This is a genomic window from Gemmiger sp., assembly GCF_036306485.1.
GTDB lineage: Bacteria > Bacillota > Clostridia > Oscillospirales > Ruminococcaceae > Gemmiger.
In genome coordinates, this window is sequence record NZ_JAXJZK010000015.1 from 1 (window position 1) to 56465 (window position 56465).

The 56465-nt window shown below is 62.1% G+C and carries 55 protein-coding genes and 1 other annotated feature (1 of these 56 running past the window's edge); of the genes, 7 read left to right on the forward strand and 48 right to left on the reverse strand.

Annotated features, from left to right (window positions below; genetic code table 11):
- Positions 1–3 precede the first annotated feature (3 nt).
- The gene (gene rpsR, locus U0L91_RS02895; protein WP_330044828.1) at positions 4–165 is read left to right on the forward strand and encodes a 30S ribosomal protein S18; all 162 of its coding nucleotides are present in this window, start codon (positions 4–6) and stop codon (positions 163–165) included.
- Between the two features lie 63 nt (positions 166–228).
- Here rpsR and U0L91_RS02900 read toward each other — a convergent pair whose 3' ends face one another.
- From U0L91_RS02900 to U0L91_RS02910, 3 genes are all read right to left on the reverse strand, one after another.
- On the reverse strand, positions 229–1872 hold the full coding sequence (locus U0L91_RS02900) for a protein kinase domain-containing protein (RefSeq protein ID WP_330044731.1): 1644 nt from the start codon (positions 1870–1872) through the stop codon (positions 229–231).
- A gap of 142 nt (positions 1873–2014) precedes the next feature.
- Positions 2015–2752 carry a YebC/PmpR family DNA-binding transcriptional regulator gene (locus U0L91_RS02905; protein WP_330044732.1) on the reverse strand — a complete coding sequence of 246 codons (738 nt, stop codon included), beginning with the start codon at positions 2750–2752 and terminating at the stop codon, positions 2015–2017.
- Positions 2753–2895: 143 nt separating this feature from the next.
- The gene (locus U0L91_RS02910; RefSeq protein WP_330044733.1) at positions 2896–4278 is read right to left on the reverse strand and encodes an RsmB/NOP family class I SAM-dependent RNA methyltransferase; all 1383 of its coding nucleotides are present in this window, start codon (positions 4276–4278) and stop codon (positions 2896–2898) included.
- A gap of 107 nt (positions 4279–4385) precedes the next feature.
- Between U0L91_RS02910 and U0L91_RS02915 the strand changes: the two genes are divergently transcribed.
- The gene (locus tag U0L91_RS02915; protein WP_330044734.1) at positions 4386–4565 is read left to right on the forward strand and encodes a hypothetical protein; all 180 of its coding nucleotides are present in this window, start codon (positions 4386–4388) and stop codon (positions 4563–4565) included.
- Positions 4566–4701: 136 nt separating this feature from the next.
- Here the strand turns inward: U0L91_RS02915 and U0L91_RS02920 are convergent, their stop codons facing one another.
- The 25 genes from U0L91_RS02920 to U0L91_RS03040 form a co-directional block, all read right to left on the reverse strand.
- Positions 4702–5109, reverse strand: coding sequence for a Mini-ribonuclease 3 (locus U0L91_RS02920; protein WP_330044735.1), 408 nt, complete (start codon positions 5107–5109; stop codon positions 4702–4704).
- A gap of 8 nt (positions 5110–5117) precedes the next feature.
- Complete coding sequence (gene obgE / locus U0L91_RS02925) at positions 5118–6401, reverse strand: GTPase ObgE (protein WP_330044736.1); 1284 nt, start codon at positions 6399–6401, stop codon at positions 5118–5120.
- A 68-nt stretch (positions 6402–6469) separates the two neighbouring features.
- The gene (gene rpmA / locus U0L91_RS02930) at positions 6470–6721 is read right to left on the reverse strand and encodes a 50S ribosomal protein L27 (RefSeq protein ID WP_113999554.1); all 252 of its coding nucleotides are present in this window, start codon (positions 6719–6721) and stop codon (positions 6470–6472) included.
- 15 nt (positions 6722–6736) lie between these two features.
- A complete protein-coding gene (gene rplU, locus U0L91_RS02935; protein WP_330044737.1) occupies positions 6737–7048 on the reverse strand; it encodes a 50S ribosomal protein L21 in 312 nt (103 codons plus the stop codon).
- A gap of 113 nt (positions 7049–7161) precedes the next feature.
- Positions 7162–8034 (reverse strand): bifunctional methylenetetrahydrofolate dehydrogenase/methenyltetrahydrofolate cyclohydrolase FolD, encoded by an 873-nt coding sequence (gene folD / locus U0L91_RS02940; protein WP_330044738.1) that lies wholly within the window; start codon positions 8032–8034, stop codon positions 7162–7164.
- A 15-nt stretch (positions 8035–8049) separates the two neighbouring features.
- Positions 8050–9123, reverse strand: coding sequence for a prolipoprotein diacylglyceryl transferase (lgt, locus tag U0L91_RS02945; protein WP_330044739.1), 1074 nt, complete (start codon positions 9121–9123; stop codon positions 8050–8052).
- 10 nt (positions 9124–9133) lie between these two features.
- Entirely contained in the window at positions 9134–10414 is a 1281-nt protein-coding gene (gene yfmH, locus U0L91_RS02950; RefSeq protein ID WP_330044740.1) for an EF-P 5-aminopentanol modification-associated protein YfmH, read from the reverse strand.
- Entirely contained in the window at positions 10411–11688 is a 1278-nt protein-coding gene (locus U0L91_RS02955) for a M16 family metallopeptidase (RefSeq protein ID WP_330044741.1), read from the reverse strand. Before U0L91_RS02955 ends, yfmH begins: the two co-directional genes overlap by 4 nt.
- Positions 11689–11714: 26 nt before the next feature.
- Positions 11715–12671 (reverse strand): bifunctional riboflavin kinase/FMN adenylyltransferase, encoded by a 957-nt coding sequence (gene ribF / locus U0L91_RS02960; protein ID WP_330044742.1) that lies wholly within the window; start codon positions 12669–12671, stop codon positions 11715–11717.
- Positions 12672–12686: 15 nt separating this feature from the next.
- A complete protein-coding gene (truB, locus tag U0L91_RS02965) occupies positions 12687–13580 on the reverse strand; it encodes a tRNA pseudouridine(55) synthase TruB (RefSeq protein WP_330044743.1) in 894 nt (297 codons plus the stop codon).
- A gap of 16 nt (positions 13581–13596) precedes the next feature.
- Positions 13597–14574: a DHH family phosphoesterase gene (locus tag U0L91_RS02970; protein WP_330044744.1), complete on the reverse strand. Its 978-nt coding sequence runs from the start codon at positions 14572–14574 to the stop codon at positions 13597–13599.
- An 86-nt stretch (positions 14575–14660) separates the two neighbouring features.
- Positions 14661–15020 (reverse strand): 30S ribosome-binding factor RbfA, encoded by a 360-nt coding sequence (gene rbfA / locus U0L91_RS02975; RefSeq protein ID WP_330044745.1) that lies wholly within the window; start codon positions 15018–15020, stop codon positions 14661–14663.
- Positions 15021–15055: 35 nt separating this feature from the next.
- Positions 15056–17455 carry a translation initiation factor IF-2 gene (gene infB / locus U0L91_RS02980; protein WP_330044746.1) on the reverse strand — a complete coding sequence of 800 codons (2400 nt, stop codon included), beginning with the start codon at positions 17453–17455 and terminating at the stop codon, positions 15056–15058.
- Positions 17448–17783 carry a L7Ae/L30e/S12e/Gadd45 family ribosomal protein gene (locus tag U0L91_RS02985; protein ID WP_330044747.1) on the reverse strand — a complete coding sequence of 112 codons (336 nt, stop codon included), beginning with the start codon at positions 17781–17783 and terminating at the stop codon, positions 17448–17450. The genes infB and U0L91_RS02985 overlap by 8 nt, the downstream gene beginning before the upstream one ends.
- Positions 17773–18084 (reverse strand): RNase P modulator RnpM, encoded by a 312-nt coding sequence (gene rnpM, locus U0L91_RS02990; RefSeq protein ID WP_330044748.1) that lies wholly within the window; start codon positions 18082–18084, stop codon positions 17773–17775. The genes U0L91_RS02985 and rnpM overlap by 11 nt, the downstream gene beginning before the upstream one ends.
- A 39-nt stretch (positions 18085–18123) precedes the next feature.
- Positions 18124–19197, reverse strand: coding sequence for a transcription termination factor NusA (nusA, locus tag U0L91_RS02995; protein ID WP_330044749.1), 1074 nt, complete (start codon positions 19195–19197; stop codon positions 18124–18126).
- A 28-nt stretch (positions 19198–19225) separates the two neighbouring features.
- Positions 19226–19720 (reverse strand): ribosome maturation factor RimP, encoded by a 495-nt coding sequence (locus tag U0L91_RS03000; protein WP_330044750.1) that lies wholly within the window; start codon positions 19718–19720, stop codon positions 19226–19228.
- Positions 19721–19869: 149 nt separating this feature from the next.
- On the reverse strand, positions 19870–21027 hold the full coding sequence (locus U0L91_RS03005) for an acyltransferase family protein (RefSeq protein WP_330044751.1): 1158 nt from the start codon (positions 21025–21027) through the stop codon (positions 19870–19872).
- Positions 21024–22259 carry an aminopeptidase gene (locus U0L91_RS03010; RefSeq protein ID WP_330044752.1) on the reverse strand — a complete coding sequence of 412 codons (1236 nt, stop codon included), beginning with the start codon at positions 22257–22259 and terminating at the stop codon, positions 21024–21026. The genes U0L91_RS03005 and U0L91_RS03010 overlap by 4 nt, the downstream gene beginning before the upstream one ends.
- A gap of 66 nt (positions 22260–22325) precedes the next feature.
- On the reverse strand, positions 22326–24374 hold the full coding sequence (locus U0L91_RS03015; protein ID WP_330044753.1) for an AMP-binding protein: 2049 nt from the start codon (positions 24372–24374) through the stop codon (positions 22326–22328).
- Positions 24375–24405: 31 nt separating this feature from the next.
- Positions 24406–24630, reverse strand: coding sequence for an acyl carrier protein (locus U0L91_RS03020; RefSeq protein ID WP_330044754.1), 225 nt, complete (start codon positions 24628–24630; stop codon positions 24406–24408).
- Positions 24631–24649: 19 nt separating this feature from the next.
- The gene (locus tag U0L91_RS03025; protein ID WP_330044755.1) at positions 24650–26218 is read right to left on the reverse strand and encodes an MBOAT family O-acyltransferase; all 1569 of its coding nucleotides are present in this window, start codon (positions 26216–26218) and stop codon (positions 24650–24652) included.
- 12 nt (positions 26219–26230) lie between these two features.
- Positions 26231–27928 carry a hypothetical protein gene (locus tag U0L91_RS03030; protein WP_330044756.1) on the reverse strand — a complete coding sequence of 566 codons (1698 nt, stop codon included), beginning with the start codon at positions 27926–27928 and terminating at the stop codon, positions 26231–26233.
- A gap of 140 nt (positions 27929–28068) precedes the next feature.
- Complete coding sequence (locus U0L91_RS03035) at positions 28069–29484, reverse strand: glycine--tRNA ligase (RefSeq protein WP_330044757.1); 1416 nt, start codon at positions 29482–29484, stop codon at positions 28069–28071.
- Between the two features lie 130 nt (positions 29485–29614).
- Positions 29615–29848 carry a hypothetical protein gene (locus tag U0L91_RS03040; RefSeq protein WP_330044758.1) on the reverse strand — a complete coding sequence of 78 codons (234 nt, stop codon included), beginning with the start codon at positions 29846–29848 and terminating at the stop codon, positions 29615–29617.
- A 240-nt stretch (positions 29849–30088) separates the two neighbouring features.
- On the opposite strand from U0L91_RS03040, the gene murC reads away from it, so the two are divergent.
- Together murC and U0L91_RS03050 are read left to right on the forward strand one after the other, a co-directional pair.
- The gene (gene murC / locus U0L91_RS03045; protein ID WP_330044759.1) at positions 30089–31465 is read left to right on the forward strand and encodes a UDP-N-acetylmuramate--L-alanine ligase; all 1377 of its coding nucleotides are present in this window, start codon (positions 30089–30091) and stop codon (positions 31463–31465) included.
- Positions 31466–31631: 166 nt separating this feature from the next.
- The gene (locus U0L91_RS03050) at positions 31632–33854 is read left to right on the forward strand and encodes a CHAP domain-containing protein (RefSeq protein ID WP_330044760.1); all 2223 of its coding nucleotides are present in this window, start codon (positions 31632–31634) and stop codon (positions 33852–33854) included.
- 99 nt (positions 33855–33953) lie between these two features.
- Here the strand turns inward: U0L91_RS03050 and pheT are convergent, their stop codons facing one another.
- From pheT to U0L91_RS03065, 3 genes are all read right to left on the reverse strand, one after another.
- Positions 33954–36374: a phenylalanine--tRNA ligase subunit beta gene (gene pheT / locus U0L91_RS03055; protein ID WP_330044761.1), complete on the reverse strand. Its 2421-nt coding sequence runs from the start codon at positions 36372–36374 to the stop codon at positions 33954–33956.
- A gap of 13 nt (positions 36375–36387) precedes the next feature.
- Positions 36388–37410 carry a phenylalanine--tRNA ligase subunit alpha gene (gene pheS, locus U0L91_RS03060; RefSeq protein WP_330044762.1) on the reverse strand — a complete coding sequence of 341 codons (1023 nt, stop codon included), beginning with the start codon at positions 37408–37410 and terminating at the stop codon, positions 36388–36390.
- Positions 37411–37477: 67 nt separating this feature from the next.
- Positions 37478–37719, reverse strand: a binding site (T-box leader).
- A gap of 104 nt (positions 37720–37823) precedes the next feature.
- On the reverse strand, positions 37824–38549 hold the full coding sequence (locus U0L91_RS03065) for a Bax inhibitor-1/YccA family protein (protein WP_330044763.1): 726 nt from the start codon (positions 38547–38549) through the stop codon (positions 37824–37826).
- Positions 38550–38668: 119 nt separating this feature from the next.
- Here U0L91_RS03065 and hemW point away from each other — a divergent pair, with 119 nt between their 5' ends.
- Positions 38669–39751, forward strand: coding sequence for a radical SAM family heme chaperone HemW (gene hemW, locus U0L91_RS03070; RefSeq protein WP_330044764.1), 1083 nt, complete (start codon positions 38669–38671; stop codon positions 39749–39751).
- Between the two features lie 2 nt (positions 39752–39753).
- Here the strand turns inward: hemW and U0L91_RS03075 are convergent, their stop codons facing one another.
- From U0L91_RS03075 to U0L91_RS03090, 4 genes are read right to left on the reverse strand one after another with little or no spacing between them, the layout of a single operon-like run.
- Positions 39754–40143 carry a type II toxin-antitoxin system PemK/MazF family toxin gene (locus tag U0L91_RS03075; protein ID WP_330044765.1) on the reverse strand — a complete coding sequence of 130 codons (390 nt, stop codon included), beginning with the start codon at positions 40141–40143 and terminating at the stop codon, positions 39754–39756.
- A 57-nt stretch (positions 40144–40200) separates the two neighbouring features.
- On the reverse strand, positions 40201–40590 hold the full coding sequence (gene acpS / locus U0L91_RS03080) for a holo-ACP synthase (RefSeq protein WP_330044766.1): 390 nt from the start codon (positions 40588–40590) through the stop codon (positions 40201–40203).
- Entirely contained in the window at positions 40587–41960 is a 1374-nt protein-coding gene (locus U0L91_RS03085; RefSeq protein WP_330044767.1) for a CCA tRNA nucleotidyltransferase, read from the reverse strand. The genes acpS and U0L91_RS03085 overlap by 4 nt, the downstream gene beginning before the upstream one ends.
- Before the next feature lie 39 nt (positions 41961–41999).
- Positions 42000–42389 carry a hypothetical protein gene (locus U0L91_RS03090; protein ID WP_330044768.1) on the reverse strand — a complete coding sequence of 130 codons (390 nt, stop codon included), beginning with the start codon at positions 42387–42389 and terminating at the stop codon, positions 42000–42002.
- Between the two features lie 153 nt (positions 42390–42542).
- On the opposite strand from U0L91_RS03090, the gene U0L91_RS03095 reads away from it, so the two are divergent.
- A complete protein-coding gene (locus tag U0L91_RS03095; protein WP_330044769.1) occupies positions 42543–43442 on the forward strand; it encodes a MerR family transcriptional regulator in 900 nt (299 codons plus the stop codon).
- Positions 43443–43481: 39 nt separating this feature from the next.
- Here U0L91_RS03095 and U0L91_RS03100 read toward each other — a convergent pair whose 3' ends face one another.
- From U0L91_RS03100 to U0L91_RS03145, 10 genes are all read right to left on the reverse strand, one after another.
- Positions 43482–44501, reverse strand: coding sequence for a glycosyltransferase family 2 protein (locus U0L91_RS03100; protein WP_330044770.1), 1020 nt, complete (start codon positions 44499–44501; stop codon positions 43482–43484).
- 33 nt (positions 44502–44534) lie between these two features.
- Positions 44535–45185 carry an HAD family hydrolase gene (locus tag U0L91_RS03105; protein ID WP_330044771.1) on the reverse strand — a complete coding sequence of 217 codons (651 nt, stop codon included), beginning with the start codon at positions 45183–45185 and terminating at the stop codon, positions 44535–44537.
- Between the two features lie 128 nt (positions 45186–45313).
- Positions 45314–45448 (reverse strand): hypothetical protein, encoded by a 135-nt coding sequence (locus U0L91_RS03110; protein WP_330044772.1) that lies wholly within the window; start codon positions 45446–45448, stop codon positions 45314–45316.
- Between the two features lie 142 nt (positions 45449–45590).
- A complete protein-coding gene (locus U0L91_RS03115; RefSeq protein ID WP_330044773.1) occupies positions 45591–45716 on the reverse strand; it encodes a hypothetical protein in 126 nt (41 codons plus the stop codon).
- A 68-nt stretch (positions 45717–45784) separates the two neighbouring features.
- The gene (locus tag U0L91_RS03120) at positions 45785–46240 is read right to left on the reverse strand and encodes a putative ABC transporter permease (RefSeq protein WP_330044774.1); all 456 of its coding nucleotides are present in this window, start codon (positions 46238–46240) and stop codon (positions 45785–45787) included.
- 144 nt (positions 46241–46384) lie between these two features.
- Positions 46385–47830, reverse strand: coding sequence for a nicotinate phosphoribosyltransferase (locus U0L91_RS03125; RefSeq protein ID WP_330044775.1), 1446 nt, complete (start codon positions 47828–47830; stop codon positions 46385–46387).
- Positions 47831–47894: 64 nt separating this feature from the next.
- Complete coding sequence (locus tag U0L91_RS03130; RefSeq protein WP_330044776.1) at positions 47895–49217, reverse strand: D-alanyl-D-alanine carboxypeptidase family protein; 1323 nt, start codon at positions 49215–49217, stop codon at positions 47895–47897.
- A 105-nt stretch (positions 49218–49322) separates the two neighbouring features.
- Positions 49323–51449 carry an ATP-dependent DNA helicase RecG gene (gene recG, locus U0L91_RS03135; protein ID WP_481804513.1) on the reverse strand — a complete coding sequence of 709 codons (2127 nt, stop codon included), beginning with the start codon at positions 51447–51449 and terminating at the stop codon, positions 49323–49325.
- A gap of 19 nt (positions 51450–51468) precedes the next feature.
- On the reverse strand, positions 51469–53163 hold the full coding sequence (locus tag U0L91_RS03140) for a DAK2 domain-containing protein (protein WP_330044777.1): 1695 nt from the start codon (positions 53161–53163) through the stop codon (positions 51469–51471).
- Positions 53164–53274: 111 nt separating this feature from the next.
- Complete coding sequence (locus tag U0L91_RS03145) at positions 53275–53628, reverse strand: Asp23/Gls24 family envelope stress response protein (protein ID WP_330044778.1); 354 nt, start codon at positions 53626–53628, stop codon at positions 53275–53277.
- Positions 53629–53930: 302 nt separating this feature from the next.
- Between U0L91_RS03145 and U0L91_RS03150 the strand changes: the two genes are divergently transcribed.
- On the forward strand, positions 53931–54395 hold the full coding sequence (locus U0L91_RS03150) for a CBS domain-containing protein (protein ID WP_330044779.1): 465 nt from the start codon (positions 53931–53933) through the stop codon (positions 54393–54395).
- A 163-nt stretch (positions 54396–54558) separates the two neighbouring features.
- Here the strand turns inward: U0L91_RS03150 and rplL are convergent, their stop codons facing one another.
- The 3 genes from rplL to rplA all read right to left on the reverse strand — a co-directional run.
- A complete protein-coding gene (gene rplL, locus U0L91_RS03155; RefSeq protein WP_330044780.1) occupies positions 54559–54933 on the reverse strand; it encodes a 50S ribosomal protein L7/L12 in 375 nt (124 codons plus the stop codon).
- Between the two features lie 80 nt (positions 54934–55013).
- The gene (gene rplJ / locus U0L91_RS03160; protein ID WP_330044781.1) at positions 55014–55529 is read right to left on the reverse strand and encodes a 50S ribosomal protein L10; all 516 of its coding nucleotides are present in this window, start codon (positions 55527–55529) and stop codon (positions 55014–55016) included.
- Positions 55530–55778: 249 nt separating this feature from the next.
- On the reverse strand, positions 55779–56465 hold the 3' portion of the coding sequence (rplA, locus tag U0L91_RS03165; RefSeq protein WP_330044782.1) for a 50S ribosomal protein L1. 6 nt of this gene lie beyond the right edge of the window; the window shows 687 of its 693 coding nt (coding positions 7–693); its start codon lies off the right edge, out of view; its stop codon occupies positions 55779–55781.

The window sequence follows — 56465 nt, forward strand, 5'->3', positions numbered from 1 at the left end:
CACATCGATTACAAGGATCTGCCCCGCCTGCGCAAGTACGTCAGCGAGCGTTCCAAGATCATTCCCCGCCGTGTGACCGGCACTTGCGCTTTCCATCAGCGCGAGCTGACCGTTGCCATCAAGCGTGCCCGCCATATGGCTCTCATGCCGTATGTGAGCGATTGATCGCGGCTTTTCACAGCAAAGAAACAACCCGTCCGGTTCGCCCGGACGGGTTGTTTTTTGTTTTCAGTTTCCGTCGTCGGACGTCACCCAGTCGGGGGTGGGCGTCGGCGTCGTGCCGGAGGATGCGTCAAACGCATCGTCCCGCGATCCCGCGATGGAGACTTCCACCTCGGTGGCCGGATCAAACTCGGTACCGGCCTTGACCGAGCACTCCACAACGCAGTTTTCGGCGTAGCTGCCGTCATTCTTGACAATCTTCATGCGGTAGGTGATGCCGGCCGCATTGAGCTCTTCCACCGCCTTTTCCAGCGTGGCGCCGATGATGTTGGGCATCTTGACCTTCAGCGGTCCCAGGCTGACAACGATCTTGAGCACCGGATTGTCCCCGGTGATCAGGGTGCCTGCAACCGGCTCCTGGCTGATGACGCAGCCGCTGGGCACCGTGGAGGAATAATCCTCCGTGATGGCAATGCGGTATTTCTTATCGAACTCGCTGTTCTTGATCTCGCTCTGGTACCGCTTGCCGACGAGATCGGGATACACTTCCACCTCGGTCACGGCAGACTCCGGCGTGGCGGTCTCGCTCTGGGTGGGCGGCGGTGTCTCCTCGGGGGTCTCCCCCGTGGTGCCGTCCAGCAGGCTCCAGACCAGCAGCACCACCAGCACAAAGATCACAACGAGAGAGGCACCGAGAATCTTCTTGGTCGAAACCTGGTTTTCCCCGCGCTCAAACATCGCGTTGGCAACATTCGGGTCGGTCAGGGCACTCATCAGCTCGGGAACGGTCTGCATCCGCTTGGCCGGGTCAAGGCGCATCGCGCAGGACAGCACCTGCGAAAAGAAGGTCGGCACGCTGGATTCCAGGCTGTGGGCATTCTCGAGGCTGTCCCGCACTTTGCGCTGGGGGGCCGCCACCGGCGTCTGGCCCGTGACAAGGCGGTAGGTCACGGCCGCCAGCGCGTAGACATCGGTGTACCGGCCGGAGAACTCCGCGGCGGAATACTGTTCCGGCGCCGCATATCCGGGGTACAGCTGGCTTTTCAGCTCACTGCCTTCGGTGCGCAGGGCCAGTGTGCCGTATCCGGTCAGGCAGGCGTTGCCGTCAATCGGCAGCAGGATGTTCTCGGGACAGATGCCGCGGTGAATCAGGCCCGCCTTGTGCAGCTGGGCCACCCCTTCCATGACGGGCTGCAGCATCGTGCGGGCCTCGGCAGGGGTCAGGTTGCGGGAACGCAGGCTCAGGTAATGGCTCAGCGTCATGCCTTTGCGGTTCTCCTCGACCGCATAGACGGTATTGTTCTCCTCGATCACGTCGAGAATCTGGGACAATCCGGTGGCCGGGGTCAGCCGGTGCAGGTCGTCGTAGAGATCCTTGAAATCCATCCGGCTGGTCTTGAACAGCACTTCCCTGTCCTCTTTGGGCATCAGCCAGCCGTCGGGACTGCGGCCGTTGCAGAGTGTGACCGGAAAATACTCCTTGATCAGGACAAAGCGCTTTTCGGCATTCTCCACACCGCGGTACCGCAATCCGTCGCCGTCGGCATCCAGGTAGGCGCCGATGGTGTAGCGGCCGGCCAGCTGGGTTCCCAGCGGCAGCGCCCCTTCGGGGTTGCGGTTATCCAGGCTCTTGCCGCAGTGCGGGCAGGCGCCGTGATACCCGTCCTGAAGCGGTTCCAGACAGTGCGGGCAAAGCGGCAGTTGGTCCATGGGAAAATCTCTCCTTTCCGGTCAGGCTCCGGGTTCGGCTTGATCGGCTGCAAAAATTCTGAAAAAAAAGCAACTCATCTTTTCAGGAAGTCCTTGTCAAGTGAGTTGCTTTTTATCCAATTCCTCGCGGGAGGGCCGGATCTCAGCGGTCCAGGTCTTCCTCGTTCTCCAGGGTATGCCAGGCGTTCTGAACGTCGTCATCCTCGTCCAGGGCGTCCAGCAGCTTGCCCATCTGGGCGAGCTGATCGGGATCGGTCAGCGTGGTCGTGGTGTTGGGCACCTGCGCCACATCGGCCGAGATGAAGCTGTAGCCCTTCTTCTCCAGCGCGTCGCAGACGGCGGAGAAGTTGTCCGGCGTGGTGGTGATCTGAGCGGCTTCCTCACCGGCATCGAAATCCTCCGCACCGGCATCGAGGGCGTCCATCATCAGTTCATCGGGGTCCTTGCCGTCCAGATCGACGACGATGACACCCTTCTGGGTGAACATGAAGCCGACACAGCCCATCTGGCCCAGGTTGCCGCCGAACTTGTCAAAGTAATGGCGCATATTGGCAGCGGTGCGGTTGCGGTTGTCGGTCAGGGTCTCCACCATGACCGCAATGCCGCCGGGGCCGTAGCCTTCGTAGGTGATGGCTTCGTACTCGGTCTTGTCGCCGCCCTCGGCGCGCTTGATGATGCGCTGGATGTTGTCATTGGGCACACTGTTCGCCTTGGCTTTGGCGATCAGGGCAGCCAGCTTGGAGTTGGAGGCGGGGTTGGCGCCACCCTCCTTGACAGCCACAGAGATCTCGCGGCCGATCTTGGTGAACACCTTGGCGCGGGCGCCGTCGGTCTTTTCCTTCTTGCGCTTAATGTTGTTCCATTTGCTATGTCCGGACATGAAAATCCCCCTAAGTATTTGAATTGTATCCGTTTCTGAACGGGAAAGGCCCCGCACTTTGCGCAAAGCGCGCAGGCCGACAAATTACAGTAGTATATTATACCACGTTCCCCGGCGTTTTTCAATGTTTGAACGGCTCTTTTTTACTGCAGATTGCGCAGCGCCTTGGGATAGTGGTTCTTGATCCGGCCGCCGCTGACCTTGCCGGCCCCCAGCGGGAAGCCGTCCACCAGGACGGCACACCACCCGGAAGCCGCGGTTTCGGCGGGGATCTCCTCGCCCCGCAGCCAGGCTGCCGTGCGCGGGTCCTGCAGCGTGAGTTCCTCCCGGTTGCGGCACCGGTCCCCGTATGCCATGAAGAGGGCATGCGAGGGTTCCAGCCGTCCCTTGACGACCCGCCCGGCCGGCACGCCGGTGCGCAGCAGCCGCAGTGCCCGGGTCCGGGGCGGCAGAGCGGGCGGAACCAGAACGATCCCCTCCCCCACAGCCTCGACGGCGGCATCGGCGAGATCCGGGAAAAGGCTGCGGCAGAACTCCTGCCAGACAGCCGCCGTCTGACGGGACAGGCGGGCAGGTTTCTCGGTCCGGAGTCGGGGCAGTTCGGGCGCCGGGGCGTCCTCCGCCTTGCGGAGCTTGGCCATGAAATGCCCTTCCCCGCCGTCCGCGGGCCAGATGCGCCGGCAGAAGGCGGCGGGAAAGTTCTCATCCCCGGCGCGGTTGCTCTCGCCGGGGTGGCCGAACCCACATTCCGAGAGATCGCAGAGGGTGAACTCGGGATGGCGACGGAGGAACGCCGCCACCTGCCCTTCATCCTCATCGGGGGCAAAGGTACAGGTGGAGTAGACCAGAATCCCGCCCGGGGCCAGCAGCGCGGCCGCATTGTCGAGGATGTCCCGGCCCAGCGCGGCACAGCGGGCCAGCAGGGCCGGTTCATACTGGGTGACGGCGGCGGCCTCCTTGCGGAACATGCCCTCCCCCGAGCAGGGGGCATCCACAAGGACCCGGTCAAAGCAGCCGGGCAGCACTTCCGCAAGGCGCGCCGTATCCGCGTTGGTGACCGCAGCGTTGGTGACCCCCATCCGCTCCAGATTCTGACGCAGGATCTCGGCCCGGGCGGGGACAAACTCGTTGGCCAGCAGCCAGCCCTCCCCATTCAGTGCCGCTGCCAGCTGGCTGGTTTTTCCGCCGGGAGCCGCACAGAGGTCCGCAACCCGCAGGCCGGGACGCACTTCCAGCAGTGCCGCCGGGGAGGCCGCGCTGGGTTCCTGGGCATAGAACGCACCGGCATGGTGGTAGGGATGGCGTCCCGGCTTCCAGTCCGGTGCCTGCACCAGAAAGGACGTCCGGCAGAACGGAGAAGGCTGCAGCGGAAAGTCCGCCAGCGCCGCCATCCGCTCGGGCGTACAGCGGAGGGTATTGACGGTGATCCCCCGCGCCGGGAGACCCTGGGGATCGGAGAACAGCGTTTCAAACCGGTCCCCGAGCAGACGCCGTTCGCGCTGTTCAAACAGGGCGGGAAAGGACATGACAGCACCTCAACTTTTGCATAAGAACACAACGACTGGGCAGACTATCTGCAGAGCCGGGGGAGGCCCGGTTCGGAATCCACCCTATTTTGAAAGGAGCGCCCAACATGGCACACATCATGAAGGAGCAGAACGGAACCCGCCAGTCCACCCAGAAGGCCACCCAGAAAGCAACGCAGAAGGCGGCACAGAAGGTCGCCCAGAACAAGACCTCCCAGAAGACCGAGAGCTCCACCAACTGCGGCGGCAGCTACGGCCGTCAGAGCGACAACAGCAAGAAGAAGTAATTGCTTTTGCTGCCCTGGGCCCCCTGTGCCCGGAAAGCGCAGCCGCCCGCACGAGGGGTGCGGACGGCGCTTTCCCGACACAGCGGCGGCTTTGCGGGACCGGCGGCTGCGCCGGCCCGTTACATAAAAGACCGGCTCAGAGTTCCGGGACGTATTCTTTCCAGATGACTTCAAACAGTTCGGCGATGCGCTCATCGCGGCCCTGCAGATTCAGCCAGCCGAGCAGGCACTCCAGCCCGGTGGAAGCCCGGTACTCCTGTGCGGTGGCATGTTTGGCCACACTGGCTTTGCTGGCGTTCTTGCCGCGGCGCAGAACGGTCTGCTCCTCCTCGCTCAGCATCGGTTCCAGCAGGGCAAGCTCCTGATTCTGGGCGTGGGCGGAGACATACCGCGTGGCCATGCTGTGCAGACGGCCGGGCTGCAGGCGGGTCGTCTCGACCAGGCGCTGCCGGACCAGCAGTTCCAGCACCGCATCGCCCACAAACGCCAGGGCCAGCGGCGACATTTCGTGAATATCCACTTGGGGTTTGGCTTCAAACAGCATGGTACGCCTCAATATACATAGTCAAATTCGTATTCGCCGATCTTGATCGTGTCGTTTTCCTCCACGTTCTGGCGGACCAGCTCGTCCAGAATGCCGGAATCACCCAGCTGCGTCTGGAAATACTGCAGGCTCTCGTAGTCCTCGACGTTGGTACCGGCCAGGATGCGTTCCAGCCAGGGTGCATCCACCGTGAACTCATGTTCTCCGGTCCGCTGCACCGTGAAGGGACGGGTGGGTGCCGCACTCAGATCGGGTTTGACGTACTGCGGCTCAAAGACCTTGACGGGCGGCAGATCGCGCAGGCGGCTGTACACGAGCGCCGGCAGGCCGTCGATGCCCTGCCGCGTGGCGGCCGAGATGGGCAGGAAGGTCAGGCCGCGGCCCTCGATGAAGGCGCGGAAGTCCTCGATCTGCTCCTCGGTGGCAATATCGCACTTGTTGCCCAGCACGATCTGCGGGCGTGCAGCCAGATCGGCGGAGAAGCCCTCCAGCTCATGGTTGATCTGCTCAAAGTCTTCCTTGGGATCACGGCCTTCGCTGCCCGACACATCCACGACGTGCAGCAGCAAGCGGCACCGCTCGACATGGCGCAGGAAATCATGGCCAAGGCCCACGCCCTCGGCAGCGCCCTCGATGAGGCCGGGAATGTCGGCACAGACAAAGCTCTGTTCCGGGCCGACCCGGACCACGCCCAGGACGGGCGTCAGTGTTGTAAAATGATAATTGGCAATCTTGGGACGCGCCGCGCTGATCATGCTGATCAGGGTGGACTTGCCCACATTGGGGAACCCGATCAGACCCACATCGGCGATGACCTTGAGTTCCAGGGTCAGATGCAGATCCTCCCCGGGCAGGCCGGGCTTGGCAAAGCGGGGAATCTGCCGGGTGGGGGTGGCGAACCGGGCATTGCCCCATCCGCCGCGGCCGCCCTTGGCAACCACGACGGGCTCGTCGGTGGAAAGGTCCGCGACGACCAGGCCGGTCTCGGCCTCCTTGAGGACGGTACCCCGGGGCACGCGGATGACCAGATCCTCGGCATCCTTGCCCTTTTTGCGGGCGCCGCTGCCGTTCTCGCCGTCCGGGGCGGTGTACTTGCGCTTGTAGCGGAAGTCCATCAGGGTGGACAGGTTGGGGTCCGCCTGGAAGATGATGCTGCCGCCGCGGCCGCCGTCGCCGCCGTCCGGGCCGCCGGCCGCCACGAATTTTTCGCGGTGGAAGCTCACCGCACCGTCGCCGCCTTTGCCGGCGTGCAGCCAGATGGTTGCGACATCAATGAAATTGCTGGTGGGCATAGTGTACCTCTTTCCCGAATTGATGCAAAGAAAAAGGGCGAGCCATCCCGGCCCGCCCTTTTGAAAACTTACTGCTTGACAGTGCAGCGCTTGCGGTCACGGCCGACGCGCTCGAAATGAACGCGGCCATCAACCAGAGCGTACAGAGTGTCATCGCTGCCGATGCCGACGCCCTCACCGGGATGGATGTGGGTGCCGCGCTGACGGACCAGGATGTTGCCGGCCAGAACGAACTGACCGTCGCCGCGCTTGACGCCGAGGCGCTTAGACTCGGAATCGCGGCCATTCTTGGTAGAACCTACGCCTTTCTTATGTGCCATTGTGTTTTACCTCCCTTAGCCGTTGATCGCGGTGATTTCCACCTTCGTGTAGGGCTGACGATGACCCTTGCGGACCATGCTGCCCTTCTTGGGACGATAGGTGATGATGTTCAGCTTCTTGCCCTTGCCGTTCTTGACGACCTTGCCGACAACGGCAGCACCGTCAACCGTGGGGGTGCCGAACTTGACGGCGCCCTCTTCGCCAATGGCCAGAACCTTGTCGAAGGTGACTTCGCTGTCAGCCTCAGCGCCGAGCTTCTCAACAAAGATGCTGTCGCCGACCTTGACGCTGTACTGCTTGCCACCAGTCAGAATAACTGCGTACATGTGTATAACCTCTTTCAATAAGGCTCGCTGGATGCGGGGTGATGCGGCAAATGCGCATACTTGTAGACCCATGCCATGCGGCTCTATTATAATAGCATATTCCAGTCCTCGCGTCAAGACATTTTTTCAAGCGAAAGACCGTTCTGCATGGCGGCCGCCTGGGTGGTGTTCTTCATGAGCATCGCGCGAGTCATCGGGCCCACGCCGCCCGGCACCGGCGTCAGGAATGCCGCCCGCTCCGCAGCCTGGGCAAAGTTGACATCCCCGTGCAGCTTGCCGTCGGAGCCGCGGTTGATGCCCACGTCGATGACCACCGCCCCCGGTTTGATCATGCTGCCGTCCACAAACGCCTCATGTCCCACGGCGGCGACCAGGATATCGGCCTGGGCGCAGAGTTCCCGCAGGTTGCGGGTGTGGGAATGGCAGATCGTGACCGTTGCGTTGCGGGCCAGCAGCAGCTGTGCAACCGGCTTGCCCACGATGTTGCTGCGGCCGATCACCACGGCGTGTTTGCCGTCAATGACGGTGCCGGTGGACTCGATCATCCGGATACAACCCGCCGGCGTGCAGGGCAGGAAGCAGGGCTGTCCGGTCTGCATCCGTCCCACGTTGACGGGCGAAAAGCCGTCCACATCCTTCTCGGGCGGGATGGCGTCAATGATGGCCCGCTCGTCGATGCCGGCGGGCAGCGGCAGCTGGACAAGAATGCCGTGCACGGTGCTGTCGGACGCCAGCGCGGCAATCCGGTCCAGCAGTTCCTGCTGGGTCGTGGTTTCGGGCAGCCGCAGTTCCAGGCTGCGGATACCGCATTCGGCGCAGTCGCGGATCTTGCCGCGGACATACACCTGGCTGGCAGGGTCCTCCCCCACCAGAATGACGGCCAGGCAGGGTGTGACCCCCGCGGCCTGAAGAGAGGCGGTCTCGGCGGCGGCCTCCGCCTTCACAGCGGCGGCCAGGGCTTTTCCGTCAATGAGCTGAGCGTGCATGGCAATTCCTCCCTGTCACGGTTCATCAGAATCCGGATCGGCGGGAGCCGGCCCGGTGGTTTCTTCGGGCTGCGGTTCCTCTGCCGGCGTGCTGAGATCCAGTTCCTCCAGACGGCGGTTCATCGCGGCGGTGGCGGCGGCAAACTCCCGGTGGGAAGCGCTGGCCGGCAGGGAATCCACCGTGAAACGGTCCCCGGCCTGGGCAAGTTTTTTCAGGTTTTCCACCTGCAGCGGCACCATCAGCGTCTTGCCGCGGGACTTCTGAAGACCCGCGACGAGCAGCACGATGCCTGCCGCCACCGAGAGCAGCGCCACCAGCTGGCTGGTGCGCAGGCTGGAAGTGATCATCAGCGAGTCGGTGCGCAGTCCTTCAATCCAGTAGCGGCCCAGGCCGTACCAGATCACATACATCAGGAAGAGCTGGCCGTTGAAGCGGCGTTTCTTGAGAAAGACCGTCAGCAGCACCACGCCGATCAGGCACCACAGACTCTCGTACAGGAAGGTCGGGTGGACCGGCAGTGACGGATCAACGGTCACGCCCTCGGCGGCCAGCGTGGCCTGAACGCTGCTCAGATAGCTGTTGGTGCCCTCGCTGTACATGCCCCAGGGCAGCGTCGTGTTGCAGCCGAAGGCTTCCTGGTTGACGAAGTTGCCCCAGCGTCCCACGCCCTGGCCGATCAGGAAACAGACGCCGACCAGGTCGAACAGCGGGAGAATGGGAATCTTGCGGATATGGGCCATGAGGCCGCCGAACACAAAAGCACCGATGACGGCCCCGTAGATGGCGATGCCGCCCTGCCGGATATCGATCATATCCCAGAGCGAATCGTACGGGACCGGCGCAAAAATCACATAGTAGGCGCGGGCACAGATGATGGCCATGACGGCTCCCACCAGGATCACGTCGATGAGGCGGTCCGAATTGATGCCGAAGTCATCGGCATGGCGGAAGGCGTAGAGCATGGCCAGGACCATGCCGGCCGCGATGATGACGCCGTACCAGTAAATGTTGAATCCGCCGATGCTCAGTGCCACGCGGTTGACGGTCAGTTCCAGCCCCAGGCCGGGGAATTGTACATGATATACCATGACGTTCGCCTCATTTCTGCGGGTCGATCTGAACGTAGGCACTGTTCTCTTCCCGCAGCATCGTCTGCAGCGCCTCGTTAACATCCTGCACGGTCAGGGTGGCCAGCGTCTCGATCTCGTCGGTCAGGCTGCGGCCCTTGAGGAAGGCCATGCCGATCTCCTCGGCGGCATCGTCGACACATTCCACGTCGGCGAGCAGTTCGCCGTACATCTGGTTCTTGACCAGCGTGAAGAGTTCGGGGTCCACCCCTTCCCGGCGCAGCCGGGCAATCTCGTTGCGGACCATGCCGGCCACCTTGCGGGGGGTATCGCTCTCACCGGTGAAGGCAATGACGCAGCAGCCCTCGGTGGACAGGTAATCCCCGCTGAATTCGGGGTTGACCAGTGCCTCATCGTAGAGGGTCCGGTACAGCGAGGTCAGCCCGCCGCAGACCAGGTCGGGCAGCATATCGGCAATGACCTCGGCGCGGGTATCGCCGCGGCGGATCGGGGCCTCCCGGTATCCCAGCGCAAAGCAGGGCTTGTTGACCGGCATCGGGAAGGAGGTTTCCCGGCAGGGAATGGTGCCGTCCTCCGCAGGGAAGAAGGTTTCCACCGAAGGCGCCGGGGCAGCCTCGCACAGACCGTTGCGGCGGCAGGCCTCGACGGCCTGTTCCAGGGTAATGTTGCCCGCCACGCTGAGCACCATGTTGGCGGGATGATAGAAGGCATCGGTACAGGCATAGAGCAGTTCCGGCGTGAGCTGGGCGATGCTCTGGGTGGTGCCGGCGATGTCATCCCGGATCGGATGCGCCTGATAGAGGCAGCGGAACAGCCCGGTCAGCAGCCGCCAGTCGGGACTGTCGTCGTACATTTTGATTTCCTGCCCGATGATGCCCTGCTCCTTGGCGATGGTCGCCTCGGTGAACCAGGGATGTCCCACCATGTTGAGCAGGATATCCAGGTTTTCGTCGGTCTTGTCGGTGGAGGTGAAGATATAGCAGGTCCGGTCATAGCCGGTGAAGGCGTTGGCCGATGCGCCGGTCCGGGCGTACAGGTCAAAGGCATCGCCCTGCTCGGACTCGAACATCTTGTGCTCGAGAAAATGCGCCGTGCCGGCAGGCAGCGAGATTCGCCGGCCGTTGAGGGAAAATTCCCGCACGATCGAGCCGAAGTTGGTGGCGTACATCGCATGGACCGAACTGTACCCCGGCATTGTGCGGCAAAGAACCGTCAGGCCGCTGGGAAGGACAGTGCTGCGGCAGTTGACCGCGTCGGCCGCCTTGCGGCGGATGGTTTCCCGTTCCATCATGCGTTCTCCCCCTCCCTTTTGGCGGTCAGCGCGTAGCAGACCGAATACCGGTAGCTCTGCAGGACCTCCCGGACTTCGTCGGCGGTGACGGCGCGGGTCAGCACCTTGCCGTACTCGGGCGGCGCGAGGGCCTCATCCCGGATGATCTGGCCATAGTACCAGCTTTCCAGACCGCCCAGCGAGTCGCTGAGCGAATCCAGGCCGGAGAGCAGGCTGCGGCGGCAGTCCTCCAGTTCATCGGAGGTGATCTCCCCGTTGCACAGGTTCTCCAATTCGCGGAGAATGGCCGCTTCGGCCTGCGCTTCCCGGCCGGGCTCAACGCCGGAATCCACCATCATGACGCCGGTGGCCCGCAGAGCGCTGGAACCGCAGTAGTAGCACAGGCTCTGCTTTTCACGGACATTGCGGAACAGCCGGCTGGTCGTTGAACCGCCGAACAGGCTCATCGCCATCCGCAGCACCGTGATGCTGGGCAGGTCCTCGGGCGTGCCGCGGGTGAACAGCATACAGAGTTTGGCCTGGGTCAGGCCGGCAATTTCTTCGGAATAATGGCGGGGCTCGGTGACCGGCATGGCCACCGGAAGGGCGAACCGCTGCGGGGCGCGGGGAACGTTTTCCAGTTTGCGGAGCAGCATCTCGGTCACCCGCTCCTCGTCGGCGCCCTGCACCATCACATCAATGGACGCCAGGCGCAGGATGCGGTCATACTCCGCCTTGAGGGTGGCCGGCGTGACCTGCGGCAGGTCGCTGCGGTATCCGCCCAGTTCGATGCCGGCCGGGGAATCGCCGTAGAACTTGCGGCGGGCCTGGCGTACACAGTACAGACGCTTGTTGTTGTACTCGGCTTCCAGGCGGCGGGCCAGTGTCTCCTTCTCGATGCGGACCGCCTCGGGGTCAAAGACGCCATTGATCAGATACGGTTCAAAGACCGTCCCGAATGCAATGTCGGCGTAGGCATCGGTGAGGTTTTCCCCGGCAAGGGCAAACCGGTCCTTGATGCCGCAGATATCCACCGTCAGAATCCGGTCCACACCCGCATTGCTCAGGTCCACGCCCAGGTCGGCGCCGTAAAGGCGGGCCAGCTTGCGGGAAAGCTCGGTCATATCGGGGCAGCGCGCATAGCCGCGTTCCAGCACCAGCGGCAGAACCGCGGTGTCCGTCGCGCTGCGGCGCAGGGCCGGAAAACGCAAATGGATCGTGATGCGGCAGCGGTTGAATTTTTCGGCGTCCAGCGTGGTGATGAAGACACCGGGTGCAAGTTTTTTTCGTTCCAACGGAGTAAAATCCTCCTATATCTGTATCATTTCCCACAGCTGCGGGCTTTTTCCAGATCGGCGAAGTAGCCTTTGCTCTGTTCCGCCGCGTGGCCGATGAGATCGGACAGTTCCTGAAGGGTATCAAACTTCCGGACCGGGCAGAGGTATTTATGGAATTCCAGAACCGGCGTGGTGCCGTAGGCGTCGCCGGCAAAGCCCGGAACATAGGTCTCACAGGTGACGGGAGCATTTTCCACATCCACGGTGGGACGGCGGCCGATTCCGGTGGCGGAGGGCCACCAGCGGCCATCCAGGAAAATCCGGGTCAGGTAAACGCCGCAGCAGGGCTGCAGGGCGTCCGCCGGGTAGTTCTGGTTGATGGTGGGGCGGCCCAGGCGGGAGGTTCCGATGCCCTTGCCGTGGCGGACCTGCCAGTCAATGGCATACGGCGCGCCGAGCATGGCATTGGCATCGGCCAGGCGGCCTTCCTCCAGCGCGGCACGGATGCGGGTGGAAGAGACCGTCCGTCCGCTGTACTGCGCCATCTCCACCACGTTCACGGCAATGCCGAGCGGCGCGCAGAGTTCCCGCAGCGTTTCCACGTTGCCGGCGGCGCGGGCGCCGAAGGTGAAGTTTTCCCCGCAGAAAACGGATTTCGCATGGAAGCAGTCCACGAGAATCCGGCGGACAAACACCTCGGGCGAGAGGGAGCGGAACTCCTCAAAGGGAGGTTCCATATATTCGGTGATGCCGATGCCGGCAATCCGTTCATGCTTGAGCGCCGTGGAGAGGATGCGCCCGCCCTTGAGGGTATTGCCTCCCGGCAGGCTGAAGGTGAACGCCGCCGCGGTCAGCTGCTGACGGCGGGCGGTGTCCGCCGCCGCACACAAAACATGGCGGTGCCCCAGATGGACGCCGTCGAAATAGCCCAGCGCGACCGCACTGCCGTTGGGGGCATCGATCGGGGCCAGGGTATTCAGAATATGCATCTCGGTTGACATTCGTCGGAATTCCTTTCAGGTTCTGTCACAGAACAGTTTTTCCACCTGCAGCACGCCATCGGTGATGCCGGCCAGGCCGAGGAAGCCGCCGTCCTGTCCGTAGACACGGTAGCGTCCGTCCGCGGCCGGGTACCGGCTGGTCGGGCAGCCGTTGAGCAGGTGTCTGGCCACGGCGGGGTCGACGGTCAGGGCCGGCAGCGGCGCAAAGACGCGGTCCACCGGCATCAGCCAGCCCGACTGTTCCAGCGTTCCCTCTGCGGCAGCCTGCAGGATTTCGGGAAGGGTGTGGCAGGATTCAATGCCGAACACCCCGGCCCGTGTGCGGCGCAGCGCGCAGAGCGTGGCGGGCACGCCCAGGGCGTCGCCGATTTCCTCCGCCAGGACCCGGATATAGGTTCCCTTGGAGCAGCAGACGCGCAGCGTGTATTCCTGGGGCGCCGGGCTGCCCAGGTAGGCAATCTCGTGGATCGTGATGGGCCGCGGCGTGCGCTCGACGGTCTGGCCGCGGCGCGCCGCCTTGTAGAGCGGCTGGCCGTTGATCTTGACGGCCGAGTACATGGGCGGCAGCTGCATCCGGTCACCGAGGAAGCGGGGCAGCACATCGCGCACCTCCCGCTCCCCCACCGTCACCGGGGCGCTGCGCAGCACGGCACCGGTGATATCGCCGGTATCGGTGGCGATGCCCAGCCGCAGCGTAGCTTCGTAGGTTTTATCGTGATCGATCTGCCGGTCGGCGGCAGCGGTGGCGCGACCGATAAACACGGCGAGCACACCGGTCGCCATAGGGTCCAGTGTGCCCGAGTGCCCCAGTCTGCGCGTTCCCAGCGCGCCGCGGAGCTTGGCCAGCACATCAAAGCTGGTCCAGCCCGCGGGCTTATCGACGGGAAGAATGGCGCAAAGTTCCTTCATGGGGGTTCCTTTTCTGTTAATTCAGCAGACCGGTGCGCTGAAATTCTTTACGGACTTCCTCCAGCACGGCGTGCTTGGCGTTGTCCAGGTTGCCGCTGATCTCGCAGCCGGCGGCCCGTGCATGGCCGCCGCCGCCCAGACGGCGGGCAATGTTGCAGGCGTTCACGGCACCGGCCGTGCGGATGCTGATCTTGAAGCTGCCGTCCGGCTGCTGCCGGAAGGTTAGGCCCACCTCGACGCCCTCGATGGAGCGGGGCAGGCTGGTCAGGTCCTCGAGTTCGGCATTGGCCACGCCGGACATCCGGATCTGGTCCCAGGTCAGGCAGATCAGGGCGCAGCGGTCATCGTAGAAATATTCCAGGCTTTCCAGTGCCATCCGCTCGGCCAGCAGCCGCGCATGGGAGCGGGATTCAAACAGCCGCTCGTTGAGCTTTTCGGTATCGGCGCCGGCTTCCATCACACGGGACGCCGCAATATGGGTGCGGGAGGTCGTGTTGGTAAACCGGAAGCAGCCGGTATCGGTGGCGATGCCGGTGTACAGGCAGTTGGCAATCTCCGGGGTGATGGTCACGCCCATCTCGACAATCACATCGAGCAGGAATTCACAGGTGGCCGCCGCACCGGGGTCCAGCAGCGTTTCGTAGGCATAGCCGCTGTTGGTGGCATGATGGTCGATACACAGATCGGTATGTTCCGCGTAAAGGGGAATGTCGTTGCGATCGCCAAACAGCTGAATGCTGGCAACATCCACCGCCACCACAAACGCCGGCTTGAAACTGCCGTCGTACCAGCGCAGTTTCATGTAATCGTACAGCGCAGGGATGGGGTCGCTGCAGAGTACGGCCGCGTTTTTCCCGAGCTGTTTGAGCGCCAGGTACAGGGCACCGGCGCTTCCGACTGTATCGCCGTCAGGGTTTTTGTGGCAAAGGATCAGAATATCGTCCGCGCCGCGAAGGCGCAATACGGCTGTCTGCCGATCCACAGATTCGGTCATAAGGGTCCTCTTTTCTCTTCCGCGTTCCCCGGGGACTCCGGTCTGTCAACCGCAGGGGAAGTCGGCCTTTTGGGTTTTGATAAGGGTCATTCCTCGGGTCTGGCTTCGTCCAGATCACGGAGCAGCTCATTGATATGGGCTGCATAGTTTGCGCCGTCATCCTTGACAAAGACAAACCGGGGAGCCTTGCGGATATGCATCCGGCGGCTGACTTCGGTCCGGATATGGCCAGAGGCTTTGTTCAGCGCCTTGACAACCGGGTCGGTCCCGCCTTCCCGGCCAAGCACACTGATATACACCTTTGCCACATCCAGATCGGGGGTCACATCCAGCCGGGTCACGGTCAGAAGGCCGCCGACAACGCGGGGGTCCTTCATCTCGCCGATGATGGCGATCAGTTCCCGTTTCATATCCTGTGCCATACGGCCATGGTTTTTGCTTGGCATAGTTGTTACCTCAAACTCGTATTCAGGCCGGACGATTACTCACGGTATTCTTCCAGCTTGAAGCACTCGAAAACGTCGCCCTCCTTGATGTCGGAGAACTTCTGCAGCGTGATGCCGCACTCGTAGCCCGCAGCAACTTCCTTGGCGTCGTCCTTGAAGCGCTTGAGGGAGGCAATGGCATCCTCGCAGATGACGATGCCGTCACGCACCAGGCGCAGCTGGGCGTCGCGGGTGATCTTGCCCTCCGTGACACGGCAGCCGGCGACGGTGCCGACGCTGGAGATCTTGTAGACCTGACGGACCTGCGCTTCGCCCAGAGCCACTTCGCGGATCTTGGGGGCCAGCATGCCCTTGAGAGCGTCGGAGACATCGTTGATGGCGTCGTAGATCACGCGGTACATCCGCATTTCGACGCCGGCCTGCTCGGCCTCGGCCTTGGCGACCGCATCGGGACGGACGTTGAAGCCGATGATGATGGCGTTGGAGGCATCGGCCAGCGAGACATCGGACTTGGAGATGGCGCCGACACCCGCATGGATGACGCAGACGCGCACCTCGTCGTTGCTGAGCTTTTCGAGGCTCTGCTTGACGGCCTCGGCACTGCCCTGCACATCCGCCTTGACGACGATGGGCAGTTCCTTCATATCGTTCTGGGCCATCTGGTCGAACAGGTTATCCAGCGTAACCTTGGTGTAGGCAGCGAACTGCTTTTCCTTGGCTTCGTTGGTACGCTTGTCGGCCAGTTCACGGGCCAGGCGTTCATCCTCGACCGCCTCGAAGATATCGCCGGCGGTGGGCACTTCGGTCAGACCGGTGATCTCCACAGGGGTGGAGGGGCCGGCGGCCTCGATCTCGACGCCCTTGTCGTTGCGCATCGTGCGCACACGGCCCACGGCCGTGCCGGCAATCAGGCAGTCACCCTTATGCAGGGTACCGTTCTGGACCAGCAGCGTGGCAACGGGGCCCTGGCCCTTGTCCAGACGAGCTTCCACGACGGCGCCCTTGGCGCGGCGGTTGGGGTTGGCCTTGAGTTCCATGACCTCGGCTTCCAGAACGATGCGCTCCAGCAGGTCCTGGATGCCCATGCCGGTCACGGCGGAAACCGGGATGCAGGCCGTCTCGCCGCCCCAGTCCTCGGGCACGATCTCGTACTTGGTCAGCTGTTCCTTGACCAGTTCGGGGTTGGCGGTGGGCTTATCCATCTTGTTGATGGCGACGATCAGCTTGACCTTGGCCGCCTTGGCATGGTTGATGGACTCGATGGTCTGCGGCATGATGCCGTCATCGGCCGCGACCACCAGGACCGCAATATCGGTCATATTGGCACCGCGGGCACGCATGGCGGTAAAAGCCTCGTGGCCGGGGGTGTCCAGGAAGGTGACCAGCTTGCCGTTGACGTTGACCTGGTATGCACCGATGGCCTGGGTGATGCCGCCCGCTTCACCGGCGGTGACGTTGGTGGAGCGGATGCGGTCCAGGATGGAGGTCTTGCCGTGGTCAACGTGACCCATGACAACCACAACGGGCGGGCGCTCGGTGAGCTGATCGGCGCTGTCCTCCTCCTGCACAAAGAGGCGCTCCTCGATGGAGACATGCACTTCGTGCTCGACCTTGGCGTGGAATTCCTCGGCAATCAGGGCGGCGGAGTCAAAGTCGATGACATCCGATGCGGCGTGCATCTCGCCCATCTGCATGAACTTGGCAACCACCTTGGCAACGTTCTGCTTCAGGCGGGTGGCCAGCTCGCCCACCGTGATCTCATCGGGGATGGAGATCTTGAGCTGGGCGTTGCGGGCCTTCTCGAGCTGGATGCGCTGCAGGCGCTCGGCCTCGGTCTCGCGGCGGCGGCCGAACTGCTGGCCGCGCTGACGGTTGCGGTTGTTGAACTTCTCCTTCTTGCCGGAAGGCTGGTTCTTACGCTTGTTGGGCATATTGCGGCTGTCGGCCAGGTCATCGTAGCGGGCGCTGAACTTGTCGACGTTCACATCGACGGTACGGGTATCCACCGAGACCTGAGAGCGGTTGACCTTGACCTGCTCGGTGGCCACCGGCTTCTTGATGCCGGTATCGGCGGCCAGCTCCTGCATGGTCACGCGCTTCTCGCTGCGCTTTTCGGGCTGCTTCTCGTTGCGGCGGTCACCGCGCTTGTCGTTCTTTTCCGGCTTCTTGGCCTCGGCCGCCGGCTTCTTGGCAGCTTCGGGTTTGGGCTGCGGCTTGGGTTCGGGCTTCTTGGCGGAGGCCAGATACTCGTCCAGGTTTTCCACAGCGGTCTCGCGGGTCAGGGCTTCCAGAAGCGCATTGACTTCCTTCTCCTCAAAGACACCGCTGGTCTTGCGGGTTTCGCCGGTCAGGGAGGCGAATGTATCAATCACCTTTTTGGTGCTCAGGTCAAAATCCTTGGCCACATCTGCAATCTTATATTTGAAGTCAACCATTGGCTGATTCCTCCTTCTCGCTGTCGGTAAGATGTTTCGCGCACAGCCGCGCAAAGTTTTCGTCCGTAACCGCAAATACGGCAGCAGGCTTGGGCGTCAGCATCCGCAGTTCCTGCGTGGAGAGCGGCATCACGGCGCAGCGCACCAGGCCGTCGCAGGCAGTCTGCATATGCTGCACGGTGCGGTCGCTGGCGTCGCAGGCCAGAAGCACCAGAACAGCCTTGCCCCGCAGGACGGCCTCCTCCACACGGTCATAGCCGTGGAGCAGTTTGCCGGCCTTGCGGCAGATTCCCAGGGCCCCCAACAGGGGGTTTGCGTCATTCGCCACGGGGCATCGCCTCCTTTGCGGCCTGCTCGGCGCAGGCGATCTCTTCGGTCAGGCGCTCGTAGACGCTGTCCGGCACCGGCACGCCGAACGCGTGCTCCAGCCGTTTGGCTTTGCGGGCTCTGGCCAGGCAGGCAGCCGACGGGCAGAGATAGGCGCCGCGGCCGGAACGCTTTCCGGTCAGATCCACGCCGACTTCACCGTCGGGGCTGCGCACGATGCGCACCAGTTCCTTCTTCGGTTTTTGGGCGTTGCAGCCCACGCACCGGCGCACCGGCACCTTTTTCTGCGGTTTTTGTTGCAAGTGGCTGACCTCTTTTCTTTTAGGGTCCGTGCGGGACGCTTATTCCTCGTCCTCTCCGTAGTAACCGGACTCGGGCCGGATATCAATATTATAGCCGGTCAGATGGGCGCACAGGCGCACATTCTGTCCTTTGTTGCCGATTGCCAGGCTCAGCTGGTGATCCGGCACCGTCACGCGGCAGCTCTTGGTCTCGCCGGGCAGCAGTTCCACCTTGACCACCTTGGCGGGAGACAGCGCGGCCGAGATGAACTCCGAGACATCCTCGCTCCAGCGGATGATGTCGATCTTCTCGCCGTGGAGTTCCTCCACGATCTTCTCCACACGGGAACCGTGTGCACCGATGCAGGCGCCGACCGGGTCCACATCGGGGTTCTTGCTGTAAACGGCCATCTTGGTGCGGGCGCCGGCTTCGCGGGCAATCGCCTTGATCTCGACGGTGCCGTCATAGATTTCCGGCACTTCGAGCTCGAACATCCGCTTGACCAGGCCGGGATGGGTGCGGCTGATCGTCACGCGCGGGCCGCGGTCGGTGGCCAGAACGTCCACGACATAGACCTGCACCATCTGACCTTCGGTGAAGGTCTCGCCGGGCACCTGCTCGTTGCGGGGCAGAACGGCGCTACCGCCCTTGCCCAGATCCAGCACGATGTTGCCGCGCTCGGCATCCACGGCCGTGACGGTGCCGGTGATGATCTCATGCGCACGGGACTGCATCTCGCTGCACTGCAGGCTGCGCTCCCCTTCGCGCAGGCCCTGACGGATGACATGCTTGGCCGTCTGGGCGGCAATGCGGCCGAACTCCTTGGTCTTGAGGGGCGTGACCAGACGCTGGCCCAGCTTGTAGCTCTTGCGGATCTTCTGGGCATCTTCCAGGCTGACCTGCGTGTGGGGGTTCTCGACTTCCTCCACGATGTCCTGCAGCAAACTTGCGCGGAAGGCGCCGATCTCGGGGTCGATGTCCACGACGACGTTCTCGTCTTCCACCTCGTAGTCCTTCTTGACGGCGATCACAATGGCCGCCTTGATCTTCTCGATCAGATAATCGGCGGGCAGGCCGCGCTCCTTTTCCAGTGCAGCCAGGGCGTCAAAGAATTCGCTGTTGTTCGTTGCCATTTTATTTCCTCCGTTGTTGCTGTGTATGTTAAAACAGGTCTTCATCATCGCAAAGTTTGACGTAGCCGGCCGCCTTCAGCGGGAAGGATTCCTCCCCTTCCTCGCTGCGCAGCGTCACGGTGCCGTCCTCGGACAGGCCCTGCAGAATGCCGGTCACATCGCGCCGGCCCTTCTCGTCGGGGCGGATCAGGTGCGCCGTGCATTTGCTGCCCCGGAGCTGTTCAAAATGCTCGGGACGGGTCAGGCGCCGGCCCAGGCCGGGGCTGCCGACCTCCAGATAATAGCTCTGCTCAATCGGGTCGGCTTCATCCAGAATCGGGTCAATGGCGCGGGAGACGGCTTCGCAGGTGTCGGTGTCGAGCGGTTCGTCCCGGTCGATCAGCACGCGGAGGAACCAGTCGGGGCCTTCCTTTTCAAACCGCACATCCCACAGACGCAGTCCGAATCCCTCCACCGTGGGCCGGACCAGTGCTTCGACGGTCGCCGCGGCGCCGCCGGGCTGGCGATTCTTGCCATTTGCCATTGAAAAAATCCCCCTATCACAAAAAGAAAGCGGACCTTTGACGGCCCACTTTCCAATAAAATCATCATCGAACAGTAAGAATATACCACAACCGGCTAAAAATTGCAAGGGGTGTGCGGCATTTTGCGGGAAATTGTAACCTTTGCACCTCAGCGGGAAGCCGCATGGCGCCGGCCTTTGAGGGCGCGGGCGGCCGGGCGTTCCACCGCATAGGTGAAGAACACCGCCGCCCCGAAGGCGACCGCCCAGTACAGCAGGTTGGCCCGGTTCATCCAGGCGGTATCCCCCAGCTGGTTGGGCGGGGTGTCGCCGCTCCAGGCGGGCAGATGCAGGTTGTATTTGAGGAACACCGCCAGCATCTGGTGCCATAAGTAGAAATTGAAGCTGATCCCGGACAGCCAGCGCAGCACCCCGCGCAGCGGCAGTGTGACGCCGAGTCCCAGGCAGACCATCATGGCGGCCGCGGTCAGGGCCAGGGGCATCCGGTCCAGCAGCTGGAACCGCTGATACTCCGCAGCACGGCTCTGCCACAGTGCCAGCCGGTCCAGACCGTACAGCGCCGCCAGTCCCAGCAGTGTGAAGGTCACGCGGGCGCTCCTGGTCTGCAGCACCGGGCAGCGGCCCAGATAGGCCAGCGCATACGCGGCGCCGAATCCCACGGCAAAGACGCCGCAGAAAGCCGGGAACTGGTTGAACAGGCCGGCGTAGGCCGCGGTGCCGTAGCAGTCCAGCGTGCGGACCGACCAGATCCACTGGATTGCCAGCAGAACGGCCAGCGTCTGGACGGGGGCACGGCGCAGCGTGCGGACCAGCAGCGGAAAGACCAGATAGAACAGGGCAAAGACCGTCAGCGTCCAGGTGACGCCGTTGAGCTGGGCCGCGGTATAGGCCTGCGGGAAGAACATCTGGGTCAGCGTGAGGTGTGCGGCAAGGTCGATGCCAAGATCAGCATTCCAGCCGCCGCGCCACAGCAGGCAGATCAGCAGTGACGCCAGCAGGTTGACCCAGTAGCTGGGCAGGATGCGCACGGCGCGGCGGCGGTAAAACGCCAGCGGCGTCACAGCCGGCATCTGTCCGCCCCCCGCCGCTGCATTCGCATAGGGCAGAAACAGGCAGAAGGCCGACAGCATGACCAGCACATCCACAAAGGCGGCACCGCTGCGCGGCCAATGGTCAAGAGCCCCGCCCCCGACCCAGCTCTGCTGCCAGATATGGAACCATCCCACCGCCGCCGTGGCGATCACACGGAGCAGATCCGCGGAGGCGGGGCGGTTCAGGTCCGCGGGTTCCCACAGCTGCGTTTTCAAAATGCCCATTCCCCGTCACGGAAGATCTCGACTTCGCGGCCGTCCTTGGTGACACCGGTCACGCAGGTATCGGGAGCGCCGATCATCACATCTTCATGGATGGCGGAGTCGTTGAGGCCCTTGCGCATCAGCTGCTCGCGGGTCATGGTGCTGCCGCCGCGGATGTTGGTCGGGTAGCCGGCGCCGAAGGCGATATGGCAGGCGGCGTTTTCATCGAACAGCGTGTTGTAGAACAGCACGCCGCTGCGGTTGATCGGGCTGGAAGCCGGGACCAGGGCGATCTCGCCGATGCGGTTGGCGTTCGCATCGGTGGAGAGCAGCTCCGCCAGCAGTGCAGCATTCTTCTCGGCGCCGTGCTCGACCACCGCGCCGTCGCGGAAGGTGACATGCCAGCCCTCGATCAGCTGGCCGTTGTAGACGTAGGGCTTGGTGCCGTAGACAATGCCGTTGACGCGCTCACGGTGCGGTGCGCAGAACACTTCCTCGGTCGGGACGTTGGCAATGAACTCGGTGCCGTTCTCCGCCTTGCTGGTGGCGCCCTCCCAGGTGGCGTCATCGGCCAGGCCGATGGTCAGGTCAGTGCCGTTGGAGCTGACCATCCGGATGTGGTCGAGGTTCCAGGCATTGAGCTGGTCACGATGATGCTTGCCGGCGGCCACATGCTCCCGCCAGGCCGTAACCGGGTCGCCGGTGGAAACGCGGCAGACATCAAAGATGAGCTCCCAGAGCTTTTCCACCGCCTGGTCCTGCGGCAGGTCGGGGAAAACCTTGGCCGCCCAGGCCGGCGCGGGCACAGCCGCCACACACCACTGTACGCGGTCGTTCATCGTATATTCCTGCCAGGGCTTCATGATATTGCGGCGTGCCAGGTTGACGCGGTTGATCTTGGCGGCATCCAGGCCGGCCAGAGCCTCGGGGTCATCGGCATGGATGGCCAGCGTGCAGCAGCCGTCCGGGTCCTCGGCGTAATCGAGGTAGCTGCGCAGCTCATAGGGCTTGAGCGCCGCCAGATCGGCCTCGGCGCCGTACTCCATCCGCAGACGGGTCAGTTTGTCGTCCTCCCAGCGGACGATGCAGTCCTTGGCGCCGGCTTCATAGCCCGCCTTGACGCAGGCATGGGCAAAGTCCGGCATGGACACCGGGCAGCGGATCAGGAAATTCTGGCGCGGCTGTACATTGACGCCGACCTTGACAATGAAATCGGCATAGAGCTGCAGATAGGTCTGATTCATGAAAATTCCTCCTTCGGAATGAATAACGGATTCAGTATGCGCGTCCGGGGCGCCGTGCATCCGGGGTTACTCCACCCAGCGGATCACCTTTTTGTTGCGGGCGGGCGCCTGGACCGGCCCCGCCGGGTAGCCGATGGCCACCATGGCCCAGACGATATGCTGTGCCGGCACGCCGAACCGGTCCAGCAGGGCGCGGACATCCGGTTCGTCGCACAGGCTGTGCAGCGCATTGATCCAGACCGACCCCAGTCCGAGGGCATGGGCGGCCAGCATGATGTTTTCCGCGGCACAGGCGCTGTCCTGAATGCCGTCGGGGTTGCGCCGGTCATTGCTGACCAGCACGACGGCGGGCGGATTGTGGAAGCCGTAGAAGCCCACACCGCACCGTGCGGCGGCCTCGGCGGTGGTCTGTCTGAGGGCCTGCAGGTCATCCGGACGGCGCAGCACGGTGAACCGCCAGGTCTGCAGGTTGCGGCCGGACGGCGCATGGATGCCGGCCTCGACCGCGGCAGCCAGCAGCCCCCTCGGAACCTCCCGCTCGGCAAAATCGCGGACGCTGTGACGGCTGCAGATCGCCGTGAGCACCTCATTGCCGGTCACGGTCCCCTGCTCGTCCCAGATCTGCTGCAGGGCCTTGCGGTCCAGCTTTTTCATCCGGTTGCGGGGCAGTTCGTCGAGCTGCAGATAGCGCTGCGGCATCTTGTACTTTTCCAGCCGGGTGCTCAGATACCGCACCAGGTCCTTTTCCTGATAGGCGGAGGACTCCGGCACCACAAAGAGCACCGGGATGCGTCCCAGGATGCCGTCCGGGTCCTCGGCGCCGATGCAGGCGGCCTCCCGCACCCCGGCGAATTCCTGGGCGATGTTCTCCACCTCCAGCGGGGAGACCTTCTCGCCGCCCACATTGATGATGTCGTCGGCGCGGCCCAGCATATACACATACCCGTCCTCGTCCAGATAGACCAGGTCATTCGTGTAGAGCCAGCCGTTCACCAGCGTCTGGGCGGTCAGTTCGGGGCTGCGGTAATAGCCGGCCATCTGCATCGGGCCGCGCAGCGCCATCCGGCCCGCCGTATTGATATCCCGGGCGGTGGCCGTGATGTCCCGGCCCTCGGGGTCCACCACCTTGAGTTCCACCCCCGCCGCCGGAAGGCCCAGCGAAGTGAGTTTGTCGGGATGGTGGGTCACATCCAGGAAGATGGCGCCGCCGGTCTCGGTGGAGCCCCAGGTATTGTGAATCTCGGTCTCGGGCAGAATCCGCAGCAGCCGGCGTTTCATCGCATAGCCGAGCGAGCCGGCTCCGAACTCGATGAACCGCAGCTGGCCGAGCACCGGGGCAAACCGGTCCTGCATCTGGCGGTAGACCACCTCGATGGACGCCGGGACGCTGACCAGGCCGGTGCAATGGAACGTCGTGATGTTGCGCTCCAGCTCCTTGGCAAAGGTAAAGCCGTTCTGCAGCACCACCGTGGCCCCGACATACAGCAGGGTGCGCAGCACACGCATGCCGACGCTGTGATTGAGGGGCAGCGGGATGAGCTCCACGTCATCGGAGCGGATGCCGATGCCCTGCCGGGTGTTCTGGGTGCTGGCAAACAGGTTGGCATAGGTCAGCATGGCCCCCTTGGGTTTGCCTGTGGTGCCGGTGGTGAAGAGGATTTCGGCCAGGGCTGACCCGTCGGGCAGAAGATAGTCCGGCGCCGAGGCACAGGGATTGGCGGTCTCATCCGCCGAGGCCGCATACAGCGCCTTGAGGGAGAGCTGCGGCGTGGCGGACTGCGGAAGTGCGGTATCGCTGATGAGCAGGCAGGGAGTGAGGAAATCACAGACATCCTGCACGTTTTCCCGCCGGGCAGCCTTGTCGATGGGCACCGACACCGCGCCCAGATACTGGATGCCCAGCAGCACCGCCACATAGTCGGGGCGGGACACCGCCGAGAGCATCACGCAGTCCCCTGCCCGCACCTGATGGTCGCGCTGGAGGATCAGCGCGATGCGGCGCATCCGGTCGGCCAGCTCCCGATAGCTCAGGCGCTCCTCCTTGAACGCAACCGCCAGTTTATCCGGCTGTTCGGCCGCATGGGCCAGAACCGCCTGCACGATGGTCTGATACATCGTATCCCTCCTTTTCCGCGGGACGGCAGTCTCACTGCAGTTTTTCGATCATGCGGGCCATGCCGGCAATGGAGTTGAAGTTCTCCTCCACAATCTCCTCATAGGGGATGGTCACACCGAATTCCATCGTCAGCGCGGCAATGATGCCGGTCAGCGTCAGCGAATCCAGGATGCCGTCATCCACCAGGGAATCCGAGGCGGTGAAGTCGATTTCGGGGTATTCTTCCTGCAGAAGGGTGAGAATCTTTTCTTCCATGGGAGCAGTTCCTTTCTGTTCAGTAATTCATGTAGACAAAGGCGGAGGCATTGTATCCCGCGCCATAGAAACCGAAAATCAGCACGGCAAAGAACGCCGCATAGTAGATGGTCCAGCGGATGGCCACGTTGCAGCCGGCGATCTTCTCCCGCACCGAGCCGTGGCGCTGCATCATGCTGACGCCCCAGAGCAGTACCAGCGAGAGCATCGCCAGCAGGAAATCCGGGCGGTCCAGTCCCAGCGCGTAGAGAGTGCCGTCCACGAGCGCCCAGGGCTGGAACGCCGTGACGATCCGCTGCAAGACCAGGCCGGTGGCGGCCAGCGTGCCGGGCACGGTGAGCAGACGCCCGAAGGTGAAGATCAGGAAGGTGCGCACCTGCCGGAAGCAATGGAAGCTGGGGGCATCGGTGCGGATATGCAGCGCCTGGTTGAGGCGGCGGATTTCGGGTTCCAGCACGTTGGTCAGGATGATCAGCGCGCCCCAGTAGAGGCCCCAGACCAGGTAGTTCCACCCGGTTCCGTGCCACAGACCGGTGAGTACCCAGACAACCGCCGAGGGGATCACCGTCACGACAGCCTTGCCGGCCCGTTTGCCGAACCGTTTGCGCACAGCGGCGGACAGTTTCATCACCCGGGGCGAGATGGCGAGCGGCATATAGATATAGTCCCGGAACCAGCTGCCCAGCGTGATGTGCCAGCGGCGCCAGAATTCCGCCGCCGAGGCCGAGAAGAAGGGATGGTCAAAGTTCTTTTCCAGCCGGATGCCGACGATTTCGGAAAATCCCTGTGCCATGTCCATACAGCCCGAGAAATCGCAGTACAGCTGGAAGGATGCCAGGATGCCCGCCACCAGCAGCACCGAGCCGGGCTGGGTATCGCTGCTGCCGAAGACGGTATCCACCACGACGGCCAGGCGGTCCGCAATGACAAGTTTTTTGAAATAGCCCCAGAGCATCAGCTGCACGCCGCTGCACAGCCGGTGGTAGTCAAAGGGATGTCCGGCAGACAGCTGCGGGCCGAGGTCCTTGTGCCGGGAGATGGGACCCTGCAGAATCTTGGGAAAATAGAGCACAAAGAGGAAAAATTTGAAAAAGTTGGGTTCCGCCTTTTCCTTGCGCCAGTAGACATCGGCCAAATACCCTACCAGGGAGAGAGTGTAGTAGGACAGGCCCAGCGGCACCAGCACCGAGAAGGGCTGGCCGTCGGGGCCGGTGAGCATCACCTTGCTTTCGAGCAGACGGGCAACCTTGATGCCCACCAGCAGCACCGTGAGGACAGCCGCGCAGGGCATCAGGACCCGGCGGGTCTTCTGTTTGGCGGCCGCCTGCCGGCTGCGGCGCAGCGCGCGGTCGGTCTCGCCTTCCAGCGAGGCCTCCGCCGCCCGGTACCGGCGTTCCATCGCGAGGGCGCCCAGCCAGGCAATCAGCGCCATGCCCAGAATGAAGGGAAACAGTTGAGGACCCCAGCTCAGATAAAACACCGCGCTGGCCGCCAGCAGGACGGTCCACCGCCAGGAGATGGGGACAAGAAAATAGAGAAGCCCGGTCACCAGAAGGAACGGGAAAAATACAAGTTCGGTAAAGCTCATCGGCGTTCCTCCCTAGTCCTGACTCTCGATCAGGTATTGTTCATAGCTGCGCAGCAGATCGTTGCGCTGTGCACTGTGGGTACAGCCGTGGGACCCGGTATCCCAGGTGTCAAAGACAACGCTGTCCAGCACGAGGCCGGACAGATTGTCATAGACCACGAGGTTCAGGCCCCGGCCGCCGACCGCATAGTCGGTGCCGTCCACACGGAGCACCGCTTCGGACCCCGACAGGTAGCCCGAGCTGGTCAGCACGGCTTCGCTGCCGTCCGGCAGCTGGGTGCGGTGGGTTGTGCGGCGGTTGGAGAGTTCCTCATAGCGGACGGCGCCGTCCTCCACAACCGCCAGAAAGGCATCGTTGTACTCCATCCGGGCAAAATCGCTTTCCAGACCGAGCGAGCACAGCGCCTGAATGTCCTCCTCCTGCAGGCCGGTGGCCATATCGTCGGAGGCTGCCATCAGGACCGTCACCGAGCCGTCCCATTGCCTGATCCGGCGCAGATACTCGGACAGATCGTATTCGAGCTGCAGGTGCGCCGCCGCGGCGGCCTGCCGGTACGGCACCAGATCAAGGTCGGCGGCGGCATCCTGCCGGGGCTGCAGATTGCGGCGGTCGATCAGGAACTGTGCCAGACAGTCCGACACCTTCTCGGCGCCGCGCAGGTTCAGATGGGCGCCGCCGTCAATGCTGTCGTGGGCCCAGTCGATGCCGGTGTCCACGTCATAGACCATATCCCAGAAGGCCACGCCGGCCAGGGCCGCCGCCCTCTGGGCTTCGCGTGAGCGCGCCGTGGTCCAGCTGGGACTGTACTGCACGGGGTCGGTCACACAGGGGACCTTGAACAGAATCAGTTCGGCACCGTTGGCGTCGCAGAGTTCCCGGATGCGGCACAGGTAGTCGATGGCTTCCTCGCTGATGGCGGGGCGGTAGCGCTGATCTTCCTCGCTCCACTCGCCGTACACACCGTCGTCATACCAGACTTTCCAGGCCGTGTCGTCCTGCCGCAGCGTTTCGGCCATGGCGTTGGCGGAGGCACTGTCATAACCGGAATCCACCCAGCTGGAAAGCATGAAATACCCGCGGGAGAAGCTGTGGCGGGAACCGAACACCTCGGTGAAATCCGCCTGCTGCAGTTCCTTCCAGCGGTCATGGTAACGGAACAGCGGGAACAGATTCTGCATCAGAATCGAGAAGGAATCCTTGCCGGCGTCGGCCGCCCGGGTCAGTTCCAGCGCCATCTCCCACTTGATGTCGCACAGCGGCAGGGTGTCGAGGAAATAGCGGTAGGCGGGTTCGAGCTGGTCTTTCTGGCGGGCGGCCAGCGTTGAGAAGTCCTCAAGAAACAGTGAGGAGGCATCCAGCATGACCACCGAGGGAGACTGCATCCGGAAAGCCCATTTGAGCTCGTAGTATGCCTCCACCGGCGGCTGAAGCACTGCACCCAGGTTGTAGGTGACCAGGCCGGCGGTGTCGTAGATGCGCATCGGGGAGATGCCGTATTCCGCGTGGCTGGTGCCAAGAAAGATCGCCTGTACGCTGTCTTCTTCGAGGTCGGCAAAGCTGCGGAAGTTGCGGGTCAGGTTTTCGTCCTGTTCGGGGTAGTTCCAGGTCGGCGTCAGGATGCGCTGGGCCAGCCAGAGCAGTCCCGCACCGATCAGCAGGAACAGCAATACCCGGCCAGACCGGAACAGGGATTGCCGGCGTTGAGTCATGAATCTGCACGTCCTTCCATGCGGGGGGAACAAAGAAATTCCCCCTTCGCATCACGATCGGCGAAGGGGGCTGCCGCACAAAAGGCGGCTGCGGTGCCGGATGGAATCCGGCCCCGTACCATACGCCCGGAACAGCGGGATCAGAACGCCACTTTCTGGGCAATATACGCCTTGAGTTCCGAGATGGGCAGACGGACCTGCTCCATCGTGTCACGGTCGCGGACCGTGACGCAGTTGTCGGCCGGGGTCTTGTCGTCGCCGACGGTCTGGAAGTCCACGGTCACGCACAGCGGGGTGCCGATCTCGTCCTGACGGCGGTAACGCTTGCCGATGGAACCGGCATCGTCGTAATCCACCATGAAGTCCTTGGAGAGCTCGTTGCGGATTTCCATGGCCTTGTCGCCCAGCTTCTTGGAGAGGGGCAGCACGGCGCACTTGAAGGGCGCCAGGAAGGGATGCAGATGCAGCACGGTGCGCACATCCTCCTTGCCCTTGGAGTCGGTGAGGTGTTCCTCGTCGTAAGCCTCGCACAGGAAGGCCAGCGCCACACGGTCGCAGCCCAGGGACGGCTCGATGACATAGGGAATATAATGCTCGTTGGTCTCGGAGTCAAAGTACTCCAGGCTCTTGCCGGACGCCTCCTGATGGCGGCGCAGGTCGTAGTCGGTACGGTCGGCAATGCCCCACAGTTCGCCCCAATCGGTGAACGGGAAGGCATACTCGATGTCGGTGGTGGCACGCGAATAGAAGGCCAGCTCGGCGGCCTCATGGTCGCGCAGGCGCAGATTTTCCTCGTGAATGCCGAGGCTCAGCAGCCAGTTGCGGCAAAACTCTTTCCAGTAGGCGAACCACTCCAGGTCGGTGCCGGGCTTGCAGAAGAACTCACATTCCATCTGCTCGAACTCGCGGGTACGGAAGGTGAAGTTGCCCGGGGTGATCTCGTTGCGGAAGGCCTTGCCGACCTGGCAGACGCCGAAGGGCAGCTTGCGGCGGGTGGTCCGCTGGATGTTCGCAAAGTTGACAAAGATGCCCTGGGCGGTCTCGGGACGCAGGTAGCAGGTGGAGGAGGAATCCTCCGTCACGCCGATGGCCGTCTTGAACATCAGGTTGAATTTCCGGATGGGGGTGAAATCATGCTTGCCGCACACCGGACAGACAATATCCTCGTGCGAGGCGATGAAGGCATCCATCTCGTCAAAGCTCATCGCATCCACATTGACCTCGGGATGCTCGTCGCCGATCAGCTTGTCGGCGCGGTGACGGGCCTTGCAGGAACGGCAGTCCAGCAGAGGGTCGGAAAAGCTGGAAACGTGACCGGTCGTCACCCAGGTCTGCGGGTTCATCAGGATGGCGGCATCCAGTCCCACGTTGTACGGGCTTTCCTGCACGAACTTCTTCATCCAGGCTTTCTTGACGTTGTTCTTGAACTCAACGCCCAGCGGGCCGTAATCCCAGCTGTTGGCCAGGCCGCCGTAAATTTCGCTGCCCGGATAAATAAATCCGCGATTTTTGCACAGATTGACAATCATATCGAGTGTCTTTTCACTGTTTTTCATAACTGTTCCTACTCCTCCTGCATGGCTGGCTGCCACACAAAGCAATATTTCCGTTTACACTTGTTGCACGGTAGGGAATATTATAACACAAAAGCCTTTGCATTGACAATACAAAGGCCCGGATTTCACATCACAGAAATTGTTTGGAGATCTGGCGCGCCAGTCTGAGCACGGTGCGGCGCTCCCCCAAAGCCGGATCGGCGTCGATCAGACGGCGCAGTTCGGACTCGACGCGCCGGATTTTATGCGGTGCAACGCCAATACGTTTCAGTTCCTCGGTGGTGACCGGCAGCACGATCCGGTCATTTTCCGGTCCGCGGAAGGGCTGCGGGTTGGCGCCCCAGGCAAACAGAGAGTGTTTCATGCAAAATTCCTCCGTCCCGGCGTTGAAAAAATGCCGGATTTCTGCGGGTGTTTTCTGTCATTATACCAAATTTTTACCGAAAGTGTTTATTTTACGTTCCAAAAATATTATAATGACAATATCGGTATGCTCAGAAGCATGCTCTGCCGCGCTCAGGCGCGGGGCCGCTTCCCTGCCGGGTTTTGTGAATTCCGCGCCGGACACATCTGCCGCGCCGGCGCGTTTTGAGGTGAACTGATTATGGCTATGTTCAATTCCTTTGACAGCAAACTGCTGGACGGCGTACAGCACGTCCATTTTATCGGCTGCGGCGGGTCGGGCACCTATCCGCTGATCCAGATTCTGCATTCCCGCGGGCTGACCATCTCGGGCAGCGACGTGGAGGAAACCAAAATTACCGAGTCCGAGCGCGCAATGGGCGTGACGGTGTATCTTGAACATGACGCTTCCCATCTGGGCGATGCGCAGCTGGTGGTGTACAGCGCCGCCATCCATGACGACAACCCAGAGCTGCAGGCGGCCCGGTCCCGCGGTATTCCTGCCGTCGAGCGCAGCGTGCTGCTGGGCTATGTGAGCCGGATGTATCCGCAGAGCGTCTGCGTGTCCGGCACCCACGGCAAGACCACCACGACCGGCATGATCACCACGATGCTGCAGCTGGCGGGCCGCGATCCGGCCGCCGTCATCGGCGGCAAGCTGCCCCTGATCGGCGGCTACGGCAAGGCCGGCCACGGCACCAGCGCCGTCATTGAGGCCTGCGAGTACAGCGAGACCTTCCTGCATCTGGTCCCCTATCTCGGCATCATCCTGAACATTGACAACGACCATCTGGAATATTACGGCACGATGGGCCGCCTCAAGCTGGCGTTCCAGAAGTTCGCGCTGCTCTCCCGCACGGTGGCCTTCAACATGGATGACCGCAACACCCTCGATGTGATGAACTCCATCGACCGGCCGGTCCTGTCCTTCGGTATCGAGGAGGAGGCCCGCTTCCGTGCGGTGAACATCCAGGAATACCGTCCCGGCTTCTATGAGTTCGACGTGCTGGAGCTGGGCGACCGGTTTGCACACATCCGTCTGGGTGTGCCGGGCCGTCACAACATCTACAACGCCCTGGCCATGTGCTGCTGCGTCCGCCCGCTGGGCCTGCGTCCCGAGGACGCCGAGCGCGCAGCCGCGGAGTTCCACGGCACCGGCCGCCGGTTTGAGATCAAGGGCGAATGCAACGGCGCGCCGGTCGTGGACGATTACGCCCACCATCCGACCGAGCTGGCCGCGACAATGGCCACCGCCAAGAAGATGGGCTACAAGCGCATCATTGCGGTGCATCAGCCCTTCACCTACAGCCGCACCAAGGCGTTGATGGACGACTTTGCCAAGGTGCTGCGGCAGGCCGATCAGTGTGTGCTGCTGCCCATCATGGGCAGCCGTGAGGTGGATGACGGCAGTGTGCGCAGTGAGGACCTGGCCGCCAAGATTCCCGGCTGTGTTGTGGTGGACGGACTGAAGTCCGCCGCCGACTGGGTCAAGCAGAATGCCCGTGAGGGGGATCTGGTTGTCTGCATGAGCTGCGGCGATCTGTACAAGGCCTGTGACATGATGGTCGGCAAGGCATAAGCACCCGAATGAACTGGCACCGTTCCGGAGGTTTCCGGGACGGCGCTTTTTTGTTCCACAGATTGACACACCCTTTCCCGTTTTTTATAATAAAAGGTACAATATGGAAGTTGTTCCATTTTGCGGCATCCCTGTCCACCCTACGCCAACTTAAGGAGGAATTGTCATGAAAAAGAAGTGGTGCGCCCTCTGTCTGACTTTCCTGATGGGAATCAGCCTGTGCCTTCCCGTACAGGCTGAACCCATCGAGGGAACGGCCGTGACCGAGGCGGCCAGCGCCGAAAGTGCTGCGGTCACGCTGTCGGAGGAAACCGAAGACTCCGAGCCGGAAGTGCAGCAGGCGCCTCTGTACAACGCCTTTGCGATCCGTTCCACCTATCCCGAAACCAGCGACCCGGCGGCCAAATACTACTACGACGGGAATTACAATCCCTTTGCCGCCAGCGGCTACGGTATGCCGAACTGCACCACCTACGCCTGGGGCCGTCTGTACGAGGTGACCGGCACCCGTCCCAAGCTGCCCACCGGATCGGCCGGTGACTGGTGGAGCGCCAACATCACCAACTACGCCAACGGCAGAGGCTATGCCTACGGCACCGAGCCGCGGGTGGGTGCCATTGCCTGTTACAGCAGCCACGTTGCGTTTGTCGAAGCCGTGGACGGCGGCACCGTGTGGATTTCGGAATCTGCCTGGAGCGGCCACACCAACCCCAGCAACAAATTCTTCTACCGCACCAAGGCGACGGCGGACAAGTACAACAGCTACACCTTCTACGGTTACATCTACGCCTATGACAGCACGCCCACCGTCACGCCGGCCCCGGCGCCCGCCGTGGACCGTCTGACGGTCAGCAACCTTGTCTACCCCATCAACAAGAAGTGGCTGTCCACCTTCACGGTGAACGGCATCATCCAGTCCACCTGCAATCTGATCTATGTAGAATGCGGCGTCCGCTACTACAACCAGAACATCGCCTTCAACTACATCGCCAATCCCAATTCGCCAAGCTGGGACATCCATACAGCCGATGACGCGATGACCTTCCGACAGCTTGCCAACAACGGAACCTTCTTCTACTATGTCTATGCAACCGACGCGGAGGGCACGGAGTTCCGGTTCAGCATTCCCTTCACGACGAGCAACAATGCCACCACATCCAACACCCGCACCATTGCGGTTCCCAGCATCACCAACGTCCAGGTGTCCGATGTGACGCCCACCGGCTACACAGTGAGCTGCACGGTGCAGGCAGATCTGGGAATCGACCGCGTGCAGTTCCCCACCTGGAGTGATCTGAACGGCCAGGACGATCTTGTCTCGGGCTGGAATACCAACCCGTCCTGTTCGGGTACCGCCAGCGGCAGCACCTACACCTACCGCGTGAATACCAGCAGCCACAACAATGAGAGCGGCAGTTATACCACCCACATCTATGCCTTTGATGGAAACGGAGGCAACTCCCACGCAGCCTGCAGTGTGACGGTTCCCGCGCCGACACCGGTTCCGACGGCAGTTCCTACCGCCAAGCCGACGGCCAAACCCACCGCAGTTCCCACGGCCAAACCGACCGCCAAGCCCACGGCAGTTCCCACTGCCAGGCCGACGGCCAAGCCCACCGCGAAGCCGACCGCCAAACCGACGGCCGCCCCGCTGAACGGCTGGAAGACCGAGAACGGCAAGGACTACTGGTATGAAAACGGTGTGAAGCAGGGCACCACCGGGCGCGGCAAGGAGATCTTTGACCCCGATACCAACGCCTGGTACTGGCTGGATGCCGTCCAGGGCGGCGCCAAGGCGGTGTCCAAGGATGTGTTCCAGGAATCGGACGGCGGCAAATGGGTGCGCTACGATGCGCAGGGACGCATGGTAAAGGGCTGGCAGACCGTCGGCCGTCAGACCTGGTACTTTGATCCGATCAGCGGCGCCATGTACAAGGGCAGCCGCAATGTGGAGAACCGCACCGTCCAGTTTGATGAGACCACCGGCGCGGTCCGGTACGGCTGGGCTACCATTGACGGCCGGGATTACTGGTACGAGGACTGCCTGCGCCAGGGATACGATCCCGACCGTCCCGACACCTACCGCGGCAAGGAGATCTACGATCCCGCTTCGGATGCCTGGTACTGGCTGGACAATGTCCAGGCCGGCGCCAAGGCGGTGAGCAAGGACGTTTATCAGGACTCCGAGGCCGGTCCGTGGGCCGAACGTGCGGACGGCACCGGCAAATGGGTGCGCTACGACGCCGCGGGCCACATGGTGAAAGGCTGGGCCACCACCGATGCCGGCACCTATTTCTTTGATCCCATCTACGGCACGATGGCCAAAGGCAACGTTTCGATTGACGGCAGGAGCTATCAGTTCGATCCCGTCACCGGCGTGCTGCTCTGAGCAGTTTCCGCCCGCCATACTTTTGCAATAAAAAACGGTCCCCGCTCTGGATTTTCCAGGCGGGGACCATTTTTTAGGCTCAGATCATCCGGACCGGGGTCAGCGGATTTCGATGCCCAGTTTGAACTTCAGGTTGCCGAGGATCTTCTTGACGAAGCGATCCACATCGTTCGGCTCCAGGGCCTTGCCTTCCGGAGCAAAGTGCAGCGTGAAGGCCATGCTCTTCTTGCCGGCGCCGATGGCGTCGCTGCGGTAGATGTCGAACAGCTCGACGCGGGCCAGCTGTTTGCAGGCACGCTTCATCTCGGCGATGACGGTGCCGCAGGGGGTCTCCTCGTCGGCGACAAGGGCCAGGTCACGGGCGACCTCGGGGAACTCGGACAGCGGCTGATAGCGCACATCTGCGGGCAGCTGGGCCGTGAGGGTGGCATAATCCAGCTCGCCCAGGAAGATCTTCTGGCTGTTGCGGCTGTCGCGGGGCAGATCCAGCCCGGAGAGCACGTCGTTCGCCAGCTTGCCGAAGCAGCCGACGCGCACGCCGTTGCAGAGCAGGTAGGCCGCCACGCCCGGATGCAGGTACGGCACATCCTCGGCGCGCTCCACCTCGAAGTGGGTGCCGAAGGAGGCCGCCAGGTCTTCCATGGCGCCCTTGACGGCGAAGAAGTCCTCCTTCTCACCGAAAGCCACAAACCCAAGGTGCAGACGCTCCTCCGGCAGCTCGGTGACGGGCAGCTCCTTGGGGATATAGACGTTGGCCATCTCGAACAGGCGGCCGGCGGTGTTGCCCTTCTTGAGGTTGTTGACCGCAGCGTTCAGCAGGCTGGGCACCAGCAGCGGGCGCATGATGGTCAGGTTGGAGGAAATGGGGTTGAGGATGCGGATGACGCGGCGCTCCGGCGCATCGGCAGCGATGTGCAGCGCGTCGAGGTCGGCGTCCGCATAGAAGGCCAGGGTCGATGCCTCATAGAAGCCCTGGGCGCACATCGTGCGCTTGAACGCTTCGCGGCGGCGCTGGTCGGCGGTCAGACCGCCGCTGGTGACCTGGGCCGCCTTGAGGAAGGTGGGCACGATATGCTCATAGCCGTATTCCCGGATGACTTCCTCGGCGAGGTCCGGCTCCCCAATCTCGATGTCCTCGCGGTAACGCGGGGCAACCACCTGCATGGTGTCCTGATCGGGCTGCAGCTCCACCTCAAAGTTCAGGCGGCGCAGGATGTCCAGGATGGTCTCGGTGGGAACGGTGATGCCCAGAATGGCATTGATGCGGCTGATGCGGGCGGCAAAATGCTTGCCCTCCCGGGAGGCGCCGGCCGAGCAGTCAAAGTGGCTGGAGGTCACTTCGCCGCAGCCCAGTTCCTGGATCAGGTGCAGGGCGCGGGCCATGCCCAGCTCGGTGGTGTACTCGCTGATGCCCTTCTCGTAATGGCTGGAGGCATCGGTGTTCTGGCCCAGGCCGCGGGCCGTCTTGCGGATGTTGTCGCGCGCGAACTTGGCGGACTCGAAGAGCAGCTGGGTCGTGGAATCCTTGATTTCGCTGTTCAGACCGCCCATGACGCCGGCCAGCGCGACCGGCTTTTCGCCGTCACAGATCACGAGGTTCTGCGGGGTCAGCGTGAACTCCTTGCCGTCCAGCGTGGTGATCTTCTCACCCTCAGCGGCACGGCGGACGATGATCTGGCAGCTTTCCAGCGTGTCCATATCAAAGGCGTGCATCGGCTGGCCGATTTCCAGCATGACAAAGTTGGTGATGTCCACCACGTTGGAGATGCTGCGCAGACCGCACAGCGCCAGGCAGCGGCGCATCCAGCGCGGAGACTGGCCGGTGGTGATGTTGCGGACATAATGGCCGATGTAGCGCGGGCAGAGATCCGGCGCTTCCACCGTGATGTTCAGGCGCGGGTCGCGGTAATCGCTGACCGTGTAGTCGGTGGCGGGCATTTTGAGCGGCTTGTTCAGAACCGCGGCCACCTCGCGCGCGATGCCCAGAATGCTCTGGCAGTCGGCGCGGTTGGCCGTGATGGAGATGTCAAAGATGGAGTCGTCCAGACCCACGACACCCTGGATGGGCGTGCCGGGCTGGGTGTCCTTGGGCAGGTCCAGCAGACCGTACACCTCGGCGCCGGGATACAGGTCCTCATTGAGGCCCAGTTCCTCGCCGGAGCAGAGCATGCCGTTGGACTCGACGCCCATCAGCGGGCGGGCCTTGATCTTGACGCCGCCGGGCAGCGTGGAGCCGTCCAGAGCCGCCGGGGTGTGCATACCGACGTAGACGTTGGGGGCGCCAGTGGAAATCTGGATGTCGTGGCCGTAGTCGCCGCAGTCCACCTTGCAGATATGCAGATGGGTTCCCTCCTGGGGAACGCACTCGGTCACAACGCCCACCACAACGCGGGAGATCTCGGCTCCGAGGTCGATGCGCTCCTCGACTTCAAAGCCGCAGTCAAACATTTTCTTTTCAAGCTCTTCGGCGGAAACGTCAATATCCACGTACTGCTTGAGCCAGCTGAACGGTACTTTCATGTTCGTTCCCTCCTTAGTCCTTGAACTGCTTCAGAAAACGCAGGTCGTTTTCCGTCATCAGGCCGATGTTGTTGATGCCGTACTTGAGCATGGCAATCCGCTCGATGCCGATGCCGAACGCAAAGCCGGAATACTCCTCGGGGTCGACGCCGCAGTTGCGCAGCACGTTCTGGTGCACCACACCGCCGCCGAGCACCTCGATCCAGCCGGTGTGCTTGCACAGCGGGCAGCCCTTGCCGCCGCACTCAAAGCAGGAAACATCCACCTCGACGCTGGGTTCGGTGAACGGGAAGTAGGACGGACGCAGACGGGTGCGCACGTCGGCACCGAACAGCGCCTGGACAAACTTGTCCAGCATGCCCTGCAGATCGCACAGCGTGATGCCGCGGTCCACCACCAGACCTTCCATCTGGTGGAACATCGGGCTGTGGGTTGCGTCGGAATCCGAACGGAACACCCGGCCAGGAACCAGCACCTTGATGGGCGGCTTGTGGGTGTCCATCGTGCGGATCTGTCCCGGGCTGGTGTGGGTGCGCAGAACAATGTCCTCGGCCACATAGAAGGTATCCTGCATATCCCGGGCCGGATGGTTCTTCGGCACGTTGAGGCGGGTAAAGTTGTGGTCGTCATCCTCAATCTCGGGACCTTCAAAGATTTCAAAGCCCATCCCGGCAAAAACGTCGATGATCTCGTTCTTGACCCGCGTGATGGGATGCAGTGCGCCGGTCTCCCGACGGGTGCCGGGCAGCGTGATGTCCACCGTCTCGGCCTTGTTGCGGGCAGCCAGCTCCGCCTTTTCAATCTCGGCGGACAGCGCCTGGTACTCCCCTTCCGCCCAGACCTTGAACGCATTGATGGTCTTGCCGGCGGCAGGACGCTCCTCCTTGGGCACGTCGCGCAGGGACTTGGTCAGGCCGGTCACACTGCCGTTCTTGCTCAGGTATTTCTGCCAGAAGGCGGAAAGGTCCTCTTTGGTGTGGACAGCTGCGCGGTCTGCTTCCAGTTCGGCGCGCAGTGCTGCGATCTTCTCTTCCATAATACACCTCTTTGTTTTACTCACGGGGCGGGCCATGCATGAAAAAAGCTCCGTCCCTGATGGATCTTTCAGGGACGAAGCTGCAAAAAACTCCGCGGTACCACCCGTGTTCCGCCTTTGAAGAGACAAAAGCGGCACTTGACAGCCCATAACGGGGCCAGCCGTCCTGCGCTACTGAGCCGCGGGGCCGTTCACACAGACCACTCGGGAGCGAACTTCCGCAGGCAGGTTTCCGGGGCGGCTTGCAGCCGGCGGCCGCCCTCTCTGCACCAAACGGTGCCTGCGTACTTTCTCCGTCACAGTGTTTGATTTTCATACAATGGGTATTATAGGCGCTTTGGAAGGGTTTGTCAACCGTCCTTTGCCGCGCAAAAAGGCTCCCCGCCAAAAGCGGGGAGCCGGATCGGGAAGATTCAGTTGTTGCTGCGGCTGCGGGCCAGGATGCGCAGGACGTACAGGAAAATGTTGATATAATCCAGGTACAGGCTCAGCGCGCCCATGATGGAATACTTGTGGAGCATTCCGGCATCCCCGCCGAAGTAGGAGTAGTAGAACTTGATCTTCTGGGTATCGTACGCGGTGAAAAGCATAAAGATCACGAGCGAGACCGCGCAGAGCAGGAAATCAAACAGGCCGAATCCGATGCCGGTGATGGCGCCGAACAGCATTCCCACCGCGCCGGTGATCAGCAGCGCAAAGAGGCCGCTGACCAGGTTGGGGCCCCAGCCGCTCAGATCGCGCTCGGTGCGCAGGCCGTAAAGCGCCATGACGCCGAAATAGACGGTACCGACCAGGAAAGCCAGCACCAGGGTGGTCAGGTCATAGATCACGAACAGGACGCTGAGGTTGACGCCGTTGAGCAGCGCATAACCGAAGAAGAGCGCCGTGGCCGTGGAGGGCTGCAGCCGCTCCACCCGCATCGAAAGCACCGCCACCAGAATGATCTCGGCGATGCAGAGCACCATGGTCAGGCCGCTGTTGTACAGCGTTACGAAAAGGCCGCTCGTGATGACGCCGATGGCCACCGCGAAGGTTGCCAGCAGGCCGGCAAACATCCAGCCGTAGGTACGGGCCATATATTGCTGCAGCGTACCGAACGGACTTTCCGCATAGGAAATATTATAATATTTTTGGTCCATAAAACAGACCCCTTTCTTTTTGGGTGATTCTATTATATACTCAAAAGATAAGAAAATGTGTAAATGATGTATGAACTCTTTATGACAGTTTCCGCACAAATCTGCGGGGAGGTACCATTTTGCCGCATTCCGACCGCTATGGCATCTATCTGCACATCCCCTACTGCCGGGGCAAGTGCCGGTATTGTGATTTTTATTCCGCTCCGGGCGCCCGCGGCGTCCCGGATGCCTATGTACAGGCGCTGCTGCGCGAGCTGGCGCGCAGCACCCGCCGCCCCGATACCGTATATTTCGGCGGCGGCACCCCTGCCCTGCTGACCCCCGACCAGGTCGGCGTTTTGATCCGGGCCGCCGATCCGCTGCCCGGTGCCGAGATCACATTGGAAGCCAATCCCGACGTGGTCACGCCGGAAAGTCTGGCAGGCTTTGCGGCGGCGGGCGTCACACGGATCAGCTTCGGTGTACAGAGTGCCGATGACCGGCAGCTGCGCCGTCTGGGACGGACCCACACCGCCGCGGGCGCCGCCCGGGCGCTGGCCTGGGCGCAGCAGGCCGGGTTTGCCGAGATCTGCGGCGACATCATGCTGGCACTGCCCTATTACAGCAACGCCGAATTTGATGCGACGCTGGCGCTGCTGCAGCAGGGCGGCTGCACCCATATCTCGGCCTATCTGCTCAAGATCGAGCCGGGCACAGCCTTTGCGAAGCATCCCCCCGAGGGGCTGCCCGACCCCGATGCCGCGGCGGACTTTTATCTGTATGCGGTCCGGCGCCTGGCCGAGGAGGGATACCGTCAGTACGAGATCAGCAACTTTGCACGCCCCGGGCATGAGGGGCGGCACAACCTGCTGTACTGGAACTGCTGTGATTATCTGGGCATCGGCCCGGCGGCCCACAGCTGTCTGAACGGGGTGCGCCGGTTCTGGCCGGATGACACCGCGGCCTTTGTGGCCGGCACCGCCGAGGAACAGCCAGAGGGCGACTGCGGCGCAGAGGATTTTCTGATCATGCAGCTGAGGCTGACCTCGGGACTGGACCTGGCAGAATACCGCCGCCGGTACGGCATCACCTTTAATCCGGACCAGATGGCGTTTCTGCGCCGGTGCGAGCAAAACGGATATGCCCGGCTGGAGGGGCAGACACTGCGGCTGACCCCCGCCGGCATGGTGGTCCAGAACGCCATCCTGAGCGAGCTGATCTGAGCTCAGAAATACCCGCCGTCGGTGTGGATGTTCTGGGCGCCGGGCTGGTCGTGCAGTCCCATCGAAACCCCCAGGGCCTCATCCACGCGGCGCATGTCATCCTCGGGAATCCGGCCGGCGCGCTCGCGCAGGCGCCGTTTGTCGAGGGTGCGGATCTGTTCGGTCAGGACGATGCTGTCCTTGGCCAGGCCGCACCGGTCGGCACGCACCCCGATGTGGGTGGGCAGTCGGTTTTTGTCCTGGCGGCTCGTGATGGCCGCCGCAATCACGGTGGGACTGTGCCGGTTGCCGATATCGTTCTGTATGATAAGTACCGGCCGCACCCCACCCTGTTCCGACCCCACAACGGGACTGAGATCGGCGTAAAAGACTTCGCCTCTGTGTACTTCCATAAAAATACCTCCCTGCCTGTTCTGTTCTGATTACAGTATAAGCAGGGAGGTTGTATTTTAATCATCCGCCGCCGTCCGAAATTCCAGGACGACAAAGGCGGCGGCCAGCCCGGCCTCATGGGTCAGGCTCAGATGGGCGGCCAGTCCTTGTTCTGTCAGGAAGTCCGCCGCCCTGCCGCTGCATTGCAGGTACGGGGCACCGCCGGGGCGGCGCAGCACGGCGATTTCCTGCAGCGCATAGCCGGCCAGGCCCGTGCCGCACGCCTTGAGAAAGGCTTCCTTGGCGGCAAAGTTGGCGGCGGCGGTTTCCAGCCGTGCCTTGCCGCGGCGGCTGTCCAGCAGCTGTTGTTCGGCGGGCGCAAAGACACGCTGCACAAATGCCGGACGTGCCAGGCAGTGCTCCATCCGCTCCACCCGGCACAGGTCGGTTCCGATCCCGTAGATCATGGTGCGTACTCCTTTCCGGCCTGGCGCAGCAATGCCATCCGCTCGTTGGGGAGCCTGCCCTCCATGACTGCCTGCAGCAGCCGGTTGAGGATCTGCCCCACCGCCGGTCCGGGTGGAATGCCGAGTGCCATCAGGTCGCCGCCGTTGACGGCCAGCTGGCCCACCGTGTAGCAGGCCGTCGCGGAAAGTTCCAGCATCCGTGCCTCAAAGGCGCGCACCTGCCGTTCCCGGGCCTCGACGGCACTGTTGCGGGCATGGCCCGCCAGATCGGCCAGCTTGACCCGGCAGAGCCGCTGCAGGAAGCTCGCGCCGTAGCGGTTGAGCATCTGCAGCGTGCCGGGGACATCGTCGGGCAGCGCGCTGTCATGGATGGCCACCAGCACGCCGGCCCCCTCGATCAGGTAGGACGGGGCATGCAGGCGGCGCAGAATGGTCCTTGCCATCCGGCCGCCCCGCTGGTTATGGCCCGGAAAGTGAGCGGCGCCGTCCGGTCCGAGGGTGCGGCATTCCGGCTTGGCCAGGTCATGGAGCAGCACACTCCAGCGCAGCACGCGGGCGCCCTTTTCGTCCTGGCCGCTGACATCCAGCGCCCCGACCGCCACCGCCGTGTGCTGCCACACGTCATAGCAGTGCCAGCGGCCCGGCTGGGTACAACCGATGCAGGGGGCGATCTCGGGAATGGCCCCCGCCAGGATGCTGCCGCAGCTGCTCAGCGCCCGACCGGCCGCAGGACCGGCCAGGAGCTTGTCCAGTTCTGTATAAATTCGTTCTGCCGATACATTTTGTATTGTTTCAGCGTCCCGGACGGCGGCCCGGGCGGTGGCGCCGTCCAGCGAAAAGTTCAGCTGGGAGGCAAAACGGACCGCCCGCAGAATGCGCAGGGCATCCTCGGCAAAGCGTTCTTCGGGCACGCCCACGCAGCGGATGATGCCGGCGCGCAGGTCGTCCCGGCCGCCGAACGCATCCACAAGCCCTTCCCCGGGGGCGTAGGCCATCGCATTGACGGTGAAGTCCCGCCGGGCGAGATCCCGGCTCAGTTCCGGCACAAAGTACACCGCGTCGGGGTGGCGGCTGTCATGATAGGTCCCGTCCAGCCGGTAGGTGGTGATCTCATAGGGATGCCCGCCGACAATGACGGCCACGGTGCCGTGCTTTTCTCCGGTGAGGATCTGCCGGTAGCCCGAAAAGATCTTTTTGATCTGGGCCGGTGTGGCGGCGGTGCAGATGTCCCAGTCATCGGGGATTTTCCCCAGCAGACTGTCCCGCACGCAGCCGCCCACCACATAGGCACTGTGTCCGGCACGCCGCAGGGCCCCCAGCAGGCGGGAGACTGTCGGGGGCAGTGCAATTCTGATCGCAGGATCGGTCACCGGCCGACACCTCCTTCCGCTTCTCGGGCAGCTGCCCGGTCAGTTGAAATCCCACTGCTGGGACAGATCGACATGGCAGGCGATGCAGTCCCCTTCCGCCTGCAGGGCCGCAATCTTCTCCTCGGCGGCGGCCGCGTCGGGCATCCAGGTCACGATGAAGAAGTTCTCGGCCGGGACGCCGTAGTAGACCCAGGTGCCGTCCGAGCGGACCAGGTCGGTCAGATGGTCCAGTTCCTCGCCGTCCAGAAGGCCCTGGCCTTCCTCGGCATAAATCATCTCGGGCTGGATCTGGATGGAATCAATCACATTGATGCTGCTGTGAATATAGGTATCGCGGTCGGTGGCCTTGTCGCTGGCCTCCCAGGCGGAGGCGAATGCCTTGATGAGCAGTTCGCGAACCTCCAGCATTTTATCGCCGGACTTGTACATACTTTCCACTCCTTTGGATGGTATTTCATTCAGTATAGCACAAACCGTCGCCGGGTTCTACATTCCAAGGGCCGGGTAGAAAAATTTCGGGAATTTCCTTGACCTTCTACCGACTTCAACCTTTATAATAAGAGCGAAAAGGAGGGAGCTTGGATGAATATCAAACAGGCGGAACTGCAAAGCGGTGTTTCGCGTCAGAACATCCGGTTTTACGAAAAGGCCGGGCTGCTTCATCCGGCGCGCAACGCGGCGAACGATTACCGCGAATACGGCGAAGAGGAGATCCGGACGCTCAAGCTGATCCGGATGCTGCGGATGCTCGACATGCCGCTGGAGACAATCGGGCAGCTGCTGGCGGGGGATGTTTCACTGGACACAGCGGCCCGGAGCCAGCAGCAGCGGCTCCGGGAACAGGCCGAGGAGCTGCAGGCCGCCATCCGCTTCTGCGGGGAGCTGCAGCACAGCGGGCAGGACCTTGTCTCCCTCGATGTGGACGGCTGTCTGGCCCGCATGACCGATGCCAAAGACAGTGGCGGATTCTTCCTTCGCTGGAAGGAAGATTACCGGCGCATTGCCCAGGCGCAGAGCCGGGGATTCTTTTCCTTCGTTCCGGATGGTCCCGTCACGAACGGCGAGGAATTTGCCGCGGCGCTCCGGGCCTGGGCCGCATCCGAGAAGGCGGATCTCGTCATCACGAAAGGCGGGATGTACCCGCACTTCACGGTGGACGGTGTCCCCTACTGGGCGGACCGCGTCTATGAACTGTATGGGCGTGCACCGCTGGCCGTGATCCGCTGCCATCTTGAGGGCGAACAGGGCGACGAATCCCTGCCGGGCTGGAAGCGCCGGCTGGTACGGGCAGTCCGCGCGGGCCTGCCCTTTCTCGTCCTCTTCGGGCTGATCGTCGGGCCCCGCCTGCCCGGGATTTTCCGCGCCGCGCGGCAGGGCGGACCGGTCCTTGAACTTCTGGTGTTTCCGGGAACGCTTGCCGTCGTGTTCGGGATCCTCGCCTACCGGTTCTACGTCACGCATTTCAACGACAAAACGCACTGACAAAAAACGGACGGTTCCGTCAGGGAACCGTCCGTTTTCTCAGTTGAACTTGAAGATTTTCTGTGCGACGTGGTAGCCCCACAGCGTCAGCTTGTGGCCCAGGGTGCCGGGCAGGTTGCAGGCACCGGCCACCGAGAATTTGCACTTCTCATAGACGCGCTCATCGTGCGCCTTGAGGTACTGCCACAGCTCGGCCTTTTTGCGGAACGCCTCATCACTGCCGTCCATCGTCAGAAAGACGCTGGAAATCGTCATCATCATGGACAGGTAGTTGAGCATATAGGCGCGCAGCTTTTTCTGGTTTTCCGGCAGCGCGTAGAGGTCCACTGCATCAATCATGATTTTGGTGATCCGCACCTGCTGGTCCACTCGCTTGACCATGACGGACTCGTTGACACTCTGGTCCTCGCGGCCGATGAAATAGCGGTACAGATCAAGATTCTTGTAATACAGGCGGCGGCACTGCGGCAGCGGCTGATAGACAAAGATATTGTCCACATAGAAGGTATGCTTGGGCAGTTCGAGGCCGCTGCGGCGCAGGATCTCGGTGCGGTAGATGACGGTGTGCATCAGGATGTTCTGGCTCGGCGGGAAACGGCCGATCTCATCCCAGCCAAAGACGCGGTCCTGCGGCAGGATGCCCTTGTAGCTGACCGTGTGATGCGTGTTGTCCACCGTATGCTCATAGACGTAGTTGCACATGAGCAGATCAACCGGTTCCGGCATGGCGGCAAAATCGCGCAGAAGGGCCATGACCTGCTGCAGAGAATCGCCGTCCAGCCAGTCGTCGGAGTCCACCACCTTGAAGTACAAACCGGACGCATGGCGGATGCCCTGGTTGACGCCCTCGCCATGGCCGCTGTTCTCCTGATGGATGACCCGCACGATGGTGGGGTACTTTTCGGCGTAGGCATCGGCAATCTTGCCGGTTTCGTCCTTGGAACCGTCATCCACCAGGATGATCTCGGCGTCCTCGCCGGCCGGCAGCAGCGTCTCGATGCACCGGTCCATATAGGCGGCGGAATTGTAGCAGGGAACGGTAAACGTAATCAGTTTCATCAGGATTCCTCTATTCTTCATTCTACTTGGGGATCAGAGCCGGCAGGTCCACTCGTCCCAGGTCCGGCAGGCAATCTCGGCCGTGGCCTGGATCTGCGGCCAGCAACCGGCGGTGGGCGCATCAAAGATGCCCACGGTATGGAAGCCGTCCCCGGCCGCGGTGCGCAGGGCCGTGAGCGAGTCCTCAAACACCGTGACGCATCCGGGGTCGGAAACGCCGAACCGTTCCCTGGCGCGGCGGTACACATCCGGCCGGCGTTTGCCTTCGGGATTGTCACAGGACAGCGTGAACTCGAAAAAGCCGAGCAGGCCGTGGGCCTTCAGGGCGTCGTCCACCAGCGGTTTCTCGGTGCCCGAAGCCACGCACATCCGCACGGCGCGGGCCTGCATGGCACGCAGCATCTCCGGTACGCCCGGCTTGACGCGGGCACGCTCGGCATATCCGCGCTGCGCTTCCCGGCGCATGAGTTCGGCACAGGCGGCCGGCGTGTCCTGCACGCCCAGTTCCCGCACAAAATAGTCCGCGGCCCCGTCAATGGTCAGCGTCATGTTGTCCATCCGCTGCTGCGGGGTGATGGTTCGGCCGTACCGGGACAGCACCCGGTCGGTGACGGACTCCCACATATCGTTGGAGTCCAGCAGCGTGCCGTCCAGATCAAAAATCGCATAGGGCGTCAGGTGCACGGATCTCCCCCCCTCGTTTTGTCATACGAAATAAGGATACTAAATTTTGCACAAAAAAACAACCCCTTCCGGCACTTTTCAGCCGGAAGAGGCGGAGCGTTTATCGGAACCGTCCGGGTATCAGTTTGTCAGAAATCCATTCGGTTAAAATCATGCAGTCCCGACGGGATCACGTCGTTGTAAACATCCTCGGGCAGGCCATAGGTCTGTTCGCTGTCGACAATCCCTCGCATCCATTTGGCGATCGTATGCAGGTTCAACATGCAACCCCATCTCCTTTCTGTCTTTAGTATATCCGTTTTCGTCCGGAGATGCAAGATGCACTTTGTACAATCTTACAAAAGTTTTTTATATATTTTCCACTGTTTCGTCATTTTGTACATATACGGTCCACGTTTGTACGCGTTACGCGGACAGTTCCGCCTGATAGTCCTCCCATGCCTCGCGCATGGTATCGGCGGAGAACAGAAACTCACCGGCGGCGGAATACACCTCGATATGGCCGGAAACGTACTTGAATTTTGCAGTCATGGGAACCCCTGCCTTTCTGTTTGGTATACCTGAAGTATACCGGAAAGTCAGGGTGATAAAATGGACTTTCAGGCTGCGGGCGATTCCCGGCAGTCCCATGAACCGGACTGTTCCGGCAGGGATGGGCGGCGGGCGGCCAGCCCGCGGCGGACAAAGCGCATGGTTGCAAGCAGCCACAGGCAGAGCAGGTACCACAGCGCCGAATATTTGGGGCAGACCAGGCCCGCCAGGTTGCCCCATTCCCGGCTGTAATCCCACACGCGGCAGTGCAGCACCCCGGTACAGACCAGCCCGAAAGCCAGTTCCACCCCCGACACGCCCGCTGCTCCCACCGCTGCCAGGACCGGCACCGGCATCGGGCGGTATTCCAGCCATTGCAGGGCGCACAGACAGACGCCGCCGGCAAAGAACATGGTCCAGTGGGTGGTTCCCCGCCAGGCAATCTCGAGGGCCAGGTAGGCCGTGCCGCCCAGGGGGAAGAGGGCCAGCAGCTCGGCTTGCCCCGCCATTCGATATTTGAACATACGATCCATCCCTCCGTACAGTTAGTCTGCTCCTAGTCTGTGCAGGGCAGGCGGTCTGTAACCATTTTGTAAGATTTTTTTGAGAGAAGGACAGACAAAAGGACCCGGCCTTCCCATCGGAAAGCCGGGTCCCGGAAGCGGACGTTATTTGGAGAGTTTCTTGAGCAGGCTGCTGCGGGTGTCCCACAGTTTCTGGCTCAGGTCCACATAGTAGCGATGGGGGTTCTCGAAGCGCTTGACTTCGTCCCACAGCGTACCGACCTGGGCCTTGCAGAATTTCTTGATGTCGTCGAGGGCCGGGCTCTGATAGACGCGCTTGCCGTTCTGGTAGATCGGCGTCGAGATGCAGCGGGCCGTGCAGTTGACGTAGGTGCATTCCTTCCAGGTCTCGATGGGGTCAAACAGCGTGATGCCGTTGCGGGTGTTGACCTCTTCCCCGTCCATCGTGATCAGGTCCGCCTGGGCCTTGCCGTCCTCGTCGTAGATTCGCCAGACCTTTTTCAGGCAGGGCGTGGTCATCTTCTCGACGGATTCGGAGAGCTTCATCTTGGGCGTGTAGCTGCCGTCCTCCTCCTTGACGGCGGCCAGCTTGTAGACGCCGCCGAAAACCGGGTCGGACTTGGCGGTGATCATGTTCTCGCCGATGCCGAAGCTGTCCACACGGGCACCCTGCTGGATCAGGTCGCGGACAATGTACTCATCCAGAGAGTTGGAGGCGCAGATCGTGCAGTCGGGATAGCCCGCTTCGTCGAGCATCCGGCGGGCCTTCTTGGAGAGATAGGCAATATCGCCGGAGTCGATGCGGACGCCCTTGGGACGCTTGCCCATCGGCTTGAGGACCTCGTCAAAGACCTTGATGGCATCGGGGATGCCGTGTTTGAGGACGTTGTAGGTATCCACGAGCAGGACGCAGTTGTCCGGATAGAGTTCGGCATATTTCTTGAAGGCGTCGTACTCCGAGGGGAACATCTGGACCCAGGCATGGGCCATCGTGCCGGAGGCAGGGATGCCGAAATCGCGGGCGGCCATCACGCAGGAGGTGGAACCGCAGCCGCCGATGTAGGAGGCGCGGGCGCCGAAGTAGGCGGCGTCATAGCCCTGGGCGCGGCGGGCGCCGAACTCCATGACGGGGCGGCCGGCAGCCGCACGGCAGATCCGGTTGGCCTTGGTGGCGATGAGGCACTGGTGGTTGAAGGTAACCAGCAGCAGCGTTTCGAGCAGCTGGCATTCGATGGCCGGGCCCTCCACCGTGACGATGGGTTCCTGCGGGAAGATGGGCATACCTTCCTCGATGGCCCAGATATTGCAGTGCAGCGTGAAGTTCTTGAGGTAGTCCAGGAACTGTTCGTTGAAGGCACCGGTGGAACGCAGATAGGCGATATCCTCATCGGTGAATTTCAGACTGTCCACGGCATTGATAAACTGTTCGAGTCCTGCCATGATGGCGTAGCCGCCGCCGTCCGGCACCTTGCGGAAGAACATATCAAAGACAGCGATCTTGTCCTTATAGCCTTCGTCGAGGTATCCGGCCGACATGGTCAGCTCGTAAAAATCGGTCATGGTTGTCAGATTGCGTTTAACATCCAGCATTGAGATAAACCCCCTTAAGGTTTTCTTCTATACACATCCGCGCCGTGCGGAATGGGGACCCGGTTCAGCGGCGGTGACGGTTGGGATCACCGGCCCGGATGATGGTGAAGAGCATCGCCACCACCCAAAGGAAGATATACACCGCGACAACGAGCATCGTCAGGATGACGACCACCTTGAAGTAGGTGCTGGAGAAGAACTCCTGCACCCGGGCCATCGTATACAGCACCTCGTTGCGGTCCACGGTACTGCCCGCCAGAAGATCGACGGTACCGATCTCGACGCCGTCGATGGAGAGCGTCACCGTTCCCACGACATCGCCCTGGCGGATCGGCGCGGTCAGGCGGTCGGGGACCTGGAAGGTCTTCTGGGTCAGCTCACTGCCGCCCTCACGGGGCAGGAGCGTCTGCATATCGTCCGCCGGGTAGAGCATGACGGTATCGGCCTGGGTGGAATAGACGATGGGCAGCTCGGTCAGCGGCTGGGTGGAATCCAGCGCCGGCGCCACGGTATAGGTCTGAAACGCCCAGTCCATCAGATCGGCGGTCTCGGTCAGGGCGGGATAGCTGTTGGTATCGGTTTTGGGAACGTGCAGCACCACACTCACATAGGTTTCCCCGTCCTGGGTATGCCAGCCGGCGAAGCTCTGCCAGTTGTCCAGACTGCCGGTCTTGCCGCCCTGGGTATATTCCCGGTAGCAGCTGCTGCCGCTGACAATCAGCTTGTCGCTGGCCAGAATCGTGTAGGGTGCATCGTGATGTGAGGACGCCGGCATCTCGTAGGTTGCCGACCCGGCGGCCTGCACAAAGGCGTCATAGCTCATCGCCACGCGGAGCAGCAGATAGGCATCCCGGGCCGTCGTCGTGTTGCCGGGGTCCAGGCCGCAGGGATCGGTGAACACCGTGTTGGTGCAGCCGATGCGGGCAGCTTCGTCGTTCATCATCGCCACAAAGCTGTCAATGCTGCCGCCGCCCATATAATCGGCCACGATGTAGGCGGCTTCGTTGCCGGAGGGCAGCTCCATGGCATAGAGCAGACTGCGCAGGGTATGGGTTTCCCCGCGCCAGATATCCGCCGTTGAGGCGTTCTGGGTCTGCTCCCAGATCAGGTCATAGATATACCCCGGCGCCGTGACGGTGACGGTGTCCAGCTGGTCCTGATAGTTTTCCAGCAGAAGGATCATCGTCATCAGTTTGGTCAGACTGGCCGCCGACATCGGTGTTTCGCTGTTTTTCTCGTAGACGACCAGATTGGTATCGGTATTGACAATGTAGGCGGCTTCGGCCGTGACCTCGAAGGAAGGCTGGGCCTCCTCTGCCGCCGCCGGAAGTGCAAACATCGCCGCGAGAAGCAGCGCTGCAAAAAGTGCGGACAGGATCTGTTTCATGGCATGTCCCTTGGTGAAAGAACAGGTTGGATTCGGATTTATTCTTTAGTATACCAAATATCCCACCCGATGGAAAGGGGAAAAACAAAGAAAAGCGGGAGAGGTTCAGTTCATGGCACCGGCTGTGGCAAACAGGCGTTCCACCTCGTCGGAGAGCGCCTTGTGTTCGGGGGCACTGAGATTGGGGTCGGCCGCCAGCAGGGCCTTGGCCTCATTCTGGGCCACCGTCAGTGTGCGGGTATCCTGCACCAGATCGGCAATGCGCAGCGTCGGCAGTCCGTGCTGGGCCTCGCCGAAGAAATCACCGGGGCCGCGGGTTTCCAGGTCATACCGTGCCACCGCAAAACCGTCGGAGGTCCGGCAGAGGAAATGCAGACGGCTGCGCACACCCTCGCTCTCATTGTCCGAGATCAGGATGCAGCAGGAATCCGCCGCGCCCCGTCCGACACGGCCGCGGAGCTGATGCAACGCCGAGAGGCCGAACCGCTCGGCGTTCTCGATCACCATGACGGTGGCGTTGGGCACATCCACGCCCACCTCGATGACGGTGGTGCTGACCAGCACATCGAGTTCCCCGTTCTTGAAGCGCTGCATGACCTCGTCCTTTTCGACCGGCTTCATCTTGCCGTGAAGCAGTCCGATCCGCCGGCCCGGCAGCAACGGGCAGGCCGTCTGTTCATAGTACTGTTTGACGGCCTTCATGCCGGCATCCATCTCGTTTTCCTCGATGGCCGGGCAGACGATATAGACCTGATGCCCTGCCGCAATCTGTTTTTCCAGAAAACCGTACATATCCCGGCGTTTCTTGCCGGTGATGAACCAGGTTTTGATGGGTTTGCGGCCGGGGGGCAACTCGTCCAGTACCGAGATGTCGAGATCTCCGTAGAGCAGCAGTCCCAGCGTCCGGGGAATGGGCGTGGCGCTCATGACCAGCAGGTGCGGGTTGCGCGCCTTGCCGGCCAGCAAGCCGCGCTGACGCACGCCGAACCGGTGCTGTTCATCGACGATCGCCAGCCCGAGGTTGCGGAACACCACCGCATCGGTCAGGACCGCATGGGTCCCCACCACAAGCCCGGCCCGGCCGTCTGCAATGGCGGCCAGGGCCACCCGGCGCTCCGCTGCCTTCATGCCGCCCACCAGCAGCGTCACATTGACGCCGAAGGGTTCCAGCCGGTCGGCAAGGCTGGCGGCATGCTGGCGGGCCAGAATTTCGGTGGGGGCCAGCATTGCACTCTGCCAGCCGTTCTGGGCGGCAAACCAGATGGCCGCGGCGGCCACCAGCGTCTTGCCGCTGCCCACATCGCCCTGAAGCAGCCGGTTCATCGGCACCTTGCCGCAGAGGTCATGGCAGATCTCCCCTGCCGCGCGGCGCTGCGCCCCCGTGGGGGCATAGGGCAGGCTGCGCCAGAAAGGTTCCAGATCCAGTGCCCGCATGGGAGCACCGGCGGCCTGCCGGCCATGTCCGCGCATCAGGAAAATTCCCAGCTGCAGCAGGTAAAGTTCCTCAAAGATCAGACGGCGGCGGGCGGCGGCGGTCTCGGCTTCGTCATGGGGCAGATGGATGGCCCGCACGGCCTGCGCCTTGTCGGGCATCCGGTAGCGGGTCAGCAGTTCGGGAGGCAGCGGATCCTGGAGTTCCTCCACATAGGCCAGCGCCGCCTGCGCGCAGCGGGTCACCCGGGAGGCGGGCAGCCCCTCGGTGGTGCCGTAGACGGGCAGCAGCGGAGCCGCCCGGACCTGCTCCTCGGTGCGCACGAGCGGATGGAGCATCTCGCGCCGGGTCAGTCCCCCGCCCACCCGGCCTTCAAAGTAGTAGGTTTCGCCGGGCACGAGGTTCTGGGCCGCGTAGGGCGCATTGAACCAGGAAAGCTGCAGGATGCCCGAATCGTCCGAGGCTGTCACGCGGGACAGCACCTTGCCGCCCTTGATGCGGCGGTCGGGATCGCGCTGCCATACCGTGGCACGGACGCAGCAATCGGCGTCATAGGGGGCCTCGGCGATGGCATAGGGTTTGGAGTAATCCAGGTAGCGGCGCGGGTAGTGGAGCAGCAGGTCCCGGATGGTATGGATGCCCAGTCTGGCAAACTTTTTGGCGTAGGCGGGGCCCACGCCCTTGAGGTACTGAATGTCGCTGTCAATGGTGGGCATGGTGTCCGCCTCCTTTCCCGGCCCAGCGGCTGTGTTATGAAAAAGGACGAACTTGCGTGTTAAGCCTGTTCGTCCTTTTGATATTGTTTGATCGGGGGTCAGATTACTCGACGCTGATCATATAGTAGTAGACCGGCTGGCCGCCCTTGATATGGCTGACTTCCACACTGGAACCGCACTTGGTCTGAACCAGCTCGGTGGTCTTTTCCGCTTCCTCGTCGGTCACGTCGGCGCCCGAGATGACCGTGATGAACTGGGTGTCCTTCTTCTTCATCGAGCGGGCCAGACGGTAGGTCATCTTGGTCAGATCGGTGCCCGTCGAGACAATCTTACCGTTTTCCAGCGCCATGATCTCGCCCTTGCGGATGGGCTTGCCGTCAAACTCGCTGTCGCGGGCGGCGTAGGTGATCAGACCGGTGGAAACCTTCTCGGCGGCGGCCATCATGTTGACGGCGTTCTCCTCGGCGGCGGTATCGGGGTCAAAGTTGAGCATGGCGGTCATGCCCTGGGGCACGGTGCGGGTGGGCAGAACCAGAACCTTGCGGTCGGCCAGCTTCTGCGCCTGTTCCGCGGCCATGATGATATTCTTGTTGTTGGGCAGGACCAGAACGGTCTTGGCGGGAACGCTCTGGATCGCGGCCAGGATGTCCTCGGTGGCGGGGTTCATCGTCTGTCCGCCCGAAACCACGGCATCCACGCCGAGGTCCTCGAACACCGACTTCAGTCCGTCACCGGCCGCAACGGCCACAAAGCCGTAATCGCGCTCGGGATCAACGGCCGCATAGACAAACTGCTCCGCAGAACCGGCGGCCTTCTCCTCCGCTTCGGCCTGCTTTTCCAGACCCTTAGCCTGCTTCTGGCGGGCCAGGAACTGTTCGTGCATGTTCTCGATCTTGAAGTTGGTCAGGTAGCCGTACTTGATGGCCTCGCTGAGCATCATGCCGGGATCGGAGGTGTGTACATGGCAGTTGGCCACATCGTCGTCCTCGATGACGACAACCGAGTCGCCGTTGGACTCCAGGAAGGCGCGCAGCCGGGTGATGCTGGCCCCCTCATTCTTATGGACGAGGAACTGGGTGCAGTAGCCGTTCTTGATATCCTCGACCTTCATCAGGTCATCGGCAAAGACGCCCTTGCCGGCCGCGCTGGAATCCAGCTTGGGTTTGGCGGCCACTTCCTCGCCGGCGATGATCTCACCGCCGTCAAAGACCTGCTTCATGCCCTCAAAGACCAGCATGATGCCCTGACCGCCGGCATCCACGACGCCGGCCTTCTTCAGAACGGGCAGCAGATTGGGGGTATCCTCCAGCGCTTCCTGACCGGCCGTGCAGATCGTCTGCCACAGCGTGGGAACGTCATCCGAGGTGCAGGCGACGCCCGCTTCGGCAGCCAGACGGGTGACCGTCAGGATCGTGCCCTCGGTGGGTTTCATGACCGCCTTGTAGGCAGCCTCGACGCCCATCTGCAAGGCCTTGGCCAGGTCGGACGCCTCGGCGGTCTGCTTGCCGGCCAGCGCCTTGGAGAACCCGCGGAACAGCAGGCTGGTGATGACGCCGGAGTTGCCGCGCGCACCGCGCAGCATGGCGGAGGCGGCTGCCTTGCTGGCTTCCGCGACCGTGCAGGAATCCGGCATGGCCGTCAGTTCGCTGACAGCCGCACCGATGGTCATACTCATATTGGTGCCGGTATCGCCATCCGGTACCGGGAAGACGTTCAGTTCGTCCACGCGGGTACGCTGGTTTGCAATGTTATTGGCGCCGGAAAGGATGGCGTCACGCAGAATCTTGCCAGTAATCATGTTTCAGTTGCACCTCATTCAGTTTTCTTCCGGCATCGGCGCACCGTTCCAGACGGGCTCCGGCCGCTGCCGCCGCCCGAACCCCGGGACACGGCGATACTTTTCAGAAATTCAGTCGTCGATGATGTCATCGACAAACACGTCAATGCGGTCCACCTTGAGACCGGTGGCGTGTTCCACTTCATCCTTGACGCGATGCGTGATGCTCTGCGTGATGGACGCAATATTCAGCCCGTACCCGACCTTGATATGCAGGGAAATCACGAGCCTGCCGTTTTCCTGGCTGACGGTCACGCCCTTCTTGGGCAGCGATCCGCTGCGCAGGGCCTGCCGCACCGTGGAGGCGGCGGGCGCCTGCCCCATCGCGGCAATGCCGTAGCAGTTCTTGGCGGCTTCGGCAACAAGGCCGGAAAAATAGGTATTCGTAAGTGAAATTTTTCCCAAAGGATTCACTTTCGTAATCATCGGCGCTCCTCCTTCTCGGCTGCGACGCACACGGCTTCACAGTTATAGCGATTCTATTATACACTATTCCGTACGTTTTGAACAGGCTTTTTTTCCAAAAGGAAGCACAAAATTTGTATTGTATTTTTTTACACGGTTTTTTACATTCCATTCACAAAGTTCTCATATCGTGCGCGTATACTGAAACAGAAGAAGGAAGCGCCGCCCCGCCTGTGACGGTGCCGGGCGGTCCGTGAGCGCATTCCGGGGAACGATCTCCCTTTTATCCACCCCTCCGCCGTCACCAAAGGAGTCACTGCATCATGAACCTACTCTTCTTTCTAACTCCCAAACAGGATGTTTTGTTTATTTACGAAGATTTCACGCTGCGTCAGACCCTTGAAAAATGGGCCAACCAACGCTACGCCACCATTCCGGTCCTGCGCCGCAACGGCGAATACCTCGGCACCATCACCGAAGGTGATCTTCTGTGGGGCATCAAGAATCTGCACGGTCTGGACCTGGACGCCAGCGAGGATGTACCGATCTCCAGTTTTCCGCGGCGCCGCGACTACAAGGCGGTGCCGGTGACCACCGACATGCACGCTTTGCTCAATGCCGCCATTGACCAGAACTTTGTTCCGGTGGTCGATGACCGCAATGTCTTCATCGGCATCGTGCGCCGGACCGCCATCCTGCGGCAGGTTGCCAAGCAGTATGAGGTGCCGGCGCCCTCCGCCAAATCCAAGATGTCCGGCAAGATGTCCAAAGAAAAGCTCCGTGCCTGATCCGGACAGGAACCCTGCTCACGCAAAAACACCCCTCCCGCAGAAAACCTTTGCGGGAGGGGTGTTCTGTTTGTTCTGGCGCCGGATCTGACGGCATGCAAAAAGCCGCCCCGCGGCATGACACCGTGGGGCGGCTTCTCTGCAAAATCAGGAAGAAGAAAAATTACTTCAGCTCGACCTTAGCGCCGACGTCTTCCAGCTTCTTCTTCATTTCCTCAGCGTCAGCCTTGGAAGCCTGCTCCTTCAGCTTGGCGTTCGGGGTCTCAACGAGCTTCTTCGCATCCATCAGGGAAGCGCCGGTCAGCTCCTTGACAGCCTTGATGACCTGCATCTTGTTGCCACCGACCTCGGCCAGGATGACATCAAACTCGGTCTTCTCTTCCTCAGCGGGAGCAGCAGCAGCGGCAGCGGCCGGAGCAGCAGCGGCAACGGCGGAAACGCCGAACTCTTCGCAGATGGTATCGACGAGCTCTTTCAGCTCGAGAACAGTCATAGTCTTGACAGACTCGACAATGGCAGTGATCTTTTCAGAAGCCATGGTAGTTACCTCCAGTATTGTAATGTTTCGTTGCGCGGCGATTTTGTACAGGTCACGCCGCATTCCTCAGGCTGCACAGATCAGGCAGCGGGGGTTTCTTCCTGCTTGTCGACGATCCCCTGGATCGCAACAGCCAGACCGCCGATGATGCCGTTGAGGGAGCCGGCCAGCATGGACAGCAGACCTTCGCGGTTCGGCATGGTGGACAGGCTCTTGACGCCTTCGGCATCGAGCACCTGGCCGTCGCAGAAACCGCCCTTGACGACAAAGCGCTTGGACTTGTCGGCGTCAGCAACCTTGCACAGGATGCGGGCAGCAGCAGCCGGGTCCTCGGCGGACAGCGCGATGGCGCTGACGCCCTTGAAGCAGTCGGTCAGAGCCTCGTACTGGGTACCGGCAAAAGCACGACGCAGCATGGAGTTCTTGACAACCATGTATTCGACGCCGGCCTCGCGCAGTTCCTTACGCATCTTGGTGTCGTCCGAAACGCTGATGCCGTTGTAGGAAACGACAACACCGGCCAGAGAAGCGACCACCTTGGCGTTCAGCTCTGCAACATACGCCTTCTTGGATTCCAGAATCTTTGCACTGGGCATTTGTATTTCACCTCATTCCGCTTGTAAGTTGAAACAGGCAAGCGGCTTCTTCCTGAAGAAAAAGCCCCTGACCCGTTGCCGGGAAAGGGGCTTTGAATCAATTCAAAACGCACGTTTCTCGGCAGGCGGGCAAATCCCGTTAGGCCCTTGCGGGCACCTGCTGTCTTAAAAACAGCTTAATGATTATAGCACGAGAACGTGCGTTTGTCAAGGGTTTGTGAGAAACTCACAATCCCGCCGTGTCAGAAATCAGACACCGTACTTGTTGGTGGCAACGCGGATGCCAGGGCCCATGGTGGTGGCGATGGTCGCGCTCTTGAAATACTGGCCCTTGGCAGCAGCCGGCTTGGCCTTGGCGATGGCATCCAGGACGGTGTCCAGGTTGACCATCAGCTTCTCGGCGCCGAAGGAAGCCTTGCCGACGGGAACATGGATGATGTTCTGCTTGTCCAGGCGGTACTCGATCTTACCGGCCTTGGCGTCGGTGACAGCCTTGCCCACGTCGGGGGTAACGGTGCCGGCCTTCGGGTTGGGCATCAGGCCACGGGGTCCGAGGATTTTGCCCAGACGGCCAACGCGGCTCATCATATCCGGGGTGGTGACCAGGACATCGAAGTCGAGGTAGCCGCCCTGGATCTTGGCGATCAGATCATCATCGCCGACTTCCTGAGCGCCGGCAGCCTCAGCGGCCTTGGCGGCATCGCCCTTGCAGATGGCGACAACGCGGACGTTCTTGCCGGTGCCGTTGGGCAGGACAACAGCGCCACGGACCTGCTGGTCGGCATGACGGCTGTCAACGCCCAGACGGACATGCAGCTCGACGGTCTCGTCGAACTTGGCCTTGGCGGTCTTGCAGCAAAGCTCCAGGGCTTCCTGGGGCTCGTAGGTTTTGGTGCGGTCGACCAGCTTGGCGCTGTCGACGTAATGTTTCCCGTG

Coding starts and splice junctions, on each gene's coding strand:
- pheT (WP_330044761.1), bottom strand. CDS start 36,374: ATGAAAGTACCGTTCAGCTGGCTCAAGCAGTACGTGGATATTGACGTT.
- rbfA (WP_330044745.1), bottom strand. CDS start 15,020: ATGCCAAGCAAAAACCATGGCCGTATGGCACAGGATATGAAACGGGAA.
- lgt (WP_330044739.1), bottom strand. CDS start 9,123: ATGGTATATCATGTACAATTCCCCGGCCTGGGGCTGGAACTGACCGTC.
- U0L91_RS03095 (WP_330044769.1), top strand. CDS start 42,543: ATGAATATCAAACAGGCGGAACTGCAAAGCGGTGTTTCGCGTCAGAAC.
- ribF (WP_330044742.1), bottom strand. CDS start 12,671: ATGTCAACCGAGATGCATATTCTGAATACCCTGGCCCCGATCGATGCC.
- U0L91_RS03025 (WP_330044755.1), bottom strand. CDS start 26,218: ATGAGCTTTACCGAACTTGTATTTTTCCCGTTCCTTCTGGTGACCGGG.
- U0L91_RS03040 (WP_330044758.1), bottom strand. CDS start 29,848: ATGAAACACTCTCTGTTTGCCTGGGGCGCCAACCCGCAGCCCTTCCGC.
- infB (WP_330044746.1), bottom strand. CDS start 17,455: ATGGTTGACTTCAAATATAAGATTGCAGATGTGGCCAAGGATTTTGAC.
- U0L91_RS03050 (WP_330044760.1), top strand. CDS start 31,632: ATGAAAAAGAAGTGGTGCGCCCTCTGTCTGACTTTCCTGATGGGAATC.
- folD (WP_330044738.1), bottom strand. CDS start 8,034: ATGCACGCTCAGCTCATTGACGGAAAAGCCCTGGCCGCCGCTGTGAAG.
- U0L91_RS03120 (WP_330044774.1), bottom strand. CDS start 46,240: ATGTTCAAATATCGAATGGCGGGGCAAGCCGAGCTGCTGGCCCTCTTC.
- U0L91_RS03010 (WP_330044752.1), bottom strand. CDS start 22,259: ATGAATCAGACCTATCTGCAGCTCTATGCCGATTTCATTGTCAAGGTC.
- U0L91_RS03100 (WP_330044770.1), bottom strand. CDS start 44,501: ATGAAACTGATTACGTTTACCGTTCCCTGCTACAATTCCGCCGCCTAT.
- U0L91_RS03125 (WP_330044775.1), bottom strand. CDS start 47,830: ATGCTGGATGTTAAACGCAATCTGACAACCATGACCGATTTTTACGAG.
- yfmH (WP_330044740.1), bottom strand. CDS start 10,414: ATGATGGAACGGGAAACCATCCGCCGCAAGGCGGCCGACGCGGTCAAC.
- U0L91_RS02905 (WP_330044732.1), bottom strand. CDS start 2,752: ATGTCCGGACATAGCAAATGGAACAACATTAAGCGCAAGAAGGAAAAG.
- U0L91_RS03140 (WP_330044777.1), bottom strand. CDS start 53,163: ATGATTACTGGCAAGATTCTGCGTGACGCCATCCTTTCCGGCGCCAAT.
- rplU (WP_330044737.1), bottom strand. CDS start 7,048: ATGTACGCAGTTATTCTGACTGGTGGCAAGCAGTACAGCGTCAAGGTC.
- U0L91_RS03020 (WP_330044754.1), bottom strand. CDS start 24,630: ATGGAAGAAAAGATTCTCACCCTTCTGCAGGAAGAATACCCCGAAATC.
- rpmA (WP_113999554.1), bottom strand. CDS start 6,721: ATGGCACATAAGAAAGGCGTAGGTTCTACCAAGAATGGCCGCGATTCC.
- murC (WP_330044759.1), top strand. CDS start 30,089: ATGGCTATGTTCAATTCCTTTGACAGCAAACTGCTGGACGGCGTACAG.
- U0L91_RS03075 (WP_330044765.1), bottom strand. CDS start 40,143: ATGGAAGTACACAGAGGCGAAGTCTTTTACGCCGATCTCAGTCCCGTT.
- U0L91_RS03090 (WP_330044768.1), bottom strand. CDS start 42,389: ATGTACAAGTCCGGCGATAAAATGCTGGAGGTTCGCGAACTGCTCATC.
- acpS (WP_330044766.1), bottom strand. CDS start 40,590: ATGATCTACGGGATCGGAACCGACCTGTGCCGGGTGGAGCGGATGGAG.
- U0L91_RS03150 (WP_330044779.1), top strand. CDS start 53,931: ATGAACCTACTCTTCTTTCTAACTCCCAAACAGGATGTTTTGTTTATT.
- U0L91_RS03115 (WP_330044773.1), bottom strand. CDS start 45,716: ATGACTGCAAAATTCAAGTACGTTTCCGGCCATATCGAGGTGTATTCC.
- pheS (WP_330044762.1), bottom strand. CDS start 37,410: ATGGAAGAGAAGATCGCAGCACTGCGCGCCGAACTGGAAGCAGACCGC.
- U0L91_RS02900 (WP_330044731.1), bottom strand. CDS start 1,872: ATGGACCAACTGCCGCTTTGCCCGCACTGTCTGGAACCGCTTCAGGAC.
- U0L91_RS03110 (WP_330044772.1), bottom strand. CDS start 45,448: ATGTTGAACCTGCATACGATCGCCAAATGGATGCGAGGGATTGTCGAC.
- U0L91_RS03145 (WP_330044778.1), bottom strand. CDS start 53,628: ATGATTACGAAAGTGAATCCTTTGGGAAAAATTTCACTTACGAATACC.
- U0L91_RS03000 (WP_330044750.1), bottom strand. CDS start 19,720: ATGGCAAATGGCAAGAATCGCCAGCCCGGCGGCGCCGCGGCGACCGTC.
- truB (WP_330044743.1), bottom strand. CDS start 13,580: ATGAAGGAACTTTGCGCCATTCTTCCCGTCGATAAGCCCGCGGGCTGG.
- obgE (WP_330044736.1), bottom strand. CDS start 6,401: ATGCCCACCAGCAATTTCATTGATGTCGCAACCATCTGGCTGCACGCC.
- rplL (WP_330044780.1), bottom strand. CDS start 54,933: ATGGCTTCTGAAAAGATCACTGCCATTGTCGAGTCTGTCAAGACTATG.
- nusA (WP_330044749.1), bottom strand. CDS start 19,197: ATGGCAACGAACAACAGCGAATTCTTTGACGCCCTGGCTGCACTGGAA.
- U0L91_RS02910 (WP_330044733.1), bottom strand. CDS start 4,278: ATGTCCTTTCCCGCCCTGTTTGAACAGCGCGAACGGCGTCTGCTCGGG.
- rplJ (WP_330044781.1), bottom strand. CDS start 55,529: ATGCCCAGTGCAAAGATTCTGGAATCCAAGAAGGCGTATGTTGCAGAG.
- U0L91_RS02970 (WP_330044744.1), bottom strand. CDS start 14,574: ATGACCGAATCTGTGGATCGGCAGACAGCCGTATTGCGCCTTCGCGGC.
- U0L91_RS03130 (WP_330044776.1), bottom strand. CDS start 49,217: ATGAAACAGATCCTGTCCGCACTTTTTGCAGCGCTGCTTCTCGCGGCG.
- U0L91_RS02920 (WP_330044735.1), bottom strand. CDS start 5,109: ATGCTGTTTGAAGCCAAACCCCAAGTGGATATTCACGAAATGTCGCCG.
- U0L91_RS03015 (WP_330044753.1), bottom strand. CDS start 24,374: ATGTATCAGACCATCGTGCAGGCGGTTCTGGCCCATGCGGCCGAACAG.
- U0L91_RS03030 (WP_330044756.1), bottom strand. CDS start 27,928: ATGACTCAACGCCGGCAATCCCTGTTCCGGTCTGGCCGGGTATTGCTG.
- U0L91_RS03065 (WP_330044763.1), bottom strand. CDS start 38,549: ATGGACCAAAAATATTATAATATTTCCTATGCGGAAAGTCCGTTCGGT.
- U0L91_RS03035 (WP_330044757.1), bottom strand. CDS start 29,484: ATGAAAAACAGTGAAAAGACACTCGATATGATTGTCAATCTGTGCAAA.
- U0L91_RS02915 (WP_330044734.1), top strand. CDS start 4,386: ATGGCACACATCATGAAGGAGCAGAACGGAACCCGCCAGTCCACCCAG.